The organism is Nonomuraea sp. NPDC049158 (assembly GCF_040648335.1).
In the GTDB taxonomy this organism is placed as follows: Bacteria; Actinomycetota; Actinomycetes; order Streptosporangiales; family Streptosporangiaceae; genus Nonomuraea.
In genome coordinates, this window is the sequence record NZ_JBEZDM010000037.1 from 54,690 (window position 1) to 104,729 (window position 50,040).

Annotated in this window: 49 protein-coding genes and 4 pseudogenes (1 of these 53 cut by a window edge); 32 read left to right on the forward strand and 21 right to left on the reverse strand. The window is 68.5% G+C overall.

Translation table 11 applies throughout. The annotated features are described in order from the left end of the window. From AB0B61_RS46845 to AB0B61_RS46860, 4 genes are all read left to right on the forward strand, one after another. On the forward strand, positions 1-187 hold the final stretch of the coding sequence (locus tag AB0B61_RS46845) for an NmrA family NAD(P)-binding protein (RefSeq protein ID WP_358447154.1). Its footprint begins 686 nt before the window's first position; only the last 187 of its 873 coding nucleotides appear in the window; the start codon falls outside the window, past its left edge; it ends in the stop codon at positions 185-187. Next, on the forward strand, positions 184-792 hold the full coding sequence (locus AB0B61_RS46850; protein ID WP_358447157.1) for a dihydrofolate reductase family protein: 609 nt from the start codon (positions 184-186) through the stop codon (positions 790-792). Before AB0B61_RS46845 ends, AB0B61_RS46850 begins: the two co-directional genes overlap by 4 nt. A gap of 151 nt (positions 793-943) precedes the next feature. After that, positions 944-1,501 (forward strand): DUF6192 family protein, encoded by a 558-nt coding sequence (locus tag AB0B61_RS46855; RefSeq protein WP_358447159.1) that lies wholly within the window; start codon positions 944-946, stop codon positions 1,499-1,501. A 362-nt stretch (positions 1,502-1,863) separates the two neighbouring features. After that, positions 1,864-2,835: a zinc-binding dehydrogenase gene (locus AB0B61_RS46860; protein WP_358447162.1), complete on the forward strand. Its 972-nt coding sequence runs from the start codon at positions 1,864-1,866 to the stop codon at positions 2,833-2,835. Between the two features lie 935 nt (positions 2,836-3,770). Here AB0B61_RS46860 and AB0B61_RS46865 read toward each other — a convergent pair. Further along, positions 3,771-4,172: a helix-turn-helix domain-containing protein gene (locus AB0B61_RS46865; protein WP_358447165.1), complete on the reverse strand. Its 402-nt coding sequence runs from the start codon at positions 4,170-4,172 to the stop codon at positions 3,771-3,773. Positions 4,173-4,239: 67 nt separating this feature from the next. Here AB0B61_RS46865 and AB0B61_RS46870 point away from each other — a divergent pair, with 67 nt between their 5' ends. Both AB0B61_RS46870 and AB0B61_RS46875 read left to right on the forward strand, forming a co-directional pair. Beyond that, a complete protein-coding gene (locus AB0B61_RS46870; protein WP_358447168.1) occupies positions 4,240-4,728 on the forward strand; it encodes a luciferase family protein in 489 nt (162 codons plus the stop codon). Between the two features lie 14 nt (positions 4,729-4,742). After that, complete coding sequence (locus tag AB0B61_RS46875; RefSeq protein WP_358447171.1) at positions 4,743-5,657, forward strand: NADP-dependent oxidoreductase; 915 nt, start codon at positions 4,743-4,745, stop codon at positions 5,655-5,657. Here the strand turns inward: AB0B61_RS46875 and AB0B61_RS46880 are convergent. Both AB0B61_RS46880 and AB0B61_RS46885 read right to left on the reverse strand, forming a co-directional pair. Next, positions 5,647-5,937: an SAM-dependent methyltransferase gene (locus AB0B61_RS46880; RefSeq protein WP_358447251.1), complete on the reverse strand. Its 291-nt coding sequence runs from the start codon at positions 5,935-5,937 to the stop codon at positions 5,647-5,649. The two genes, AB0B61_RS46875 and AB0B61_RS46880, sit on opposite strands and share 11 nt — an antisense overlap. A 107-nt stretch (positions 5,938-6,044) precedes the next feature. Beyond that, a complete protein-coding gene (locus AB0B61_RS46885; RefSeq protein ID WP_358447174.1) occupies positions 6,045-6,911 on the reverse strand; it encodes a LysR family transcriptional regulator in 867 nt (288 codons plus the stop codon). Positions 6,912-7,016: 105 nt separating this feature from the next. On the opposite strand from AB0B61_RS46885, the gene AB0B61_RS46890 reads away from it, so the two are divergent. Both AB0B61_RS46890 and AB0B61_RS46895 read left to right on the forward strand, forming a co-directional pair. Continuing rightward, the gene (locus tag AB0B61_RS46890; RefSeq protein WP_358447177.1) at positions 7,017-7,664 is read left to right on the forward strand and encodes a dihydrofolate reductase family protein; all 648 of its coding nucleotides are present in this window, start codon (positions 7,017-7,019) and stop codon (positions 7,662-7,664) included. Continuing rightward, positions 7,661-8,221 carry a hypothetical protein gene (locus AB0B61_RS46895; RefSeq protein WP_358447180.1) on the forward strand — a complete coding sequence of 187 codons (561 nt, stop codon included), beginning with the start codon at positions 7,661-7,663 and terminating at the stop codon, positions 8,219-8,221. The genes AB0B61_RS46890 and AB0B61_RS46895 overlap by 4 nt, the downstream gene beginning before the upstream one ends. Here the strand turns inward: AB0B61_RS46895 and AB0B61_RS46900 are convergent. The 4 genes from AB0B61_RS46900 to AB0B61_RS46915 form a co-directional block, all read right to left on the reverse strand. Next, positions 8,212-8,391 (reverse strand): hypothetical protein, encoded by a 180-nt coding sequence (locus AB0B61_RS46900; RefSeq protein ID WP_358447182.1) that lies wholly within the window; start codon positions 8,389-8,391, stop codon positions 8,212-8,214. The genes AB0B61_RS46895 and AB0B61_RS46900 overlap by 10 nt on opposite strands. Positions 8,392-8,475: 84 nt before the next feature. Then, positions 8,476-8,799, reverse strand: a complete 324-nt coding sequence (locus tag AB0B61_RS46905) for an LLM class flavin-dependent oxidoreductase (RefSeq protein WP_358447185.1) — start codon at positions 8,797-8,799, stop codon at positions 8,476-8,478. Between the two features lie 90 nt (positions 8,800-8,889). After that, positions 8,890-9,807: a zinc-binding dehydrogenase gene (locus AB0B61_RS46910; RefSeq protein WP_358447188.1), complete on the reverse strand. Its 918-nt coding sequence runs from the start codon at positions 9,805-9,807 to the stop codon at positions 8,890-8,892. 54 nt (positions 9,808-9,861) lie between these two features. Next, positions 9,862-10,668: a TIGR03619 family F420-dependent LLM class oxidoreductase gene (locus tag AB0B61_RS46915; protein WP_358447189.1), complete on the reverse strand. Its 807-nt coding sequence runs from the start codon at positions 10,666-10,668 to the stop codon at positions 9,862-9,864. An 88-nt stretch (positions 10,669-10,756) separates the two neighbouring features. Between AB0B61_RS46915 and AB0B61_RS46920 the strand changes: the two genes are divergently transcribed. Both AB0B61_RS46920 and AB0B61_RS46925 read left to right on the forward strand, forming a co-directional pair. Then, positions 10,757-11,626 carry a LysR family transcriptional regulator gene (locus AB0B61_RS46920; RefSeq protein ID WP_358447191.1) on the forward strand — a complete coding sequence of 290 codons (870 nt, stop codon included), beginning with the start codon at positions 10,757-10,759 and terminating at the stop codon, positions 11,624-11,626. A 382-nt stretch (positions 11,627-12,008) separates the two neighbouring features. Continuing rightward, a pseudogene (locus AB0B61_RS46925) lies at positions 12,009-12,590 on the forward strand (Tn3 family transposase); the annotation flags it as partial. A 301-nt stretch (positions 12,591-12,891) separates the two neighbouring features. Here AB0B61_RS46925 and AB0B61_RS46930 read toward each other — a convergent pair. Further along, a complete protein-coding gene (locus tag AB0B61_RS46930) occupies positions 12,892-13,638 on the reverse strand; it encodes a TetR/AcrR family transcriptional regulator (RefSeq protein ID WP_358447193.1) in 747 nt (248 codons plus the stop codon). A 133-nt stretch (positions 13,639-13,771) separates the two neighbouring features. On the opposite strand from AB0B61_RS46930, the gene AB0B61_RS46935 reads away from it, so the two are divergent. Further along, positions 13,772-14,335, forward strand: coding sequence for a dihydrofolate reductase family protein (locus AB0B61_RS46935; RefSeq protein WP_358447195.1), 564 nt, complete (start codon positions 13,772-13,774; stop codon positions 14,333-14,335). A gap of 432 nt (positions 14,336-14,767) precedes the next feature. Here the strand turns inward: AB0B61_RS46935 and AB0B61_RS46940 are convergent, their stop codons facing one another. From AB0B61_RS46940 to AB0B61_RS46955, 4 genes and pseudogenes are all read right to left on the reverse strand, one after another. After that, on the reverse strand, positions 14,768-15,034 hold the full coding sequence (locus tag AB0B61_RS46940; RefSeq protein WP_358447252.1) for a recombinase family protein: 267 nt from the start codon (positions 15,032-15,034) through the stop codon (positions 14,768-14,770). Next, a pseudogene (locus AB0B61_RS46945) lies at positions 15,008-15,230 on the reverse strand (recombinase family protein); the annotation flags it as partial. The pseudogene AB0B61_RS46945 and the gene AB0B61_RS46940, both read right to left, overlap by 27 nt. A gap of 153 nt (positions 15,231-15,383) precedes the next feature. After that, positions 15,384-16,127, reverse strand: coding sequence for a DUF6461 domain-containing protein (locus AB0B61_RS46950; protein WP_358447197.1), 744 nt, complete (start codon positions 16,125-16,127; stop codon positions 15,384-15,386). Positions 16,128-16,291: 164 nt separating this feature from the next. Beyond that, the gene (locus AB0B61_RS46955; protein WP_358447198.1) at positions 16,292-16,648 is read right to left on the reverse strand and encodes a hypothetical protein; all 357 of its coding nucleotides are present in this window, start codon (positions 16,646-16,648) and stop codon (positions 16,292-16,294) included. 608 nt (positions 16,649-17,256) lie between these two features. Here AB0B61_RS46955 and AB0B61_RS46960 point away from each other — a divergent pair. Continuing rightward, on the forward strand, positions 17,257-17,784 hold the full coding sequence (locus tag AB0B61_RS46960; RefSeq protein ID WP_358447199.1) for a J domain-containing protein: 528 nt from the start codon (positions 17,257-17,259) through the stop codon (positions 17,782-17,784). A 58-nt stretch (positions 17,785-17,842) separates the two neighbouring features. Continuing rightward, a pseudogene (locus tag AB0B61_RS46965) lies at positions 17,843-17,983 on the forward strand (Hsp70 family protein); the annotation flags it as partial. Between the two features lie 53 nt (positions 17,984-18,036). Here AB0B61_RS46965 and speB read toward each other — a convergent pair. Then, a complete protein-coding gene (speB, locus tag AB0B61_RS46970; protein WP_225301984.1) occupies positions 18,037-19,020 on the reverse strand; it encodes an agmatinase in 984 nt (327 codons plus the stop codon). A gap of 265 nt (positions 19,021-19,285) precedes the next feature. Here speB and AB0B61_RS46975 point away from each other — a divergent pair, with 265 nt between their 5' ends. Beyond that, positions 19,286-20,251 (forward strand): serine hydrolase domain-containing protein, encoded by a 966-nt coding sequence (locus AB0B61_RS46975; protein ID WP_358447200.1) that lies wholly within the window; start codon positions 19,286-19,288, stop codon positions 20,249-20,251. Positions 20,252-20,413: 162 nt separating this feature from the next. Next, a complete protein-coding gene (locus tag AB0B61_RS46980) occupies positions 20,414-21,331 on the forward strand; it encodes a M20/M25/M40 family metallo-hydrolase (protein WP_358447201.1) in 918 nt (305 codons plus the stop codon). On the opposite strand, the gene AB0B61_RS46985 is transcribed toward AB0B61_RS46980, so the two are convergent. Beyond that, on the reverse strand, positions 21,264-22,109 hold the full coding sequence (locus AB0B61_RS46985; RefSeq protein ID WP_225301987.1) for a M55 family metallopeptidase: 846 nt from the start codon (positions 22,107-22,109) through the stop codon (positions 21,264-21,266). The genes AB0B61_RS46980 and AB0B61_RS46985 overlap by 68 nt on opposite strands. 114 nt (positions 22,110-22,223) lie before the next feature. On the opposite strand from AB0B61_RS46985, the gene AB0B61_RS46990 reads away from it, so the two are divergent. The 12 genes from AB0B61_RS46990 to AB0B61_RS47045 all read left to right on the forward strand — a co-directional run bounded on the left by AB0B61_RS46990 (position 22,224) and on the right by AB0B61_RS47045 (position 38,584). Next, positions 22,224-23,852 carry a helix-turn-helix domain-containing protein gene (locus tag AB0B61_RS46990; RefSeq protein WP_358447203.1) on the forward strand — a complete coding sequence of 543 codons (1,629 nt, stop codon included), beginning with the start codon at positions 22,224-22,226 and terminating at the stop codon, positions 23,850-23,852. 153 nt (positions 23,853-24,005) lie between these two features. Further along, positions 24,006-25,553, forward strand: a complete 1,548-nt coding sequence (locus AB0B61_RS46995; protein ID WP_358447205.1) for an ABC transporter substrate-binding protein — start codon at positions 24,006-24,008, stop codon at positions 25,551-25,553. Continuing rightward, positions 25,550-26,578 (forward strand): ABC transporter permease, encoded by a 1,029-nt coding sequence (locus AB0B61_RS47000; RefSeq protein WP_358447206.1) that lies wholly within the window; start codon positions 25,550-25,552, stop codon positions 26,576-26,578. Before AB0B61_RS46995 ends, AB0B61_RS47000 begins: the two co-directional genes overlap by 4 nt. Positions 26,579-26,592: 14 nt before the next feature. After that, entirely contained in the window at positions 26,593-28,452 is a 1,860-nt protein-coding gene (locus AB0B61_RS47005) for a dipeptide/oligopeptide/nickel ABC transporter permease/ATP-binding protein (protein ID WP_358447208.1), read from the forward strand. Further along, on the forward strand, positions 28,449-29,249 hold the full coding sequence (locus AB0B61_RS47010) for an ABC transporter ATP-binding protein (protein WP_358447210.1): 801 nt from the start codon (positions 28,449-28,451) through the stop codon (positions 29,247-29,249). Before AB0B61_RS47005 ends, AB0B61_RS47010 begins: the two co-directional genes overlap by 4 nt. Next, positions 29,246-32,560 (forward strand): serine hydrolase, encoded by a 3,315-nt coding sequence (locus AB0B61_RS47015; RefSeq protein ID WP_358447212.1) that lies wholly within the window; start codon positions 29,246-29,248, stop codon positions 32,558-32,560. The genes AB0B61_RS47010 and AB0B61_RS47015 overlap by 4 nt, the downstream gene beginning before the upstream one ends. Continuing rightward, positions 32,557-33,351 carry a GNAT family N-acetyltransferase gene (locus tag AB0B61_RS47020; protein ID WP_358447214.1) on the forward strand — a complete coding sequence of 265 codons (795 nt, stop codon included), beginning with the start codon at positions 32,557-32,559 and terminating at the stop codon, positions 33,349-33,351. The genes AB0B61_RS47015 and AB0B61_RS47020 overlap by 4 nt, the downstream gene beginning before the upstream one ends. 2 nt (positions 33,352-33,353) lie before the next feature. After that, a complete protein-coding gene (gene menC, locus AB0B61_RS47025) occupies positions 33,354-34,343 on the forward strand; it encodes an o-succinylbenzoate synthase (RefSeq protein ID WP_358447215.1) in 990 nt (329 codons plus the stop codon). Between the two features lie 24 nt (positions 34,344-34,367). Then, a complete protein-coding gene (locus AB0B61_RS47030) occupies positions 34,368-35,918 on the forward strand; it encodes a GMC oxidoreductase (RefSeq protein WP_358447216.1) in 1,551 nt (516 codons plus the stop codon). Between the two features lie 30 nt (positions 35,919-35,948). Then, complete coding sequence (locus AB0B61_RS47035; protein ID WP_358447218.1) at positions 35,949-37,376, forward strand: aldehyde dehydrogenase family protein; 1,428 nt, start codon at positions 35,949-35,951, stop codon at positions 37,374-37,376. Between the two features lie 316 nt (positions 37,377-37,692). Next, positions 37,693-38,262, forward strand: coding sequence for a hypothetical protein (locus tag AB0B61_RS47040; protein ID WP_358447220.1), 570 nt, complete (start codon positions 37,693-37,695; stop codon positions 38,260-38,262). A gap of 46 nt (positions 38,263-38,308) precedes the next feature. Continuing rightward, positions 38,309-38,584, forward strand: a complete 276-nt coding sequence (locus tag AB0B61_RS47045; protein WP_358447222.1) for a hypothetical protein — start codon at positions 38,309-38,311, stop codon at positions 38,582-38,584. A gap of 402 nt (positions 38,585-38,986) precedes the next feature. Here AB0B61_RS47045 and AB0B61_RS47050 read toward each other — a convergent pair whose 3' ends face one another. Beyond that, complete coding sequence (locus AB0B61_RS47050) at positions 38,987-39,583, reverse strand: TetR/AcrR family transcriptional regulator (RefSeq protein WP_358447223.1); 597 nt, start codon at positions 39,581-39,583, stop codon at positions 38,987-38,989. A gap of 92 nt (positions 39,584-39,675) precedes the next feature. Between AB0B61_RS47050 and AB0B61_RS47055 the strand changes: the two genes are divergently transcribed. The 3 genes from AB0B61_RS47055 to AB0B61_RS47065 all read left to right on the forward strand — a co-directional run bounded on the left by AB0B61_RS47055 (position 39,676) and on the right by AB0B61_RS47065 (position 43,393). After that, positions 39,676-40,902 (forward strand): amidohydrolase family protein, encoded by a 1,227-nt coding sequence (locus AB0B61_RS47055; protein WP_358447225.1) that lies wholly within the window; start codon positions 39,676-39,678, stop codon positions 40,900-40,902. Continuing rightward, positions 40,899-41,753, forward strand: a complete 855-nt coding sequence (locus AB0B61_RS47060) for an alpha/beta hydrolase-fold protein (RefSeq protein ID WP_358447227.1) — start codon at positions 40,899-40,901, stop codon at positions 41,751-41,753. Before AB0B61_RS47055 ends, AB0B61_RS47060 begins: the two co-directional genes overlap by 4 nt. A gap of 356 nt (positions 41,754-42,109) precedes the next feature. After that, positions 42,110-43,393 carry an FAD-dependent oxidoreductase gene (locus tag AB0B61_RS47065; RefSeq protein WP_358447229.1) on the forward strand — a complete coding sequence of 428 codons (1,284 nt, stop codon included), beginning with the start codon at positions 42,110-42,112 and terminating at the stop codon, positions 43,391-43,393. A gap of 8 nt (positions 43,394-43,401) precedes the next feature. Here the strand turns inward: AB0B61_RS47065 and AB0B61_RS47070 are convergent, their stop codons facing one another. From AB0B61_RS47070 to AB0B61_RS47095, 6 genes and pseudogenes are all read right to left on the reverse strand, one after another. Continuing rightward, positions 43,402-43,533 carry a helix-turn-helix domain-containing protein gene (locus tag AB0B61_RS47070; RefSeq protein WP_358447231.1) on the reverse strand — a complete coding sequence of 44 codons (132 nt, stop codon included), beginning with the start codon at positions 43,531-43,533 and terminating at the stop codon, positions 43,402-43,404. A gap of 643 nt (positions 43,534-44,176) precedes the next feature. Continuing rightward, a complete protein-coding gene (locus AB0B61_RS47075; protein ID WP_358447233.1) occupies positions 44,177-45,223 on the reverse strand; it encodes an IS110 family transposase in 1,047 nt (348 codons plus the stop codon). 236 nt (positions 45,224-45,459) lie between these two features. Beyond that, positions 45,460-46,376, reverse strand: a pseudogene (locus AB0B61_RS47080) (IS5 family transposase). A gap of 40 nt (positions 46,377-46,416) precedes the next feature. Beyond that, the gene (locus tag AB0B61_RS47085) at positions 46,417-46,734 is read right to left on the reverse strand and encodes a hypothetical protein (RefSeq protein WP_358447235.1); all 318 of its coding nucleotides are present in this window, start codon (positions 46,732-46,734) and stop codon (positions 46,417-46,419) included. Between the two features lie 5 nt (positions 46,735-46,739). Then, on the reverse strand, positions 46,740-47,063 hold the full coding sequence (locus AB0B61_RS47090) for an STAS domain-containing protein (protein WP_358447236.1): 324 nt from the start codon (positions 47,061-47,063) through the stop codon (positions 46,740-46,742). A 115-nt stretch (positions 47,064-47,178) separates the two neighbouring features. Beyond that, entirely contained in the window at positions 47,179-47,766 is a 588-nt protein-coding gene (locus tag AB0B61_RS47095) for a DUF5994 family protein (RefSeq protein ID WP_358447238.1), read from the reverse strand. Between the two features lie 229 nt (positions 47,767-47,995). On the opposite strand from AB0B61_RS47095, the gene AB0B61_RS47100 reads away from it, so the two are divergent. Beyond that, positions 47,996-48,922, forward strand: coding sequence for a tyrosine-type recombinase/integrase (locus AB0B61_RS47100; protein WP_358447240.1), 927 nt, complete (start codon positions 47,996-47,998; stop codon positions 48,920-48,922). Between the two features lie 179 nt (positions 48,923-49,101). After that, complete coding sequence (locus tag AB0B61_RS47105) at positions 49,102-49,344, forward strand: hypothetical protein (protein ID WP_358447242.1); 243 nt, start codon at positions 49,102-49,104, stop codon at positions 49,342-49,344. The last annotated feature ends 696 nt before the right edge of the window (positions 49,345-50,040 follow it).

The window sequence follows — 50,040 nt, forward strand, 5'->3', positions numbered from 1 at the left end:
CGACGCGGCGAGAGCGAGCATGCTCGCATCAGGCATGCCGCCGTCCTTCGCTGACGCGGTCGTCGAGACCGCCCGCAGCTTCAATGACGCCCAGCCGTGGGCACTGGCACCTCGCGACGACGAGACCACGACGTCGACGTCCCTTCGGGACTGGGCGCACGCCGCACTGGCCGGCGTTACCACATGAGCAGGCTCGTTGTGCAGATGCAGACATCCGCCGACGGCTACGTCGAAGCGGCCGACCCGGCGGTGCAATGGCAGCTCTGGGACTGGGGGCCAGATTGGCCGTGGGACGAGGAGCTTAGGCGAGACTTCAACGAGACGTTCCGCGCGGTCGACCGGATACTCCTCAGTCGCAAGATGGTCGAGCAGGGCTACATCGATCACTGGGCGCGAATCGCTGAGAGTCATCCCGACGAGCCCGACTTCGCCTTCGCCGGTAGGGTCGGCGACGCGGAGAAGATCGTGTTCTCCACTGCCGAAGGCGGTCATTTCCGATGGCCGCGCACCCGATGGGCAGCAGGCGGGCTTGCTGAGACCATCGCGCGTCTCAAGGCGGGGCCGGGCGCCGACTTGATCGCCTTCGGCGGCACGGGATTCGCCGCCGCCCTCGCCGGCGCGGGCGTGGTCGACGAGTATCAGTTCTACGTCAATTCAACGGCGGTTGGTCGCGGGGAGTCGCTGTTCCGGTCCGTCGCTGGTGGTCTGCGGCTTACGCTTGTCCGATCCAAGTCGTACGCGTGCGGCATGGTCGTGAACACGTACACACCGCGCGGACAGACCAACCCGTGAACCCAGTCGTGAGCGCCAGCGCACCCCCGGACTGAATCCGCAAGGTAGGTCTGAGCGGTACGAACAGATCATCGCTCGCGGCCGGGAACTGGTTGAACTCCAGACCCGTTCCCAGTTCGAGCTCGGCGACCTGGCGCTGGAGATCGAGCCGATGCAGCCGCACGGCGGCGCGCACCCGGACCGGGGCGAGGCGCTGTTCGGCGTCTTGGAATCGCTGCAGCTGTTCGCCGACGATCTTGCGATCCCGGTGAAGACGCTGGAGACCTACCGCTGGGTGGCCTCTCGCTGGCCGGCCCAGCACTGCCAGCACGGGGTGCCGTACAGCATTCACAAGACGCTGGCCTCGGTGCAGCAGGAGGTGGAGCGCATCCACGACTTGGCCCGAGACGAGCAGGTCGCCGCCGCCGTGGCCACCGATCTGCTACGCCGCCCGGAGGTCGCCTTCAAGGCGATGGCCGACACCACCGCCCGGCACCTGGTCAACCGTGCGCAGGTCGACCAGGCCCGGCAGGCTGGCGAGGCGATCCGGGAGCGGACCCCGGCGCTGCCTCGGATCGAGCGCGGCCGCGACTTCATCGAGCTGGTCAGCGCGTGCTCGGTGTTCGTGGCCGCGGTGGGCCGGGTGCTGCCGGCGCTGCGCGGGCACGCCTTCACCGCCGAGGAGAAGGCCACCGTGGCACGCAATCTCGGCCGGGTACGCGCGACCTGACCGCGACGCTGCCCGGGAACCTGCTGGCCCGGCTGCGGATGCTGCATCCGCAGTTCACCCTCATCTGGGGCGACAGCGCCTACGCCGGCGCGCTGGTGGAGTGGGCCCGCCGTTTTCTGCGCCTCACCTTGAAGATCGTGACTAAACGGCCTGGTCAGACGGGACACAAGCCGGGGCAGGGCGTCGATCACCTATGGATGAGGGCGCCGGCGCCGCTAGGAAAACGACTTCACTGCGACGGCAGCGTGAACGACGGCTTCAGGATGCCTCCGATCAGGTGGAAAGGGGCCAGGCCAGATCGCCACGCCGTCGATCCCTTGCGTGGTTGACCTCAAGTCGAGTTGAGGTTGGATGCTGGACCCATGCGAGCGATCATGGCGACCCGATTCGGCGCCCCTCATGTTCTGGAGCTGGTTGACCTGCCCACACCATCGCCGGGAGCAGGACAACTCGGCATCGATGTCGCTGTCGTGGGCGCGACCTGGATGGACACCCTGATTCGCGCCGGCAACGGTCCCGAGGTGTTCGCGGTGGATCCGCCGTATGTTCCTGGCGGTGCGGTCGCGGGTACGGTCGCCGCAGTCGGGGCCGGGGTGGACGACAGCTGGCTGGGCGCCCGGGTGGTCGCCCGAGCGGTGAGCGACGGCTACGGCGGAGGTTACGCCGATACGGTGGTCGCCGCGCTGGAGACCGCCTTCCCGGTGCCGGTGGGTCTCGACCTGCGCAGCGCCATGGCCGTGATGGACGATGGCAGCACCGCTCTGGCCTTGCTGGAGAAGACCCCGGTGCGGAGGGGTGAGCGGGTCTTGGTGGCGCCGGGGGTAGGCGGTCTCGGCAATCTCCTTGTGCAGCTTGTTCTTGCGGCGGGGGCGACAGCCATCGCTGCCGTGCGTGGGGCGAAGAAACGCTCCGTAGCGCTGGAACTGGGCGCCGAGGCGGTCGACTACTCCATGCCGGCCTGGCCCGGCCAGGTGCTTATGCTCACCGGCGGGTACGGGGTGGATGTGGTGTTCGACGGGATCGGTGGCCAGATCGGCGCGGCGGCGGCATCCCTGCTCGGGGACGGTGGCCGGTTCTCCGAGTACGGCATGACCAGCGGTGCGCAGACCGTGATCAGTGACGTGGACCGGCGGCGGCTCACGGTGGTGGACATGTCACAGCTCCCGGCATTTTGGCCGGACAATCCACGGCGGGTGACGCACGTGCTGAGCGAAGCCGCCGCAGGGCGACTGGCCCCGATCATCGGTCAGAGCTATCCGCTGGCAGAGGCCGCCACCGCGCATGCCGACATCGAAGCACGCCGCTTCACGGGCAAGATCTTGCTTCTGACATGACATCGATGCCTGTGTGGTCTCAGTGAGAACCAGGTCTTCGGCCTGGTTTCTTCACTGAGCTGGTCCATCAACCTCTTGATAGCGCTCCTGCGCGGTGCGCATCGCCGCGGCGGGCTGATGGGTCCTTCGGGTCGACCCGATCCTGGCTCCATGCTCATGGACACGAGCATTTCAACGAGCGCCAGATACGCACGCGTTTCATCTCTACGGCTCGAAAAGGATCACCGGTTCAGACGACCGCGCGCGGAATCCAGGCGGCGATCGAAGCGGCTGGGCTCCCCACCGCCCGACGCCTGATCTACACCCACCACCACTGGGAGCACGTCTGGGGCGCGTGCGCCTGGCGGGAGGTCGAGATCATCGGTCACCACGCCGGCGCGCGCATCCTGGAAGCGGAGGCCCGGCGCCCCTGGAGCCACCCGTACCTGCGGGCCGAGGTCGAGGCCAGCCCCAGGCTCGGTCCCAGCTTCCGGGGACTACTGCTGGGCGACTGCTTCTAGTCACCTCCGCTCCACCTGCGCAAGGCGGGCGACGGCTACGCCGCCGACCTGGCCGACCGGCTGCTGTCGGAGTATCCGCAGGGGCGCCACGACTGGTTGGTCGACAGCCACAGCCCGCCGCGGTCCCGGCAGTCCCTGCGGGACCTGATCTGTTCCGGCTGAGCCAACCGGCCGAAGCCGCGCAGTACAAATCGTGCCGTTCGAAGACACCCTCCAAGAGACGTGCCGTGAGCCTCGAACGATGCGGAAAGTACCGCCACTGGGGTGCGGCTTGTTTGGCGGCTTCTCTCAGCGGTCATGCCCTCTGCGGTCGCCGGGGACGCCGAAACCCCGCCGTGAGCAATCACGGCAGAGCGCTCTGCTCAACTCGACCCGACACCCCAGAAGCCCTCGCGGAGACTGCGGGCTCGCGCGGGGCGACGCCAGTTTGGCGGGTCACGGCGCGTCGTAGCGCAGGCGGGAGGCGGCCACGTACTCACGGTGCTGCTCGGCCCATGCGATGAGTCCGGAGACCTGGGCTGAGAGCGTCTGCCCGACGGGGATGAGGGCGTAGTCCACCCGGGGCGGGGAGGTGGGGGTGACGGTGCGCTCGACCAGGCCGTCGCGCTCCAGGCTGCGCAGAGTGAGGGTGAGCATCCGCTGGGAGATGCCCTCGATAGCGCGCTGCAGTTCCGAGTAGCGCTTGGGTCCGCTGCCGAGCAGGTTCATCACCAGGACGCTCCATTTGTCTCCAACGCGGTCGAGGATGTCGCGCAGCTGGCAGGTCGGGTGGTCCTCGCCGATCGTTTCGCGCACATCGGTGTGCCTTGCGTGGGTCAAAGTGCCTTCTTCCGTCATGGCCGCATTGTGGACCAGACTCGGGAAGCGCACAAGAAGTAACCAACGCACAGAAAGTGCTGTTGCGATGAGCATCGACTTGACCGATCCCCCACTCCGATCCGGCCCTCGCCCACGGACCACGGGCCGGGAGATCCCGCATGACCAGCTCGACCAGTTCTCCCCGCCGCATATCAGGGCCGCCCTGGTGGCGGACGCCCAGGCGCTGGCGGGCGTGTTCACCGGCCCCAGTCAGGTGTCCGAGCCCGCCTCGCTGGCGCTGCGGCTGCATGAGCCCGCCGGGCCATGGGCGGCGTTCCTGCACCCCAGCCCCGACGAGTTCGGGCACATTCACCGCTCAGGATTCCTCCATCTCACCGTGCCCGTGCCGCTCATCGAGCCGCTGCAGCGGGCCGGGTGGATCGAGCCGCATCCGATCAGCCGTCGTCCTGAGTGGCCGGACACGATCGTGATGCTGTACGCCCCCCGCGACGAGGCCGAACTGGCTGTCGCCCGCGCCGTCCTGCGCTCTTCCTGGCGGCAGGCCACCGCATCATCTGCTACGGAACCGGAGTGATCATCATGCGTGCCATGGCTTTCACCGACTTCGGCGCCGACCTGGCGGCCACCGATCTTCCCGTACCCGAGCCCGGTCCCGGGGAAGTGCTGGTCCGGGTGCTGGCCTCCTCGGTCAACGGCTTCGACCTGGGCGTGCTGGGCGGCTCTCTCAAGGGCGTCTACGACTACGACTTCCCCGTCGTGCTCGGCAAGGACTTCGCCGGCACCGTGGCGGCCGTCGGCGACGGCGTGACCGGCTTGACGCCGGGTGAGGACGTGTTCGGCGTGGTCATGCGTCCGACCCTGGGACAGGGCGGCTACGCCGAATACGTGGTGGTGAGTCCGCAGTACGGCCTGGCCAAGATCCCCGACGGGCTGGACCACACCCGCGCGGGTGTGCTGGGACTGGCCGGCACCGCCGCACTCAACGCCATCGACGCCGTCGCCCCGGCAGCGGGGGAAACCGTCCTGATCTCAGGTGCGACCGGCGGCGTCGGCGCGTTCGCCGTCCAACTGGCCGCCGCCTGCGGCGCTCGGGTGATCGCCACCGCCCGGCCCGGAGCCGAAGCCGCCTTCGTCACCGGTCTGGGTGCCACCTGGGCCGTCGACCACACTGACCTGCCGGCACAGGTACGCGCGATCACACCAGACGGGGTGGATGCCGCGCTGCACCTGGCGGGCGACGGACCGGCCGTCGCCGCCCTGCTGGCCAACGGTGGGCGGCTGGCCTCCAGCCTTCACTATCTGCCCGACGAACCCGGCCGGGACATCAAGGCCACGGCGGTGATGGCCGACCCCAGCCCGGCCACCCTCGCCCGGCTCGCCGCCGACGCGGCCGAAGGACGCCTGCGGGTGCCGGTCGCCCGCACCTACCCGCTGGCCGAGACGCCGCGCGCGATCGCCGACTTCACCGCCGGAGCCGTCGGCAAGCTCGCCGTCACCATCTGACAGAGACGCCGAATCCATCTGACGCATCGAGGACGGGCTGTTCGCCCGCATATGCCCGGGTCGCCAAGCACTGCAGGCCGTCGAAGAACCGGCCGATGTCGGCGTGGGTGCGGGGGGTGATCGGGTCGGCCTTCTTGTTCCATTCCTGCTGGGCCTCGGCCTGCTCAGTCGCTTCACCGTCGAGATCGAGGGTGGCATGGGTGATCGCCAGATAGCTGCCTGGGCCTATGGCGTCCAGTAGACGCATCACGGCCTCACGCGCCTGGGCGAAGTCCGGGATGAGATTCGGTCTTGGCCCGCGCTCTGCGCGCCGGCGGCGCGGTTGACGACATCGCGGCGGCGCTCGGCGTCACCAACGTCAGCGCGATCACCGAATGGGTCGCCGAGTCAGGTGGAGTCCTGGATGGCCTGGATCAGGGCGACGGTGGCGGGTGGGTCCGGGGGGTCGCCGTAGGTGACGGCGTAGAGGCGGCGGGTGAAGCCGGTGAGCTCGGTGGCGTGGATGTCGGGCTGGCGGTGCGCCTGGAGGGCGAGTCCCGGCAGGGTGGTGACGCCTTTGCCGGCGGCGACGAGGGCCTGGACGACGACCATGTCGTCGCTGAGCGAGGCGATGCGCGGGGTGAAGCCCTCCCGGCGGCACACGTTGACCAGTTCGTGCTGGCATCGTTCACAGCCGCCGATCCAGGGGGAGTGGCGGTGGTTGGCGAGGCTGTCGTCGGGTCGGCGGCTGATGAGGTAGATCGGGTCGTCGCCGACGTGGACGAGGCGGAAGCCCTCGTCCTCCTCCTCGACGGGGGCGTTGGCGTACCGGAAGACGAGGGCGACGTCGATCTCGCCCTGGCGCAGCATCTGGAGGGCTTCGACGGGGTGGCGGTCGATGAGGATGAGTTCGAGTCCGGGGTGGGCCTGCTCCAGGAGGGTGGCCGCCTTCGGGACGATCGTGCTCAGGGGTGATGCGTTGGCGGCCAGGCGGACGCGGCCCGATTGCAGGCCGGCCTGGGCGGCCAGTTCGTTGGTCGCCGCGTCGACGCGGCCGAGGATCTCGGTGGCGCGGCCTGCCAGGAGCCGGCCTTCGGGGGTCAGGCGGATGCCGCGGCCGACGCGCTGGATGAGCCTGACGCCGGTGGCCGCCTCCAGGCGGGCCAGGTGGTGGCTCACCGACGATTGCGAGTAGTGCAGTTGCTTGGCCGCTTCGGTCACGGACCCGAGGTGCGCCACCGCGGCCAGAACCCTGAGGTGGACCAGGCTGAGCATGTATCGATGATATCGATGTAAATCCCGGAATATTGCCATTAGACGTCATCTGTTGGTGCGGCCATGCTCATGGGTGAAAGCGCCAAGCCAACTGAGGAGGACCGAATGAGCAAGCTCAGGTGTCACATCTCGATCTCGCTGGACGGCTACGTCGCCGGCCCGGATCAGAGCGTGGAGAACCCGCTCGGCGAGGGTGGCGAGCGGCTGCACGACTGGGTGGCGGGGCTGGCCGCCTTCCGCCAGGCCCACGGCGGGGAGGGCGGTGAGGTGAACGCGAGCACACCGGTGTTCGAGGAGGCGATCCGCAATATCGGTGCCGCGGTGATGGGCAGGGGCATGTTCGGGCCCATCGGCGGCGGTCCGTGGCGCGACGAGCAGTGGAAGGGGTGGTGGGGCGACAACCCGCCCTACCACTACGACGTGTTCGTCCTCACGCACCACGAGCGTGGTCCGGTGGAGATGGAGGGCGGGACCACCTACCACTTCGTCACCGACGGCGTCGAGTCGGCGCTGGAACAGGCGAAGAAGGCCGCCGCCGGCAAGGACGTCATGCTGTGGGGCGGCGGCCAGGTCGTCGGGCAGTACCTGGCGGCGGGGCTGCTGGACGAGCTCGAACTGCACGTCGTCCCGGTGCTGCTCGGTGGGGGTTCCCGCCTCCTGGACGGCCTCGGGGGCGCGGACGTACGGCTTGAGCAGGTACGGGCCGTCGAGGCGCCCGGTGTCACCCACCTGAAGTACCGGAGAGTGTCATGAACCGCCTCCAGGCGTTCATCGACGATGTCGCAATCGTGGTGAAGAGCACCGATGACGAGCACGAGATCACGGCGCGGGTCGGCGAGCTGCTGGCGGCGCTCCTGGCCGAGGGGTACCGGCTGCCGCCGGAGGTGACGCGGGCCTCGTCCGCGCGTCACCTGACGTACCCGATGTACATCGCTCCCGACGACAGCTGGTCGATGGCGTCCGTGGTCTGGGACGTGGGCCAGCGGACCAACGTGCACTCGCACGAGACGTGGGGCGTCGTCGGCATCTACGCCGGGGTCGAACACGAGATCCGCTACCTCAAGCCGGCCGAGTCCGCCCCGAGCGGGCCGCTGACGCCGGCGGGCGACGCGCGGTGGACGCCGGGGCAGGTGACCGTCTGCTGCACCACCGACGACGACGTCCACGCCGTCGCGGCCGTCGGCAGCGAGCCCACCATCGGCATTCACGTGTACGGCGGCGACATCGGCACGGCCAAACGGCGGGAGTACGACCCCGCGACCGGCGAGGTCCGCTGGTTCGTCTCCGGCTGGGACAAGCCTCAGGGGTAGGGCAGCTCCGCGGTGATCTTCTGGAGCAAGGTGCGCGGTGTCGCCCGCTCGACCAGGCCGCGGCGCTCCAGCCCCTGCAGCAGTCGGACCGAGATCGAGAGCGGCACCCGGTGGTGGATTGCCGAGCTGAGAGAGTCGTACGCGGACGTGGCCGCCGCCTTCAAACTCAAGCAGACCGTCCGCCAGACGCTGCCCAAGGCGCTGTCCGTGACCTTGTCGTGCTCGACGGCGGCCCTCCACCGAGCCCCGCCCCACTACCGGCGGCGAGGCGGTGCAGGTAGTTTCGATGTCGGCCCGGCCGAGCTGCGCGGGGATCTCGCCGCGGTCCTCGCGGACGGCGAGAGAGTGATCACCTCGCCGTTCACGTTCGTGGGCTTGCCCTCGACCAGGCTCGGCAGGATCTCCAGGGTGGCGTCGGTGCGCTGCGCGCGTTCGGCGTAGGAGATACCGACGGCCCGCCAGGCTGCGTCGCCGTGCACGCTGCCGCCCGAGCCGACGCCGAGCAGCACCCGACCGCCGGACAGGTGCTGCAGGCTAGCGATCTGCTTGGCGGCCCAGGCGGCCGGGCGTAGCGCCAAGACCATGCTCCTCGGCGTGCCGGGCATGCTCACGCACCCCGGCGGTCTCATCCACGCCGAACGACGGTAGAGTCACGCCGACCTTGAGCATCAGCGCACCTCGAGCAGGGTCTTGCCGACGCTGGCGCGCGACTCGATGGCGGCGTGCGCGTCAGCGGCCCGGTCGAGGGGGAAGCGCTGCCCGATCAGCGGCCGCAGCCGTCCGCCCACGGCCTCGGCGAGGGCGCTCTCGGTGTACTCGCGCATCGTCTCCGGGGTGGGCTTCGCCTGGACGAGCGTGATGCCGCGCGCAACAGCGGCCTCCGCCTCGATGGCGGCCCACTCTCCGCTCGCCAGCCCGAAGCTGACCATCCGCCCGCCCTGGCCGAGCAGTTCGAAGGCGGCCCGAGCGACGTCGACGGGGTCGACCTCGTCGGTCCAGCTCGGAGCCATATAGTCGACCACCTCGTCGGCGCCCAGGTCGCGGGCCACACCGGTCTTGCGCGAGCCCCCGGCCGCTCCGACGACGGTGGCGCCCGCCGACTTGGCGAGCTGCACGAGGAGCGAGCCCACGCCGCCGGCCGCCGCCTCGACCAGAACCCGTTCCCCGGGCTGTGGTGCGGTCGCCCGGATCATCATGGTCGCGGTACGCCCGTCGGCCAAGACCGCGACCGCGTCGTCCAATTCCAGGCCGTCGGGGACGGTAAAGAGCCCGGAGGCATCCACCGCGGCCCGTTCGGCATAACCGCCGGAGCCTCCCGTGGAGGTCACCACCCGACGGCTGATCAGGCCGGAGCCGACGCCCTCGCCGACCGCCGTGACGATGCCCCCGACGCCGTTGCCCGGGATCATCGGCAGTTCCGGCTTGAACGGCGACGGGGCGCCCGACCGGAACTGGGTCTCCACAAAGGTGATGTTGGCGTAGGCGACGTCGATCAACACCTGCCCCGGCCCCGGGACCGGATCGGGGGCGTCTCCAGGTACGAGCACCTCGGGCCCTCCGAACTCCTTCAACCACACCGCACGCACAACACTCTCCCCTGTTCGGCTATGTCGGTCTCAGCATGCAACCTCAACCGATTGTCACGGCGTTCCCAAGAGACCTGCACCGGCTGTGACCGTAGCCTCCATGTCGGCGTCCAGCGGCTGGATCGTCAGCCGGTGGACACCCAGGGCGGCGTACCGCCGCGCGGTCTCCCGATCGACGGGGCCAGGGGGCGGGGTGATCGTGATCTCCAGCTCGCTCAGGTGCGCGGGCCTGTCGTAGACCTTCGCCGCGTCACGGAGGTCGGACAGCGCGCCCGCGGCCTGCTCGGGGGTCAAGTAGACGCCGTACCAGCCGTCGGCGTGCTGGACCGCCCGGCGCATCGCCGCCCGGGAGTGGCCACCCACCACGATCGGCGAACGCTGCGGCGGCCTCGGGCGCTGCACCGCACCCTGATAAGTCACGAAATCTCCGGCGAAAGGCTGGTCGTCCCACACGGCCCGCATCGCCGCCAAGTACTCGTCTGTACGGGCGCCACGCTCGTTCAACCGCACCCCCATGACGGCCAGCTCAGGCTCCACGTACCCTGCGCCGACCCCCACGATCAGCCGCCCCCGCGACAGCAGGGCCAGCGAGGTCAGCTGCTTGGCCAGCAGGACCGGCTGCCGCTGGGGCAGCACGAGGACCCCGAAGCCCAGCTTGATCGTGGTCGTCAGCGCCGCCAGATGGGCGAGCGCGACCACGGCCTCCAGCCGGCCCGGCTCATCGGGGGAGTCGGGCATCGCGATGTGGTCGCCGACCCACAGCGACTCGAACCCCGCCTCCTCGGCCGTCCGCGCCCGCCTGGCCAGCAGGTCCGGATCAACGTTTTCGCCCCGATGCAGCCCGTACAGTCCCACGTCCATGCGGCCACCGTAGGGCCCCCTCGCCGATGTGACCAACGAATGTCCGGCATGGTTACCATGCGAGATCCGCATATCGGAGGAAGACGACATGGATGTGGCGTGGCTCGAGGTGTTCACCGAGGTGGCCGCCAGGAAGACCTTCACGGCGGCCGGGGAGGCGCTTGGCTACACCCAGTCCGCGGTGTCGCGCCAGATCGCGTCCCTGGAGAGTGAACTGGGCGTCGCACTGTTCGAGCGGCATCCGCGTGGCGTCGAGCTCACCGAGGAGGGCCGCCGCCTGCTGGAGCACGCGGTCGCCATACTGGACCGGCTGGCGACGGCCCGGCACGACCTGCACGACGTCGGGCGGCTGCGTGTCGGCGCCTTCGACACCGCCGACGCCGACCTCGTGCCCCGCGCCATGGCGGCGTTCAGGAAGTTCCGGCCGGCGGTGGCGCTGTCGCTGGTGGAGAGCACGACCGACGCGCTGCTGGCCCGCCTCGGCGCGGGCGACATCGACCTGGCCGTGGTGAGCGCGTACCCGGGCAGGCCGCTGGAACAGGGCCGGTTCGTCCTGCACTACCTTCTGGACGACCCGCTCCTGGTCGCCATGCCCGCGGGACACCGCCTGGCCGACAGGACGCGCCTGCGCCTGGCCGAGCTGGAGGGCGAGTCGTGGATCGAGGGCTTTCCCGGCGGCTCGCAGACCCTGATCGACGTCCACCGACGCGCGGGCTTCCGGCCGCGCATCGACTTCGCGGCCAGAGAATGGACCGCCAAGCAGGGCTTCGTGGCCGCCGGGCTGGGGCTCGCGCTCGTTCCCTCGCTGGCGGCGGGCGCGATCCGCGCCGACATCGTCCTGGCCACGCTGGAGGACGAGCCCATCAGAACCGTCTACGCCGCCACCAGGAAGAGCGGCTCGCCGCTCCAGCGGGAGTTCATCCGCTGCCTGCGGGAGATCTCCGTGGCAGGAACATAGAACAGCCTATGGCCCCGAAACCACCCGGCCTCCCGCACGCGAGGAGCAGACCAAGATCAATCCAAGCGAGAGCTACTGTTCCTGAATTCCTCGGCCTCGGGACCGAGCAGCGGCCGTTACGGAGGGCTGATGGCAGTGAGCATGCGGGCGAGCTTCCACGGCCGACGACCCCAGGCGGTGACCTTTCCTTCGAGAAGCAGTTTCGCTATCCCTTGTCGGCCGATGAACAACCAGCATGAGGGCCGCGGGGTCGGCGGACAGGTGGGTGTCGATGTCGCGCGCGCCGTCCGCATGCTCTCCTTGCGGCGTTCGGCGTCGGCCGGACCGACGGGGCGGCCCAGTGCTTCTTGGTCTGGCACCAGGACAGCCAGGAGGTGACGGCAACCTCACAAGGATCACCACCTGGTGGCCGGGGCTGCGGGTGGCCGGATCGCTCATCACCAACCAGGTCCGCGCCTACGACCTCCTGCGGATGTTCGGCCGCGAGGGCCGCCCAACCCCGCTCGGCCAAGCCTTCGCCGAGTACGGCCGGATCGCCAAGACCCTGCACCTGCTGGCCGTGATCGACCCAATCGACGACACCTATCGGCGTCGGGTCAACCGGCAACTCACCATCCAGGAGGCACGCCACACCCTGGCCCGCGAGCTCTGCCACGGCCGCCGCGGCCGCATCCACCAGGCCTATCGCGACGGTCAGGAAGACCAACCCGGCTCACTCGGGCTTGTCTTGAACGCCATAGTCCTGTGGAACACCCGCTACCAGGACGCCGCCGTTTCCCACCTGCGCTCCCGCCCGCTCAAGGATCGCCAGGTCCTGGATGAGGACGTCGCCCGGCTCTCTCCGCTGGGGCACAAGCACATCAACACCCTGGGCCGATATAGCTTCACCGCGTCCCAGCCCACAGACGGGCTGCGGCCCCTGCGCGATCCAGCCCGAGCTGAGAGCGACGACACCGACCAATAAGACCCCCAGGGCCCCGAGCAGGCCGCCCAGCAGGCCCATGGCGTGGCTTCGAGTCCGTCCCCCCGTCGTTCCACCGGCAGCTACTGGGCCCACCACTCGGGTCGGCGCGACCAGTCCCAAAGTAGCTCTGTGTAATCATCGCTACTCTTCGTGTTCTCGGAAATGAGGAGTTCTGATAGCGATCATCATCGGTTCCCGCGCGTCCCCGAGCGGAACGCAGTAGTTCAGGCCCCCGTCGTTGTCCGACAACAAGCTTCACGATCGCACCACTCCATCCATCCCGGTCGGGCGCCGCTGCTCCTTACGGAGGAGCTGGACTCGAAGCTGCTGATTCGTCGCCGCTGTTTCGAGTGCGTTGGGTGATGGTGTGTTCGAGGCCGTCGAGGAGGGTGTGCAGGCCGAACTCCTGGGTCGTGGTGGCCGAGGGGATGGCCATGGTGGTGGCCAGCAGCGGGAAACGGTCGGCGTTGCGGAGTAGCAGGTCGCGCATGATGGGGGCGGCGCTGCCGTCCGTCCAGGTCTGAGTGCCTTGGGTGGCGGCTGGGTGGGTGGCGCGGATGTGGTGGGAGACCAGCATGACCGCGTCCAGCCGTTCGCGTTCGGTCAGGGGCGTGTCGGCCAGGGCGCTGAGGGCTCTTTCGGGCCATCCGGTTTCGCGTGGACCCATGACGCGGTCGCCCACGGTGATCGACGGCAGCCAGGGGTGGCGTCGCCAGGCGGCGGACAGTTGGCGGGCGTACTCTTCCAGCTTGGTCCGCCAGCTGGTCACGCCGCTCAAGTCGGGGGGTGTGCCGACCGCCGCCTCGATCATGATTGCACTCAGCTCAGATTTGCCGTTGACATAGCGGTACAGGGCCATTTTGGTGAGGCCGAGCTCGGCGGCTACCCGATGCATCGAGACCGCCTCCAGTCCCTCGGTATCGGCGACCTTGACAGCGGCGTCGGCCACCTGGGCGAGGTCGAAGGCGGGCCTGGGGCCCCTGGTGCGCGGCTTCCGCAGGCCCCACAACAGTTCGGCCAGTGCCATCGGATCCTCGTTAGCCGACATTGCAGCCTCCCACTTGCCCACCCTAAAAAACTGTATCTATGATACACAGTGTTATGGAGACACAGTTAGTCGCCGAACTCGGGAGCAGGCGGCGTTGCTGAGGAGTTGCACCGTCGCAGACAAGGAGCGGACTATGTCCAAATCAGTGCTCGACATGTCAATGTCGCTCGACGGGTACGTCGCCGATCCCAACGACTATCTCGGTGGCGACGATGGCGAGCGGCTGCACAAGTGGGCTGACGCCGGTCCGTCGTCCGGGCCGATCCAGCAGTTCCAAGGCGAATGGAAGGCGGCCGGTGCGGTCCTCGCCGGGCGGCGGACCGCCGAACTCATGGATCACTGGGGAGGCGATCACGACGGTCTCCCGATCTTCGTCCCCAGTCACCGGCCGCCCAGCCCGGCCGCCCGTTGGGGTCATCCGCTGGTGACATATGTGAACGACGGGATCGAAAGCGCGATGGCGCAGGCGAAGGCCGCCGCCGGGGGCCGGGACGTCCAGGTGCGTGGCGGCGCCTACACGGTGCAACAGGCACTTGAGGCCGGGGTGCTGGATGAGGTGCAGATCCATCACATCCCGGTGCTGCTGGGCGCCGGCCGCCGGCTGTTCGACGTCTTGCCGTCGGAGATCGAACTGGAGATCGTTCAGGTGATCGACACACCGGAGGCCACCCACATCCGCTACCGCATCCGCCGCTGAGCCGATCGGTCACCGACCCAGGCCAGCGCTGAGGCCAGTGGCGCTCCGCCTCTCCTTCCCGGAGATGGGCACCGAGTACGAACTGGTGCGGTTACCTGTCAATCTCTTTGAGGTGACTCCGGCTAATCCTGTGTGGTGTTCGGTGGCTCTTCTCGGCCGACGGGCGTGTTGACCTGTAGGCGGCCCGGGCGACATAGCGGCTCCCTTGCCGCCAAGCCTCAACAGCCCCTCAACTCAAGATTAACCTCTGAGCTGGGACTCTTCTCTCGCGGCGCGGTTCTGGTTCGTCTTGTTTTCGGGGGACGGGTGACGTGGGTTGGGCCGGAGCGTGATTCGACGTGGTGGGTGTGCTCGCGCAGCATGACGGCGACTTGCTCGGCGAGCTTGGCCTTGCCGCCGTAGTAGGTGATGGGGGGCGGCACCGTGCTCCTCCTACGCCGAGACCGGCTTGTCGGGGTCAAGGTGGCGGTAGATCGTGGCACGACTGACGCCGAGCCGGTCGGCGATCTGCTGGACGGTGTAGCGCCGCTTACCGTCCTCGCCTTTCACCTCGTACAGCGCGCGGGCCATCTCCACGCCGTGCTCATCCAGGGCGGGAGGACGTCCGCCGACGCGGCCGCGTGCCCGGGCCGAAGCCAGCCCTTCAAGGGTGCCCTCCACGATGAGCTCGCGGAGGAACTCGTCGAACGCGCCGAACATGTGGAACTGCAGCCGCCCCGCCGGTGTCACCGGGCCGGAGGTAGTCCAGCGCCTTGTCGAGCTCGGGACGGCGGTCGATCTTCCCTGAGGCCTTGTCGACGAAGATCCGGTCACAGCCTGCTGTCGTGAGGCCATCGCGTTGGCTGTTGGGGTTCTGGTCGCGGGTGGACACCCGCCCGTAGCCGATCCTGCTCACCGCCTAGGTGTCTCAGAAAGCGGTGGCGCCTGGTACCGGTACGCCGCTGGAGAGCACGGACAGTCATGGTGAGGCTCGTCTTCACCGAGAACTCGCAACAGTTCAATAGACCAGTTGACCAGTAAACCAGTCAGTACCGGAGGCCCATGGGAGTTAAGCGGCGCCGTGATCAGACTCAGGGCCGCTTACCGCTTTCAGCTGCTCGAGTAAAACACCGAGGCTCTTCCTGGGCTGAGGCTCTTGTGACGGTGGCAGGTCGGCGATCGCGCCCACCAGGAGTGGTCCGTCCAGCAGGTCGGCGGTGAACGTCACGCCGGTGAGGCGGGCCGCCATCGCGAACATCCGCGCGAGGCCGTGCCGGGACAGGTCGTCGTAGCGCTGGTCCCAGTCCTCGTCCGAGCCCTCCTCCAAAGGCAGGCCGAACTCGCGCATGAGGCCGGCAAGCCGGTCGGTGTCGGCACCGGAGCGACGCTCGGGAACGGTCGGGTCGAAAGCCGTGATGAGGATACCGTCAGCGGCGTAGTGGAAGTAGTCGCAGGCGTAGTCATGTCGTAGAGCGGACACCACGTCGGTGCCGGCCGACAGCCGCGCCAGCATTGCGCCGTCCGTCCCCGACCAGCCGTACGGCTCCACCGCCGCGCACCCGTCGCCGGTGGCGACCACTCCGACATAGCCACCGCCGTCACCGCCGTCGGTCGCCACCGTGAAGTCGGAGACCGCCAACCCCAGCTCGGCGAAGCTCATCTCCGTGCTCGTGCGGGCGCCGAACCGGCGCAGCACCTCGGCCGGGTCGAGCCCGCGCAGCAAGGTCACGCAATAGATCTCGCCGAGTCGGTTGCCCCGATCGCCGTACGGCGGTTGCAGCCAGCGGAAGGGCGTCAGCGCATCGATTGTCATGTCGCGATCTTGGCAGGCTCTACCGACATAGTCAGGCCCACTTCACCCTTCCGCGCGAACCTGCTGTCCGAGAGCGACCTATTGCCGCCCGAATCACGGAAAGTCACTACCACGGCCCTCGGCATCGAGAACTCGCGATAGTCGAATAGGCGACTCCACCAGTATCAACCCCGGATCAGCGACGGCGGCTCCTCGATCGCCTTAACGCTGGCCACGTGGATCTTGCCGTCGTCGTCGATGGTGACGGAGGTGTTGGCGGCCAGCCCGGCCCGCACCACCCGGTAGGCCCGATCCAGCCGCTCGGCGTTCTCGGCCAGCAGCTCCGCGGGATCTTCCAGCAGGCCCAGGTCGGTCAGCACGCTGTCCTTGACCGCCGCCCACGCCGCGCCCTTGAGCAGCTGCGCGTCCGGATCGCGCCACCGGCTGGAGGCGGGCGCGTGGATCTCGCGGCACTTGAGGTGACGGTGGAACTGCCCCCGAACCTGGAAGAACCATGATCGTGGCCGCCGCTCCGCTTTCACTGACCACCTCCGCTGCTGCTGTGATGTGATCCGACAGGATCAGGAGGAGCCAACCGGCGGTCGGCGACGCGAGGCGTGCCGCCCCTTTTCAGGGTCCGATGTGGGTGAGCAGGGCGAGCAGTTGGAGCAGGCCGTAGGCGGCCGCCATCGTTATCGAGACAGTCCCGACCGCTGCAGTGGACCCATGGACTGGTGGGCGTATGAAGGCCGTTGCCTGGCCCGAGTCTCCGGGGCCGGGCAACGGCCTTCGCGACGGGTGTGACGATCAAGTGGCGAAGCCAACGGCGCGAATCGGTGCGATGGAGTCATGGCTGTTGACACATCGGCCGAACTCGGTGACCTGTGCTCTGAGTAATCCCGCGGCTGCGCGGTTACGGGACGGCCCACCAGCGGCTGTCACATGACCCAAGCCCCCGGATCTGAGGAACAGGTCCGGAGGAGTGCCTGGACTCCCGGAGGAGGCGCCGACGCTCCCGATTCTGCTACGAATGGTGAATTTGATGCGCATGGTGATCAGGAGGTTTTCCCTGCACAGCTGTGCGCTGCTATAGCGTTCATATCGAGGTTCCGTTCATACCTGCAGGTCGCAGCGCATCCAGCTGATGTCTGTGGCGCAGGAGAAGAGCACGGTGGCTGTACGGTACGGCGGCAAGCAGCCCCGGCGGAACCCTTACGGGGTCCTCGGTGTGGAATCGTCGGCCTCTGCGGAGCAGATCACCTCCGCGTACCGCCGACTGGTGCGCGTCCTGCATCCTGATGTTCGCCCCGCCGGGCCGGCGGAACGGGAACGGTTCGCTGAGGTGATCGATGCCTATGCCGTGCTGCGCGACCCCGCCCGGCGCGCAGCCTACGACGCCACGCGCGGAGGCGGCGCCCGACTCGAAGGGCGGCCTGTTTCTGTCCGGGTCACCCACACGCCGGACCTTGGCCTCGACGTGTCCGCGCGCGCTGTCCGCCGGCGTGTTCCTGCTCACGCGGCTGATGTGGCGGTCGTGATCGTGGAGCGTTCTTCTGCTGTTGCGCCGTTGGAACATGTGCTGCTGCGGATGGGCGCCACCCGGTGGGGCCTGACTCGCAGGGATACGCGTGAGGTGCCGCGGCTCGGCTGGCCCACGGCGCGCCTGTGGTGGCGGTGAACCGCGCAAGGCGGAGCTGGTGCCATGAGGAGGGGGGCCGCAAGGAAGGAGGCCGGTGATGACCCGACCCGTCGGTATCGACCTGGGCACGACGAACTCGGTCGTGTGCGTGCTGGAAGGCGGTGAGCCGACCGTTGTCACCAACACCGAGGGCTCGCGGACGACCCCTTCGGTGGTCGCGTTCGCCAAGAGCGCTGACAAACGGCGTGCCCGCCATCGAGATCGCGGCCCGGACCGGGGCCGTTCCGATGACTACCTTCCCCGGGCAACCATGGCCAGGAGGTCGAACGTGAGGCCGGCGGCGGCCAGCGCGGTGATCTGAGCGTGGTCGTAGGCGGGTGAGACCTCGACGACATCCGCACCGACGATGTCGAGGTCAGCGAGGGAGTACAGCAGCAGCTGAAGCTCCCGGGTGCTCAGTCCGCCGGGCTCAGGGGTGCCGGTCGCGGGCGCATGGGCGGGATCGAGCACGTCGATGTCGATGCTGATGTAGACCGGCCGATCAGCCACTCTCTCCCGGAGCCGGTCGGCGGCGTGCTCGATGCCGCGCCGCGCCACGTCGAGTGTGGAGATCGTCGCGAATCCCAGCTCCCTGTCGTCCTCCAGATCCTTGGCGGCCGGGGTTGTGTGGCGGATGCCCACATGGGCGCAGTGGTTCACCGCCAGCAGTCGCTCCTCGGTGGCCCGGCGGAACGGAGTGCCGTGAGTGAGCCGCGCACCGAACATGTTGTCCCAGGTGTCGAGATGGGCGTCGAAGTGGATGAGTGCCACGGGGCCGTGGTGCCGATGGGCGGCTCGCAGCATCGGGAGGGCGACGGTGTGGTCGCCGCCCAGAGTGATGATCCGGTCAGCACTTCGATAGAGCCGCTGAGCGGCCGACTCGATCTGACTCACCGCCTCGGCGATGTCGAAGGGAGTCACGCCGACGTCACCGGCGTCGGCGATCTGCAACCTCGACCACGGCTCGATCTCGAGCCCGAGGTGGTAGGGCCTCAGGAGTTTGGAGCCGGCGCGAATGGCCTCCGGGCCGAATCGTGCGCCTGGCCGGTAGGTGGTACCGGCATCGAACGGCACGCCGAAGATCGCGACGTCGGCCCGGGAGACCTCGTCGAGCCGCGGCAGGCGGGCGAACGTGGAGGGCCCCGCGAAACGCGGGAGCTGCCTGATGGAATCGGGCGGTCCGACGATCCCTGTGTCGCCGGACTCCGCGAGCTCGTCCTTCTCAACGCTCGACAACGCGATTCTCCTCCCAAGGTGACCGGCCCCCGTCTTCTGGGCCTCACAGTAGTCAGAGCTCTCTCCCGGGCATTCGGTCGATCGCACGAGGGATTCGCGCCGCTTCCGGCCTTCGGCACAATGCGCCGATACCTGGTGAGGACAATGATGCGAAGGTCGGCATAACACCCACGAGTGAGGATTCCGCTTGCCTGAGAATGCATCGGATGCGTATGCGTCCTCGACTCCAGACCTGCTCGGCGCCTTGGACGGAGAGCGCCGGCGATTGGGCATCCCGGGTGCCGTCGTCCACGTGAGCGGTCCGTCGTACGGCAGTTGGACCCGTGCGCTCGGCGTCTGCGATCTGGCCACCGGGGTGCGGCTCACCACCGGCAGCCGCATGAGGATCGGGAGCCTCACGAAGACCATCGTGGCGCTGATCGTCCTGCGCCTGGTGGAAGCCGGAGACCTCTCCTTGGACGATGAGATACAGGCCCATCTGGCAGAGCCGCAGATCCCGCGAGGAGTCACCGTTCGCCGTCTCCTCGACATGACCTCGGGCCTGCCCGACTACACCTCGGAGGAGTTCGTCGCCGGTCTGCTCCTCGAGCCCGACCGGCTCTGGACTCCCTCCGAGCTGCTCAAAGTCGCCCTGCGGAACCCGCAGCAGTTCGAGCCCGGCACCTCCTGGGCGTACTGCAACGCCGGCTACATCATGCTGGGAATGCTCATCGAGCACGTAACCGGCGCACGAGTCGAGGACGTCGCGCGCCGGCTGGTCTTCGACCCCCTCGGCATGCGGGAGACCGAGCTCCCGCCGCTGACACACGACGCCGCCGCCCTGCCGGATCCTCGGCTGCGTGGGTACCACCGCCGGGACGGCGAACTCGTCGACGCGACGCGCGTCAACCCGTCCTGGGCGTGGACCGCCGGTAACGCGGTGTCCACCGTGGGCGACTTGAGACTGCTCATCGAGGCATCGGTGCGCGGCGACCTCCTCCAGGAGCAGACCCGGCGTGAACGCATGCGCACCCACCCGGTGCCCGACAGCACCATCACCTACGGCCTCGGCATCGCGAACTTCGACGGCATGTGGGGCCACAACGGCGAACTGCCCGGATTCCAATCGTTCGCCGGCCACGATCCGGCGACCGCGATGACCGTCGTCGTCCTCACCAACCTCGACGACCACTCCGCGGACCTGCTCGCCGCGTTCCTGCGCACCCGGCTCGCGAACGCTGCCGGCTCATGAGGAAAAACCGACACCCGAGGATTCCACCGGGCCGGAGGTTCCGGGAACCTGTCGCTCCTCCTCGAGGATCTGAGCAGACTCGTTCGTACCGAGTCGCCGTCGACGGACCTGGACGCGGTCGGCCGCTCCGCGCGGGTGGTCGCGGACTTGGTTCATGAGCGCTTGGGGCGTCGGCCAGAGATCCTTTGCGTCGACGGAGTCGACCATGTCCTGCTGCGCGGGGCCGATCCGAAGGTCATGCTCCTCGGGCACCACGACACCGTCTGGCCGCTCGGCACGTTGGACGAGCTGCCCTACACCGAAACTGCCGGCGTCGTCAGTGGCCCGGGCTGCTTCGACATGAAACTCGGCCTCGTCCAGGCGATCCACGCTCTCGCGTGGCTGCGGCGATGCCGCGGCACCGGCGTCCTCGACCAGGTGACCCTTCTCATCACGGGCGATGAGGAGCTGGGGTCCACGACATCACGGGCACTGATCGAGCAGGAAGCAGGCCGCTGCCGGGCAGCCCTCGTGCTGGAGGCGGCCGGCCCGGGCGGCGCACTGAAGACGGGGCGCAAAGGCGTGTCCCTCTACCGGATCGAAGTGCTCGGTCGTGCCGCGCACAGCGGTCTCGATCCGGAGAAGGGCGTGAACGCGACCATCGCGATCGCCGAGGTGGTGCTGGCGATCGCCCAGCTCGCTGACCCGGCGGCCGGTACGACCGTCACCCCGACGGTGATGAGCGCGGGCACGACGCCCAACACCGTGCCCGCGACGGCCACTGTGGCTGTCGACGTCCGGGCCGGCACCGCCGAGGAGCAGCACCGCGTGGACCGGGCGATCCGCGAGGTCGCGCCGGTTCTCGTCCCGGCGGAGATCCGGGTGCGGGGCGGAATCAACCGGCCGCCCATGGAACGGAGCGCGGCGGCGGCGCCCACGCCCGCGACGAGCACGCGGAGATCGCGTGGATCCTCCCGCGTACGCGACTGCTCACCACCCTCATCGAGGAACTCACAGGTAGGAGCGCCGGGCCTCAACGGCGGGCGGAGATCACCTGACGCGCGCGCTCGCTGCTCGCCGCGAGTTCGTACAGGACTGTGATGAATCCGAGGAGATCCGCCGACGCCGTGAGGACTGTCGACACCGTCCGGTCGGCCGTCCGGGCGCAGCCGGGGATGCAGGCGGCGAGCTCGGCGGCCACCGGCGAGGGCAAGTCGACCTCGACCTCGAACGACGGGGGCGGCGGCGGACAGCTCAGTGCCGACGCGCGGGCCACGGCATCGGCGGCCCCTTCCCGCACCAGGTTCCTCGCCACGCTCGGCGCGACGGAGTCCGTGGCCGAGAATCCGTGTGTCTTCTTCACGGTCACGATCGTGGCCTCGGGGAAGATCTCGGTCGCGATCGCGCCGATGACGTCATCCCCGGTGACCAGGCCCACCGGGACACCGAGCGATGCCGCGTACAGGGCATTGACCTCGGCCTCCGACACCGGTGATCCGTTTACTCTGACCTCACCGAAGTAGGCGGAGAAGGTGTGCGCCAAGAGCCCGGGCGTGCCGGCCGGCGCGTGGTAGCCCACGAAGAGCGCCACGGCGCAGTCCTCGGTCAGGCCCTCGGCCATGCACTGGGCCTTGGGCTGCCCGAAGACCAGCCGTGCCCTCGGGTCGAGGCGCTCGTGGATCAGGTTGTCCATCGTCCCGTGGGAGTCGTTCACGAGCACGCTCGTCGCTCCGCCGTCGAAGGCGCCCGCGATCGCGGCATTGGCCTCCTCGGTCATGAGCTCCTGGGCTCGTGGGTAGCCGTACCCGCCGCGCACGATCTGGTCGAGGGTCGCGATGCCGGCGACGCCCTCCATGTCGACGGAGATGTACGCCTTCATCGCTGAGCTGCTCCTTCGTCGGTGCCACGCGTCACTCCCATTGTTGTCGAGGCTTTCGCGCCAACACTGGGTCGATCGACCGAATCAAATCGGACACAGATGTACGATCACACAATGCAAGGCGGTACGAGCAGTCCAGCGGACCTGGGGCGGGTGGTCGAGCGGCTCGGCTCGACGCTGCTGACCATCAAGGCGGGGCCACGTCAGCCGGCTCGTGCCGTGACGACCGTCATCCTTCACGATCCTCTGGACCAACCCGACGTCCCGCCGGACGCAGTGGTGCTGGGCGTCGGCGTGGCGGCTGACGACAGCTTGGTCACCCTGGTCAGAGCGCTGGGCGAAGCCGGGGCCACGGCCCTCGTGGTCCGGGAGCCGCTGGCCGTCGACGAGGAGGTCGCCCGCGAGGCGGAGCGCGGCAAGGTGTCCGTCTTCGGTCTGGTGCAGGGCGCATCGTGGATCCAGGTGGCGACGTTGCTGAGCGGCGCTCTGCATCTCGGTGCCGATGGGGCGCCCGCTGTCGGCGGCGATGCGGACCGAGACCTGTTCGCCCTGGCGAACTCGCTGTCGGCTCTCCTCGACGCCCCGGTCACCATCGAGGATCTGTCGTCGCGGGTGGTCGCCTTCTCGGCCGACCAGGCCGGCGCCGACGAGCCGCGCCGCCTGACGATCCTCGGCCTCCAGGTGCCGCAGATCTACAGCGAATACCAGAGAGAACAGGGCATGTTCCGCCGCGTGTACGCCTCGGAGCGACCGGTGTTCATGCAGAACCCCGCCCCCGGCACCCGTCCTCGGGCGGCGATGAGGGTCCAGGCGGGCAATGAGCTTCTCGGCTCCATCTGGGCCGCCGTGGCAGGGCCGCTCACCCCCGAGCGGGAAGCCGCCATGATCGAGGCAGCACGGGTGATCGCGCTCGAGATGCTGCGTGCCCGCGTCAGCGCCGATGCCTCCCAACGACTCGGAGTCGCCCTGCTGTCCATGCTCCTTGAGGGAGGGACCGGCGCGCGCGAAGCCGCGCAGCAGCTGGCCTTCGGTTCGTCGCCGGCCTGCGTCCTGGTCCTGGGGCCGCTGCGGCCCGACGACGAGGTCCGCACGGCGGCCGACATCCAGCGAACGGCCTCCGCATTTCGGACGCACCTCAGGCCCACGTATCCGCGGGCCATCGTCGCCCAACTCGGCGGCGCGGTCTACGCCGTCGTCCCCGTGCGTGCCGCGGCGTCCCCGGCGCTGGCCGCCATGAAGGACCTGGCCGCCGAGTTCATCGCCCGTCTGGACACCACCACCGAGTTCTGCGCCGGACTCGGCGGCATCGTCGAGGACGTCAGCGAACTCGGCTCATCCCGGCGCGATGCCGATGCCGCGATGCGGGTGCTGAGCTCCAATCCGCGCGCGGGCAGACGCGTCGCGTCACTGGCGGACGTGGCGATCGAGTTCCTCCTGCTCCGCCTCGGCGACCTGATGGCAGCCGACCGCATCGAACTGACCGGCCCGCTCGCCGACCTGGAGGACTACGACACCGAACACGACACCCAGCTGGTGCCGACACTCCAGAGCTGGCTCGAGCACTTCGGGGACGTCGCCGCCGCGGCACGAGCCGTCCACGTGCACAAGAACACGTTCCGATACCGGCTCGGCCGGATCGAGACGATCGGCGGCGTGGATCTGGCCGACCCCGACGAACGATTCGCTCTGATGCTGCAACTCCGCCTCGGCCCCGGTCGGCGATCGCCGCGGCCACCCGCGTAGCGACCGGGACCGCATCAGCCGGTCCCGGGTTGGTCGATCGTCCAAGGTCCGCGCACGCAGATCAGGCGGACGTACGATGCGCCTCTCCGACCAGGCGGGTGAGTCTTGGTGTTCGACGTCACACCCCGACTCGGACCTTAAGGCGGGCCTGCCATGAATCGACGCGCCGCTGCTTTCGCAGCCCTCCTCATCGCTCTGCCAGCTCTTGCGGCTTGCGGCGGCTCGGGCTCGGCCTCGGACGGGGGCCAGGCGGGCTTCGCGACGGACGGCACGTTCGCGTTCGCGATCGACTCCGACCCAGGCGACCTGAATCCGCTCGTCACCAACCTCATCAACGCGCAGATCGTCGGAATGTACTCCTACGACACGCTGATCTTCCTCGACCCCGAGACGGCCAAGCCCGCGCCCTTCCTGGCGAAGAGCTGGACCGAAAGCCCGACCAAGGTCACCTACACCCTGAACGACGCCATCACCTGCGCCGACGGCACGCCGTTCACCGCGCAGACCGCCGCTGACAACCTCAACTGGATCGTCGACCCCGCCAACAAGTCGCCGCGCCTGGAATCCGTCGTGCCGGCAGATGCCAAGGCGAGCGCGAAGGGGAACGTTCTCACCGTCACCACCTCCAAGCCGCGGCCCTTCATGCTGTACGACATCGGCGCGCAGCAGCTGGTGTGCGAGCGCGGCCTGAAGGACCCCAAGAGCCTCTCCGCGGGGAGCGACGGCACCGGCCCGTTCGCCATCGATCGCGTCGTGGCCGGAGACTCGATCACGATGACCCGCCGAGAGGGCTACACGTGGGGCCCCAAGAACAGCACCTCGAACACGCCAGGGATGCCGAAGACCGTGACGACCAAGATCGTGCCGAGCCCGTCGACCAGAGCGAACCTGCTGCTGTCCGGTCAACTCAACGCGGCCATAGTGAGCGGCAAGGACGAGGAACGCCTCGCCGCTCTCAAGTCGCAGCCGACGCCGGCCATGTCCGGAATGATCGTCTACAACCACCATCAAGGTCTCCCGACCGCTGATGCCGCCGTACGGCGCGCACTGACCCAGGCGATCGACCTCGACACCCTCACGAAGATTCTGACCGGCGGCAAGGGCGAACGGGCGAAATCGCTGCTCTCCGAACACCCGAGCCGGTGCGCCTACGACACCGTCCAGGGCAACCTGCCTTCCTACGACCCGGACGCCGCCGGCCAGGCCCTGCGCGCGGTGGGCAAGCCGGTCGACATCACACTTGTCTACGACAACTCCACGGACACGGGCAGCGCCGCCGCGGAATACGTCGCGAAGCAGTGGGAGACCGCCGGCGCCGCGGTGAAACTCGACGGTGGTGACGAGAACTACATCATCAGCCGGACCTTCGCGGCCAAAGACCCGTCGGGCTGGACGGCATCGCTGGGGCTCAACCTCCAGACGGGCACACCGGCCATCTTCCCGCAGTACCTCTCCGGACCTGCCGCCCCTGCGGGGACAAACTTCGCCTCCATCGACAACAAGGACTACAACCGCAGCGTCGCCGCGGCCGCCGACCGGACCGGTGACGATGCCTGCAAGGCCTGGGCCGAGGCGGAGAAGACCCTGATGACAAGCGCTGACCTCATACCGGTGTCCGTCACGCCGTACAAGATGTACTTCAATGGCGCGACGGCGCTCTACCTGCCCGTCGGCGGCTCCGCGATCCGCGTGCTGAAGTGACCACGGAACCGACCGTCACCCTGCTGACGGGAACCGGGGCAGGACCGGATTCCGCGACCGGAACGTTCCGGGGCAGAGGTGGGCGACTGGGGGCCTTCATCGTGCGGCGGCTGGTGCGGCTCGCGTATTCGGTGGTCACCCTGGTGACCGTCGTCTTCCTGATGGTCCGGCTGATCCCAGGAGACCCGGTCCGCAATGCCCTCGGAATCAACGCGACGGCCGCGGTCGTGGAGGCACAACGCGAAAGCCTGGGACTGAACGACCCGCTGTGGACGCAGTACCTGAACTTCTGGAAGGGGCTGCTCACGTGGGATCTCGGAGACTCTTTCTCCCTTCACCTGCCGGTGACCACGATCATCGAGCAGCGCCTGCCGGCGACCCTGGAACTCGCGTTCCTGTCGCTGGCGCTGGTGCTCCTGGTGTCGATCCCGCTCGGCATCGTCGTCGCCGCGCTCACCCGAGGCGGCCGCAGACCCACCGTCGACCTGGCCTACACCTCGGCGAGCGGCCTGTTCGCCGTCATCCCCGAGTTCCTCATGGGAGTCGCTCTGGTGTACTTCTTCGCCGTTCAGAGCCACCTGCTGCCCGTGGCGGGCCGAACCGATCCGAGCTCGTACGTGCTGCCCGTCCTGGCACTGTCGATCGCGGTCGCCGCGGGCGTCTCGAGGATCGTCCGGGCCGAGGCGCTCACCGTGTTCGAGCAGGACTACATCCGGACGGCGCGGGCGAAGCGCATGTCGAGGTGGCGCCTGTACTTCCGCCACGCTCTGCCGAACCTGGTGACCTCCTCGCTCACCGTCGCCGGAATCGTGCTCGGCTCCCTCGTCGCGGGCACGGTGCTGATCGAGACCATCTTTTCGTGGCCCGGACTCGGGCTCACGATCGTGGACGCGGTGCGGAGCAAGGACTTTCCGCTCGCGCAGGGGATCGTCATCGTCTACGGCTTGATCGTCCTCGTTTCCAACCTCTTGATCGACATCGTCCTGGTCTGCCTTGACCCGCGTTCAGCGCTGAAAGACACGTGATGGCGGTGACAAGCATGTCCACTCCCGACTCCGCGCTGGCGGGGCCGGCCGCCGCGACGGCGGTGGGCGAGCCGATGCCCATGGCGGTCTCGTCTCGCCGCAGGTTCCTGACCGTCCTGCGTTCTCCCCTCGGCATCGGCGCGCTGGCCGCCCTGATGGTGGTCGCGTTCTTCGCGGTGTTCGGACCGGTGCTGTGGGGCGAGGCCGCGCGGCAGGCCGATCTGACCCAACTGTCCGCGAAGCCCAGCGCGGACCACCTCCTCGGCACCGACGCGGGTGGCCGGGACGTTCTCGCGCGGGTGCTGACCGCGACCCGGCTCTCGATCGTCACCGCCGTCCTGTCGGCCGCCCTCGGCGTGTTCGTCGGTGTGGTCATCGGCCTGCTGCCGACGATCGCGCCCCGGCGGCTGGGGCGGTTGGTCAACAGCGCCATCGGCGTGGCACTCGCCTTTCCGGCTCTCCTGCTCGCCATCGTCGTGTCGATCACCCTCGGTGTGGGCGCCACCAGTGTCACACTGGCGATCGGCCTGGCCATGGCGCCGTCCTACGCCCGGCTCACTCAGACCCTCGGTGCGTCGGTGACCGGGCGCGACTTCGTGGCCGCCGCTCGCATCCTCGGCGTCAGCCGAGCGCGGATCCTGGTACGGCACGTCCTGCCCAACGTGCGAGACCCGCTCATCGTCAACGCCAGCATCAGCGCCGGCACCGCGCTGGTCGCGGCGACGGGGCTGTCCTTCCTGGGCCTCGGCGTACAGGCGCCGGACTACGACTGGGGCCGCATGCTCAACGAGAGCATGGGAGCCATCTACGTGAACCCCGCTCCATCTCTGGGGCTAGGCGCCGCCATCGTGTTCGCCGGCGTGACGTTCGCGCTCGCCGGCGAGGTGCTCGCCCGGGCATTCGGGCTGCACCGGCCCTCCGGCCGCCGCCGGCGGCGGAAGACCACCGGCTCGACGGCGGCATCACCGGTCCCGCAGGTCGCGGCCGACCCCGTGCTCCGCGTACGCGGCCTGCGCGTGGAGGCGCCCCGGGGGGATGGATGGGCGACGCCGGTTCGTGGCATCAGCTTCGACATCGATCGAGGGGAGATCGTCGGCATCGTCGGTGAGTCGGGCTCGGGGAAGTCACTGACCTGCATGGCGGTCGCGTCACTCCTGGAAGAGCCACTTCACGTGACGGCGTCATCGGTCCAGTTCGACGGCACGGAACTGGTCGTCAGGGGCAAGGTGCCCGGCAGAGCGCGTTCCAAGTCGCTGGCCCAACAGCTAGGTACGCGACTGGCGTTCGTCTTCCAAGATCCCTCGACCTCGCTCAACCCCGCCCTTCACGTCGGTACGCAGGTCGCGGAGGTCGGTCTGCTGCACGGCGGCCTCAGCCGGCGCGAGGCACGCCGGCGTGCGGTCGACCGGCTTGCCGCGGTACGGCTCTCCGACCCGGCTCGCCGTGCTCGCCAGTATCCCCACGAGTTCTCGGGTGGCATGCGGCAACGAGCCACGATCGCGATGGGGCTCATGGGCGAACCGGCGCTGGTCATAGCCGACGAGCCGACAACGGCCCTCGACGTCACGGTGCAGCGGGAGGTCCTGGCGCTCTTGCGGAGGGTGAACCGTGAGCATGGGACGGCCGTCATGTTCGTCTCGCACGACATTTCGCTGGTCGCGTCATTCTGCACGCGGGTCCTGGTCATGTACCGGGGAGCCATCGTGGAGAGCCTGAGCACCGAGGATCTCGCGAACGGACGCGCGGCGCATCCCTACACCCGGGCGCTGGTGGCGGCGGTGCCGCACATGGACGCCGACCCGGGCACCGAGTTCGCCACGATCACCGAGGGTGCCGAGTTTCCCCTCGACGCCGTAAGGGAGGGGTCGGTGTGAGCGACCTCGCCTTCGAGAACGTGGGAGTCAGGTACGGGCACGGACCCGCCGCCCATCAGGCGGTTCGTGGGGTGAGTCTCCACGTGCCGAGCGGCCGGACGGTGGGGCTGGTGGGCGAGTCAGGTTCGGGCAAGTCGACGCTGGCTCGCGCCGTCGTCGGCCTGCACGAGGCGCATACGGGCCGTATCCTGGTCGACGGCACCGATGTCGTCGGTGCCCGGGGGAGCGCCGCGTCTGTTCGCCGCACCGTGCAGCTGATCTTCCAGGACGCCAACTCCTGCCTGAACCCAAGGATGTCCATCGGCGCCTCGATCGAGGAGGCGCTTGCCGTACGCGGAAGATCCACGCGACGCGATCGCGCTCACCGGCGCGGCGAGGTGGCCGCACTTCTCGAGATGGTCGAGCTCGACCCGGCCCGTGCCGGCGATCTGCCCATGCAGTTGTCGGGGGGTCAACGTCAACGCGTCGCGATCGCGCGGGCGCTGGCCGCCGAGCCCCGGGTGCTGCTCGCTGACGAGATCACTTCGGCGCTGGACGTCTCGGTGCAGGGGACCGTGCTGAATCTGCTGATGCGCGTCCAGCGGGACCTCGATCTGACGGTTCTCTTCATCAGCCACAACCTCGCTGTGGTCAGGCAGCTGTGCGACGACGTCGCAGTCATGAAGGACGGGGAGGTCGTCGAGGTCGGATCGGCGACCGAGGTGATCGACCACCCCGAACATCCCTACACACGTGAGCTGGTCCGTGCCGTCCCCCGGATCGGCACCCCTCTCTTCGGCAAAGGAACCACTCTATGAGCTCTCGCCTGTTCAGTCTCGATGACGTCCGTCAGGTCGTCACCGTTCCCGAGACTGCGATCACGGCGGATGGAAGAACGGTCGTCTTCACGCGGCGCCAGGCGGCAGACCACCGCACGGAGACCTCGCTGTGGGCGGTTTCCCGCGACTCTCAGCCACAGCCGCTGACCCACGGGCCGACGGATCGAGCACCTCGCATCGTCCCAACGGGGATCATGTTCCTGCGCGATGTCGACGGATTCCCGCAGTTGCATCTCCTGCCGCACATGGGTGAGCCGACGCGGTTGACCGAGCTGCCGCTGGGGGCCGGGGCCGCGGCCGTCAGCCGGGACGGTCGCCGGGTCGCGTTCTCCGCACCCGTGAACCGCGCGCCCGGCGACGCCGCTGCGCCCATCGTCATCGACACGCTCGACCAGAAGGCGGACGAGATCGGCTGGATCGGCAGTGTCCGCCGCCAGATCTTCGTGATGGACCTGGGATCCAGGCAGATCAGACAGGTCACCGACGGCGACTACGACGCGGACGGCCCGGCATGGTCGCCTGACGGCGACCGCCTCGCATTCACGGCCTCCATGGCCCACCGCGCGGACGTCGAGCTCGAACGCCGCGCCTACGCGGTCGAGGTCGACGACCCGCTCGCTCCGGTGCAGGTGCTCGGACAGGCCACAGGAGTGACCGGTCCGGTCATGTGGGCTCGCGACGGCGCGTCGCTGCTCGCCGTGGGATCACCCGCGATGGTGGCAGGTCATGCCCGGCTTCTCCGGCTGTACGGCGACGGCAGGCCCGACACCGACATCACGGCTGGGCTGGACCGCAATGTGCTGCCGGGCGCGACGGGCTACCCAGGTGGCCACCCGGCGCAAAGCCACGACGGCAGCGAGATCGTCTTCTGCCTGCGTGACCGTGGCTGGACCCATCTGTACGGGGTCGGTCCGGATGGCGGAGAGGGCAGGCCGATCGTCGCGGAGCCGCATCAGGTCGTCTCCGCGCTCTCGGTGGCCGCCGAGGCACCCCGTGCCGCGATCGTCCTGACCACTCCTGAGTCGTTCGCCGAGGTCGCGATCGTCGACCTCGGCACCGGCGAAGTCGAGGTCCTCACCTCGCTGATGGAAGAGAGCCTCCCCGGGGTCCAGCTCTGTCGACCGGAGCCACGAGAGTTCACGATCAGCGATGGCGTCGTCGTCCACGGGTGGCTGATGGCGGCACCGGACACGACCGGAACCGCTCCGCTCCTGCTCGACATCCACGGTGGGCCGCACAACGCCTGGGCCGGTGTGGCCGACGAGATCCATCTGTACCAACAGCTCCTCGCCGCACGCGGGTGGCGTGTCCTCACGCTCAACCCCCGTGGATCCGACGGGTACGGCGAGGAGTTCTACCGAGCCGTCGACGGCGGCTGGGGACGAGCTGATCTGGCGGACTTCATCGAGCCGATCGACCAGTTGATCGCCGAGGGGATCGCCGACCCCGAGCGACTCGCTGTCGCCGGCTATAGCTACGGCGGCGTCGCGACCTGTGCCCTCACCGCCCACACCGACCGGTTCGCGGCCGCGGTGGCCGGCGGCCTGATCTGCGACTTCGCCTCCATCGCCGGTCAGCGACTGCTGCCGGAAGGCTTCTTCGCCTCGGCGACCGCAGGGGCCGCGCCGACAGACGTGGTCCGGCTCATCGAGAGCTCTCCGATCGCACGCGTCGAGCAGGTGAAGACACCCACGCTGGTGCTGCACGGCGAGAACGACAACACCTGCCCGATCGGACAGGCGCAGCAGTGGTTCTCGGCACTGCGGATCCAGGGTGTGCCGACTCGCCTGGTGGTCTATCCAGGAGGCAGCCACCTCTTCATCGCCGACGGCGAGGTCGATCACCGCGTCGACTACCACGCCCGGGTCGTGGAATGGGTCGAGCTGCACACCCGCGCCGCCGCACGGCCGGCCGCGCTGTCGCCGGCCCCACGTGGGGAGCACTACTGGCGCCGCCGTCTGGACCTCCTCCGAGAACGGCACGGAGTCGTCGGGGCGCAACTCGGCATCGTGCAGCTCGATCGGAGCGGAACGGTCTTCGACCGCATCACGGTCAGCTCCGGGGTCCTGAACGTCTCGACCCGGGAACCCGTCATCGACGACGCCGTCTTTCAGATCGGGTCGATCACGAAGGTCTGGACGACGATGCTCGTCATGCAGCTCGTCGACGAGGGGCTGCTCGATCTCGACGCTCCCGTGCGCGAAATCCTGCCGGACTTCAGGCTGGCCGATGACGAGTCGCCCTCGGTGACGGTACGGGCGTTGCTCAACCACACCAGCGGCATCGACGGGGACGTCTTCACCGACACCGGGAGGGGAGACGACTGCGTCGCGCGGTACGTGGAGCACCTCGCCGCCGTCTCCCACATCCACCCGCTTGGAGAGAGGTTCTCCTACTGCAATGCCGGCTTCGTCGTCGCGGGCCGCATCGTCGAGGTGCTCCGCGACATGACGTGGGACGAGGCGCTGCTCCACTATTTGATCAAGCCGATGGGCCTGCGGCACACCATCACCCTGAGCGAGGACGCACCCAAGTTCGCCACGGCGACCGGCCACGCCGGCTTCGGCGACGAGTCGGCCCCGGTGCCCCAGTGGTCGATCACCCGATCCATGGGACCCGCGGGCCTGATCGTGGCGAGCGTCGGCGACCTGCTGACGTTCGCGGAGATGTCACTGCGCGGAGGGGTGACCCGGGAAGGCGTTCGTCTGCTGTCAGCCGGCAGCGCTCGCCTGATGACCATCGAGCATGTCGATCTGAGACAGAGCGTCGCCACCGTCCAAGGCTGGGGACTGGGCTGGTTCCTCGAGGACTGGCGGGGAACCTTCGTATACGGCCATGACGGCGGCACGATCGGCCAACGTTCATACCTGCGCTTGATCCCCGGTACGAACTACGCGGTGGCGTTGCTGACCAGCGGTGGTCAACCGGATGGTCTCTTCTACGAGCTGTTCGCGGACGTCACGTCGTCGATCGACGGCAGTCTGCCCCCGGTCCGGGTCCGGGCCGACATGACACGTCCGCCCGAACCGCTGGAGGGCGCCTGGGAGTGCGCTGGCTATCGCGCGGAGGTGGCCCCCGACGCGGACGGTCTCAGACTGACACTGTGGGAGCGGAATGGGCATCTGCGCGACGGCACGGCAGCAGAGCCGGAGTTCGTCGCGCTGCATGCCTCGAACGTCCCGGGCGGCTACGCCTACACCACCGCTGAGCTCGCGGGGGAGAAGCAGTTCCGGCCCGTCGCCGGCGGCGTCTACAACGGATCCCGCTTCCTGCGGCGGGAGTGCTCATGACGACCCAGGCGCCGAGCTCGACCTCCATGGAGTTGCGGCTGCTTCACCGCCCGGAGGAGATGTCTGCCGCCTCCGAGCTCGTGGCGCAGATCTGGAAAATCCAAAACACCCAGTCGCATGTCAGCCCGGAGCTCCTCACGGCGTTCGCGCACGCGGGCAACTACGTCGCCGGTGGTTTCCGCGGCCATGAGCTCATGGCGGTCTGCGTCGGGTTCTTCTACCCGCCCCGGGAGAATGCCCTGCACTCCCACATCGCCGGCGTGCGACCAGACGCGGCGGGCACAGGATGGGGCAGAGCCCTCAAGCACCACCAGCGCGACTGGTGCCTGGCCCGCGGTGTCACTCGCGTGACGTGGACCTATGACCCCCTGGTGGCCCGGAACGCGTACTTCAACCTCCACAAGCTCGGCTGTGAGGTCGAGGTCTACCTGCCCGACTTCTACGGACCGATGGGTGACGGGCTCAACCAGGGCCAGCACAGCGACCGGATCATGGTGGCCTGGCACATCGGGCAGGCCACGGCGCCCTCACGAGCCGAGAAGAAGCACGGCCCCGCCGTACTGAGGTCCGTGGACCGGCGACCCCAGCTCGACCTCGGCCGGGCGGAGTCGCTGCCCCGATGCGTCGTGGAGATCCCCTCGGACATCGAGGCTCTACGGCGCCACGAACCCGAGCTCGCGATCTCATGGCGGCTCGCGCTACGACGGGCGCTGGGTGGGCTGCTGGAAGAAGGCTGGGTCGTCGTCGATTTCGACCGCCGGGGTCACTACTGCCTCACGAGGAGCACCTGAGAATGCACATCGAGCGTGTCGAGCTCATCACGGTCCGGATGCCGCTGATCCACCCGTTCACCACCTCGTTCTCCACCCAGACGGAGCGCCTTCCGCTCCTGATCCGGTGGCAGGCCGCGGGTCACGCCGTGTCGGCATCGACGGTCGGCGCGGCACTTGAGCACGTGGTCGGCCACCGCATGGCCAAGGGCGCTCTGGAGATGGCGATCCTGGATGCCCAGCTGCGGCTTCGGAACATGTCGTTCGCAGCGCAGCTCGGTGTGACCCGCGTCTCGGTGCCCTCGGGGGTCAGCGTCGGCATCGAGAAATCGATTCCCGACCTGCTCGGCCGGGTGGCCGACTTCGTCGACCAGGGCTACGCGCGCATCAAACTCAAGATCCAGCCCGGGTGGGACCTCGAGCCGGTCAAGGCGGTACGCGAGCGGTTCGGCGACATCGCGCTGCAGGTCGACGCGAACACCGCCTACCGTCTCTCCGATGCCCAGCGGCTGCGCAGACTCGACCCCTTCGATCTGCTGCTGATCGAACAGCCGCTGGGCGAGGAGGACCTGCGGCAACACGCTCTGCTCGCGGGCCTGCTCACCACGCCGATCTGCCTGGACGAGTCGATCGTTGACGCGCGGTCGGCCGCCGACGCGATCGCGCTGGGGGCGGCGAGTGTCATCAACATCAAGCCTGGAAGAGTGGGGGGATACCTCGAGGCGGCACGCATCCACGACCTCGCGCTGGCGCACGGCGTCGCGGTCTGGTGCGGCGGCATGCTCGAAACCGGCATCGGCCGAGCCGCCAACGCGGCGTTGGCCGGGCTCCCGGGCTTCACGCTGCCCGGCGACATCTCGGGCTCGGATCGGTTCTACGCCCAGGACGTCACCGAGCCGATCGTCATGAAGGACGGCGCGGTGTCGATCCCCGGCGGACCCGGGTTCGGCGTCGAACCCCTTCCCGCGGCACTCGGCGAGATGACCGTTCACACGCTCGACCTCACCGCCTAGCGACGAGACCAAGGATCAGGCCAGATGGGATCAGCAGGCAGCTACGACACCATCGTCGTCGGAGCGGGCTCGTCCGGCTCGGCACTCGCGGCACGGCTCGCCGACGCGGGACAGCGGGTGCTGCTGCTCGAGGCCGGCCGGGACTACGCGGCCTCGCAGCTTCCGGAGGCATGGAGGTCGCCGAATCCGTTGAACGCGATCCTGAACTCCGACTACAACGCGTTCTTGTGGGACGGGCATCTGGCCACCAGGACCGAGGCCCAGGAGCCCTACCTGTACTGGCGAGGCAAGGGCCTCGGCGGAAGCTCGACGGTGAACGGGCAGATCGCGATCCGGCCGCCCATCGAGGACTTCGACGAGTGGGCGGCCTCCGGTTGCACCGGATGGTCGTCCGCGGAGGTCATGGCGGACTTCGTCGCCCTGGAGTCCGACGCCGGCTTCGGCGACGAGGACTACCACGGCACCGCCGGCCCGATCCCCGTCTACCGGGCCCCGGTCGACACGTGGGGCTCGGTCGACCAGGCGCTCCGCGCGGCAGCGCTCGCCTCGGGTTTCGGGTGGGCCCCGGACGTCAACGCACCCGGCGCGACCGGCGTCTCTCCCTACCCCATCAACTCGATCGACCGTCGACGGGTCTCGTGCCACGACGCCTACCTGGAGCCACGTCGCGACAATCCGGGCCTCACCATCCGCGGCGACAGCCTGGTCGACGTGGTTCTCTTCGAACGTGCTCGGGCAGTCGGCGTCCGGCTGGCCAACGGATCGGCCTTCCACGCGAACCAGGTCGCGCTCAGCGCGGGCGCCACGGCCTCGCCCTCGATCCTCATGCGCTCGGGCATCGGCCCCGCCGATGACCTCCGACGGCTGGGCATCGAGGTCCGTGCCGATCTGCCGGTGGGCCGTGGGCTCCAGGACCATCCGATGGCCCTGATCGGCATCCCGCTCACCGAAGCGGCCTCGGCCGGCCCCGCCGACCGGCACACGAACTGCTGCGTGCGCTACAGCAGCGGCACCGTGCCCGGCGGGAACGACATGATGCTGGCCGCCCTCAACCAGAACGCGCTGGCCATGGCGGCGGCCGAAGTGCGCGCCGGCGCCGGTGCCGTCGGGGTGTTCGTCAACCGGACCTACTCGCGCGGAACGCTGAAGCTTCGAAGCGCCGACCCGAGCACGCAGCCCCGGGTGGCGCTGAACATGTTGTCGGACGAGCGCGACATCGACCGCCTGGAAGCGGGCATCAGGCTCCTCGGCGACCTGGTGGCCCACTCCAGCTTCGCGGAGATCGCCGACGGCGATCTCTGGCGGGTCAATTCGTCGCTGCGCGATGCCCTGGACACACCAGGGCGACTGCGCGACTACCTGCGCGCCAGCGTGGTCGACACGCAGCACGCGACGAGCACGTGCCGGATGGGAGATCCGAACGCGCCGGAGACGGTCGTCGACCCCGGGTGCGAGGTCCTCGGTTTCGAGGGTCTCCGAGTCGTCGATGCCTCCGTCTTCCCCTTCGTCCCACGCGCCAACACCCATCTCGCCTGCGTGATGTTCGGCGAGCACATGGCCCGCAGGCTCCACTGAAGCCGGCTTCGATCCAGAAGGAACGAGCAGATGAAGCGCCTGAGCAACATCATCGACGGCACCCCGGTCGAAGCCGCGGACCCGGAACTCCGCAGCGTCGTCAACCCGGCCACCGAACAGGTCGTCGCACTGATTCCAGCCGGATCGGCCGCCGACGCCGCGGCGGCGGTGGAGTCGGCGCAGGCCGCGCACGCGGGCTGGGCGAGGCTCGACCTCGAGGACCGCCTCGGCCGGCTGAGCCGCACCGCCGACCTCCTCGAACGGCATGTGCGCGAGCTGGCGGAACTCGAGAACCGGGAGATGGGCAAGCCTGTCCCGCTCGCCGAGCAGTTCATCGCGGGCGGAATCGCCTCGTTCCGGCTCGGCATCGAGCGGGCGCGGTCCTATCCGTTCGTCGCCGACGTCACAGCTCCGGGCGAGTCCGGACGGACAGTGGTCATCCGTGAGCCGCTGGGCGTGCTGGCACTCATCGTGCCCTGGAACTTCACGGTGACCTCGATCCTGGGAGCCCTCGGCCCCCTGCTCGCCGCCGGCAACACAGTGGTGATCAAGCCCTCGGAGAAGGCGCCGCTGTCCGCGGCCCGGCTCGTCGAGCTGTGCGACCTTCCGGCAGGCGTGGTGAACCTTCTCCTGGGCGACGCGCGCGCCGGCAAGCCCTTGGCCGAGCACGAGGCGGTCAAGCTGGTGCACTTCACCGGGTCTGTCGAGGCGGGCCGCAGCGTCGCCGTCGCCGCGGCCAAGCGCTTTCAGCGAACGATCCTGGAACTGGGAGGGAACGACCCCGTCCTCGTCGACGCCGACGTCGACGTGGCCGCCACCGCCAAGGCGGTCGCGACGTCGACGTTCCTCAACAGCGGACAGATCTGCACATCGTCGGAGCGGATCTACGTGCACCGCGCGGTCGCGGACGAGTTCATCGCCGCCCTCGTGGCCGAAGCCGAAGGCTGGACGATGAGCGACGACCCCTACTCCCCGGGCCTGGGACCACTGGTCGACGACACCCAGAGGAGGATCGTGCACGACCACGTCCACGAAGCCGTCGACCGCGGGGCGACGCTGCTCTGCGGTGGCGGGCAACCAGACCGGCCCGGATACTTCTACCCCGCGACGGTGCTGACCGAGGTCACCTCGGACATGCGCATCATGAAAGAGGAGACCTTCGGGCCGGTCGCCCCCGTCACCGTGGTCGACTCCTTCGCCGAAGCCATCGACCTGGCCAACACCACAAGCTTCGGACTCGCGGCGACGGTCTATTCCTCGACCCCCGAGAACCTGCGGCGCTGCAGGGAGATCAACGCCGCTCTCGTGTGGATCAACGAGTGGCAACACGGTGGCGTCAACATGGTCTACGAGCCGTGGGGGGTCAGCGGGATGGGTGCGACCGGGGCAGCGGCGTCGTTCGACGCCGCCACCCGCCCGGTGTCGATGCTCTACTCGCCGTCCACGAACCACGGGTAGTACGGGGCCGTGCTCCAGGCAGGGGTCGCGCCGGTCGTGGCGGCCTGAGCAAGGGCCCACTCCGGAGAGCCGAATATGAGTAGGGGCTACTCATGTCCGGCGGTGGGCCGCGGGACAGGATGCGATCACGGGGCTGGGAGTGCCCGCCCGCGATCCGTTCCTTGATCTCTCCCAGAGGAAGAACATGCTCACACGTTCCGGCAAGCTCGCGGCGATGACCGCGTCGGGATGCCTGGCGATGTCGGTGCTCGGGGTTACGGGGGGCCGGCGCCGAGACCGCGTTCGCCCCTGACACCTGCGCCAGCGGGTACGTCTGGTGCGGCGCGCGGTCCAGCGACCACGTCTGCGTGGACCCGGCCGTAGGCGACCGGACGCGGTCGGGAACGCCTCCGGGGTCTGGCACGCGTGCACGACCGGGTTCGTCTGGCGGGAGGCGTACACCGGTGACTACCGGTGCGTGGTCCCCAGCTCCCGCTCCCAGGCGCGGCAGGACAACGGCAGCGCGGCCCGCAGGCTCGCCTGGGTCGTCATGATGAAGCGCAACCACGCCGGTAACGGGCCCTCGTGCGACGGTGAAACCTGCTCCACCACCAACGAGGGGCCGTACCAGACCGTGGGCGTCCGCGGCTACTACCTGACGCCGGGCACCCAGGTCGCCGTCCAGGTCAGGCGCGCCTCGGATGACCGGGTGCTGTGGCAGGGCCGGGCCACGGCGCAGCCGGGCGGTAACGGACCGGCGGGCAACTACTCGGTCGACACGGGGCGGGTCCTGTTGCGGTGGCAGCTCGTTCGCGGCGCCGCTCACCGCGTACGTGGTGGTGCGCGGCGACGGCGGCAGTGGTCGCCGCGCGTGCCGATCGCCTGGCGGTCCTGCGGACTGGTGTGATCAGCGTGCCGGGGGTTCCGGCCGGGGCCCGGTGAGGATCCTCGCGTTGAGCACCGTGGTGACCTTGAGGGCCCGGTTGATCCGCATCGAGCTGGGGCGAAAGAACGTGCGCGTCAGCGCGATCGAACCCGGCATGGTCGACACCGAACTGCCTGACCACGTCACCGACACCGACGCCAGCACCATGATGGCCGCGCTCCTACGCAACATCGACTGTCTCCAAAGCGCCGACATCGCAGAGACCGTCGCGTTCATTACCTCGCTCCCACGTCATGTCAACATCAGCGAACTGACCATCCTGCCTACAGCACAGCCTGTGTGAGCAGCCGCGGCCCGGCACCGGCAGGCGGGCCCCAGGCTAGGGCGTGCACCGGGTGGTCGCCTCGGCGGCGCACCGGTTCGAGGAATCTGGGGTCCCGGTGTAGTCCTGTAGGAATTTCCGCCGGATTTAGCGATCTTGATGAGCTGATACCCGGGCGTCTCGCGAAGGGGTGGCGGCGTTCCATAGCCGTACACGGGTTCCGTTACATCGCTGAGCTGGGAGAACACCGGTAGGTCTTTGCTGTTGCGCGAACGACCGTTGACGAGACGGCTTCACGACGGCCACCGCGTTGAAGCATGGGCCTAGCGACGGTATCTCCGCAGCTCAAGGGCATATCCGACGATTCTTCCTACCGGACTACCGGGACCTCGGCTCACGTGGTGGTGAAAGGCGGCTACCTGCTCAAGGCCCCGGACTTGTGCGCGGCACGGATCGCCCCTTACTCATGCGCAGGATCAAGGCAACCGCGTCCTCCGAGTGGACTGCTGAAGTCAGAACCTCCTGCAAGAGCAGGCCACGAATCGCGGCAATGGTGACGGTGGCCATGGTCAGCGCTTCCGTCGTGTCGAGCCCTTCGCGTTCCGCGAGAGAGGCCAGCATGTTGGTCAGGTCGTCGAGCGAGTCGATGAACTCACGAAAGTCCTCGGGGCTGTACGCGGCCAGTCCGACGACGTAGAAGAAGCCGCGGGCACGCGACAGCTGCTCTGGCCGGGTGTAAGTACGCCAGATCGCCACAACGAAATCGTCGAAGGTGCCCTGCTGGGCGGCCTCCAAAAGTGCCTCGTTGTCACGGGATCGCTGCGCCTTGAGCATGGCGGCCAAGACGCCCGAGAGTGACCCGAAGTGGTATCGCAACAGGGCGTGGCTGGTCTCGATCCGGGCGGCGATCTCACGGAGCGACATCTCCGGCGGGGGAAGGGCCTCGCCGAAGGCGTCGAGAAGCCGTGCCAGGAGTCGCTCGCGCGCGCTGCCCTTGCGTTCCGAGGTTGACAGGATCACTCCCACAGTTTATCCATTGGAAAAGAAGGATTGGCGGTTCCGTGTTGCTTCGCACATGGTCGCAGTCAGCTCGCAACGGCGGAGGATCGACTATGGGACCTGCTCATGTAGTCGGCGCGGCGGTCATCGACGGATCGGGGCGCGATCCCAGCAACCTCGACATCACCATCGAGAACGGCCGCATCACCCAACTCGGTGCCTCCAGCGCGCACGGCGAGCGTCTCGATGCCGAGGGATTGACGATGACGCCCGGCCTGATCGACGCTCACGTCCACCTGGGCCTGTCGAGCCCGATCCAGCCGCACTTCTCGTTTCAGATAAGCGCCGCCGAGATCGCGGCGGACATCTTCGCCACGGCCAGCGCGACGCTCGACGCGGGCTTCACCACCGTTCGCGACACCGGCGGGATCGACGGCGGTGTCGTCACCGCGATCGCGAAGGGCAAGGTCAGAGGGCCGCGCGTCCTGTCGTGCGGCCCTGTTCAGTGCCAGATCGGCGGGCACGGCTACTACGGAGCCGAATGGGAACCCACCGAGCTGTGGAGCAGCCACCACATCCCGGGCCTGTGCGCCCTCTCCATGATGGCGGGCAACGCGGACGAGCTGCGACACAACGTCCGCGAAGCCTTCCGCCGCGGAGCCTCCTTCCTGAAGCTCTGCGTGACCGGCGGAGTGGTGGGCGCACATGATCGACTGACCGACACCCAGTTCACCGTGGAAGAGATCGCTGTTGCTGTTCAAGAAGCTGCGGCACGGGGCACCTATGTGACGGTTCATGCCCACAACAACGAGGGCATACGAAATGCGGTCGAGGCCGGGGTGCGCTGTGTCGAGCACGGCACTAGCCTCGACGAATCCACAGCGACCATGATGGCCGCTCGCGGGGTTGCCCTCGTGCCCACGTTCGCTGTCGTCGAGCAACTGCTGCACGACACCGCCGGAGCAGGTCTCGCCGAGTCGACCCGCGACCGAGCCAAGGGCGCACGCGAGCAGATGACGAAGGCGCTCGCTGTCGCCAAGCACGCAGGAGTACGGATCGGGCTGGGTTCCGATCTCATCGGTCCGGCCCAGGACCGTCGCGGCAAAGAACTCAGCCTGCGCGCAGCCCTCGAGACGCCGATGGAAGCGCTCGTGGCGGCGACCCAGACCAACGCCGAGATCCTCCGCCTGTCCGGCCAGGTGGGTGTCATCACTCCCGGCGCGCAGGCAGACCTCGTTCTTTGGAACGGCAACCCGCTCGAAGACCCAGAACTGTTCTCCGACCCCACCAACGCCGTCCTCGTAATCCAGGCCGGCCAAATCGTAAAGGACCTCAGATGAGCACCATGTGGCAGGGCTGCCTCGCCCACACCGACTACTTTGAGGTGCGCTCCAGCGGTGGGCACGACTACGGCGTCTGGGTCACCACGCCACCGCGCTACGACCCTGCCGCGGCGCAAGCGCCTGTCGTGTACGTGCTCGACGGCAACTGGGCCGTGGGCATGACCGCCCCACTCATCGTCACGCAACTGGACCCCATGCAGTCGATTCAGCCCTACGTCCAAGTCAGCGTGGGTTACGCAGGCGAGGAAGCAGAGCACTGGGAGCGGTTGCGCAACCGCGACCTCGTGCCCCCCAGCGAACCCATCGCGAAGGAGTACATCGATGCGATGGAGATGGGGGTCGAAGCGGGCACGATGACTCGCGAGCAAGCCGACGCCTACCTCGCTGAATTGAGCGACAGCCGCGGGGATATGTTCCTGCACTTCCTTACCGACGATCTACACCCGCGGATCGAACGCGACTACGGCACTGCCCCGAGCGGTCACGGCCTCTTCGGCTATTCCTACGGCGGACTCTTCAGTCTCTACGCCTGGCTCACCAATAGCACCTTCTTCGAGAGCATCGGCGCGGGCAGCCCCGGCATTGTCAATGCAGACAGTCAGGTCTTCGCTCGTCTTCAAGCAATGGGTGACGCCCTGCCTGCTACCAAGCTTCACGTGACCTTCAACGACCGAGAGATCCTCGGAGACGTGGCGGTCTACCAGAATCTCGCGAAGAACGCGGCCACGTTCCTTCACCGTCTCACCTCACGCAGCGGATCCGTCACCAGCGCACTCATGCACGAAACGCACGTGACTGGGCTGCAGGCCTCGTTCCTCAGCTACCTCAGGACCTGCCGTGCCCTGTAAGCGCGAACGCCGCGGTTTGTGCAACCGCCGCGCTGGGTGGCCGTACTCCTCGTCAGTGCCATCTTGAGTCCCTGTGCCACCAGGTTTCCCTCACCCAACAGTCAGCCGAATCCTGCGCTGACCTGGGCGGAACATCCCTTCAGGGTGATGACGGCGATGATGGCCGCGGGCCTCTGCGAACTGGCTGTTCGGCGGCGAGGACGGTATCGGTGGGAAGGGATGCAGCTCGCTGCGATGACGCCAAAGGAGTTGTTTCCGGCGGGCTGAATCCGCGACGGCAGTCGAGTGCACCGACCGCTGCTGGTCACAAGAGTGGAGCGCGCTCACCGGGTGTGCTTCAGGAGAGAGGGCGACGTATGAGTACCGATGTGGTCGTGATCGGGGCGGGGGTGATCGGTTCGTCGATCGCCCTTGAGCTTGCGCGGGCGGGGCACCGGGTGATCGTGCTCGACCGGGCCCCAGGGGCTGGACAGGGGTCGACCTCAGCATCGAGTGCGATTGTTCGGTTCAACTTCTCCACCACCGCCGGGGTTGCGACGGCGTGGGAGGCGCATTTCGGCTGGCTCGACTGGGCCGGCCACCTCGGGCACGATGTCGGCGACCTCGCGATGTTCCACAAGAGTGGGCTGGTCATGCTGGACGTCGAGGCGGCTCCGCGTACGTCGTGGCTTCCGTTGTTCGATGAGATCGGTGTGCCCTACGAGGAATGGGACAGCGCGACATTGGCCGAGCGCGTTCCAGGTATCGACGCTGGCCGCTATTGGCCGCCGAAGCGGCTCGACGACGAGAAATTCTGGGAGGACGCGAAACACTCGCTCGGTGGCGTGTACACCCCGGATGCCGGTTACATCTCGGACCCGAGCCTCGCCGCCGTGAACCTCGCCTCCGCAGCCTCGGCGTGCGGGGCGGAGTTCCGCTTCCGCGGCACGGTGACAGCGGTGGAGAAGGCCGGCGGGCGCGTGACGTCGGTGCGACTGGCGGACGGCACCCTGATCCCCTGTGCCGTCGTGGTCAACGCGGCCGGTCCATGGTCGGGCGCGTTGAATCGGTTGGCCGGCGTGGGTTCCGACTTTACGGTCGGTGTGCGCCCGATGAGGCAGGAAGTCGCGCACGTGCCGGTCCCGGAAGGCTACGAGGGACCTGCGGTGGCGGACATGGATCTAGGCACCTATTTCCGCGGTGACGTAGGAGGGGACCTGCTCGTGGGCGGAACGGAACCGGAGTGTGATCCGATGCAGTGGACCGACGACCCGGACGCCATCGACATCCACCCGACGGCTGCGGCCTTCGAGGCTCAGGTAACGCGGGCCGCGCGGCGGTTGCCCGACCTGGCGGTGCCCAACCGGGCGCGCGGCGTGGTGGGCGTTTACGACGTCGCCGACGATTGGACTCCGATCTACGACCGCACCGAGCTCGATGGCTTCTACGTCGCGATTGGAACGAGCGGCAACCAGTTCAAGAACGCGCCGGTTGTGGGGCAGTTGATGACGGAACTGATCAACCAGGTGGAGAACGGCGTCGACCACGACGCGTCGCCCGTCCGGTTCTGGGCCCCGCGCACCGGGCTGGAGATCGACCTGGGCGCGTTCTCTCGTAAGCGCAGCCGAAACACCGCAAACTCGGGCACGGTGATGGGCTGAGCCGGAGTTCAGGCGAGGCGCTGCATCCGGGCGACCTTGATGCCCGGATGCAACGCCAGCCGTTGTTCTCCGTCGGCGAGGTCCACGCTGGTGACCTGTTCGATCCGCCGGAGCCGTGGGTAGATACTCGCCCGGTGCACGGAGAGAGGGCGTCCGCGACGGCGCGGACATCGCCGGCGCGGTCGAGGAACAGCTCCGCGGTGGCGAAGACGATGGGATCGGTGTTCAGGAGCCGGCCCACCATCAAGTCGAGCTGGCCCGGAAGCCAAGACGGACGGGGAGGCCGGCGAGTAGCCGGTAGACCTGAGTTCCCGAACTCGACAACCGGCCGGAACATCGGCATGGTGTCAGCGACCCGGGCCGCCTGTACCGCGCCCCGGTAGGACAACGTCACCTCGGCGAGTGTGGGTACCGCAGGTCCCACTCTCACGACGACGTGGTGTCCGTTACCTGTGTTGTCGAGCAGCCGTGCGCCACGCCATGCAGCGCGGTCGGCAACTCGGGGCAGCGGCGCCGGGCCGGTTCGGTGGTGACCAGAACTCCGCGGGTCGGCCCCACCGCGACCACCGCCTGAAGGTTCCTACAAAGCAGGCTGAGCCCGGCGCGTGCGGGCCTGGCGCACATGTGACCGCATTGCCGGCGGCCTGGACCACCGCGGTGCCGCCCGCCGCGGCCAGAGCCACTAAGAGCTGTTTCTTAGATCAGGTGCGGAGCCAGATGATCAGGGCGGCCAGGGTGACGGTGCCGAGGAAGTTGTAGGCGCGTTTGATGCCCCTATGGATGTCAAGCGGCTGAAGCGGCGGCTTTGGTGCGTTGTGGGTTGCGGATCATCCGGTAGATGTCGCGGGCGATGTAGCGTTTGAGGCAGCGGATCGCTTCGCGGCGGGTTTTGCCGTCGGTGATGCGTCGTTCGACGTAGTCGCGGGTTCGGGGGTCCCAGCGCAGACGCGCCAGGACGATGGTGTGCAGGGCAGAGTTGGCTTGCCGGTCGCCGCCTCGGTTGAGGCGGTGGCGCTGGGTCTTTCCGGAGGAGGCCTCGACTGGGCTGACACCGCAGAGTGCGGCGAAGGACGCCTCTGTGCCGAGCCGCTCGGGGTTGTCTCCGGCGGTGATGAGCAGGGCTGAGGCGGTGTCTGGGCCGACGCCGTAGGTGTCGAGCAGGCCGGGCGCGTGGGCGGCGATCGCGGTGGTGATCTGTGTCGCGAGGTCGGTGATCTCCGGGGTGAGCTGATTGATCCGTTGCGCCAGCAGGCGCAGGGTGTAGGCGGCGGCCGAGGCGATAGTGGTGGGTGTTTCGGCCTGAAGTGCTGCGCATCGGCGGATCAGTTTGGGGTTGCTCAGGCCGGCCAGGCAGTCGCGCAGCTCGGGTTCGCTAGCGACTAGAACAGCCTTGAGCTGGTTGATCGCCTGGGACCGTGACTTGATCGCCGATGTCTTGGCCACTCTGAACAACCGGAGCATCTCCACCGGTCCGTCGCCGGCCTTGGCCACCGCCGTGGCACTCCCGGACAGCACCGCCCGAGCTGCCGCCTGGGCATCCAGCGCATCGGTCTTGCCGCGGCGGCGACGCGCGGCTTTGTCGGGCTGATTGACCTCCACGACCTCGATTCCCGAAGCGCTCAGGTGGCGGGCCAGTGCCGCACCATAGGAGCCCGTGCATTCCACTCCGGCGCGATGCACGTGCCCGAACGAGCGCACCCATTCCAGCAGATCCCGATAGCCGGCCACGGTCGTGGGGAATGTCTTGCTCCCCAGCAGCCCGCCCAGGGCGGTGATCACGGCGGCGACGTGGAAGTCTTTATGGGTATCGACCCCGACGATCACCTCCATCTGCTCGTCGGTGGGACGCTCTGCGCGGGCGGGAGGAATGTGGGGCACTGCAGCTCCTGATTGACACGGCAACGGTGTGGCCGTCGCCGAGCCGAAGGAGCGGTCAGGACTGTGATGGTGCTGGCGGGCAAGGCCCCTATCGGGACACATTCCACCGGTCCGGCGACAGCACGCCCCGCCCCGGAACCGTGGTCGACAGATCAAACGAAGGACACTCTGGTCAGTCGTAGCGCGGGTCAGACCACGGCCCGAGGCGGCACCCTTAGATCCTCACAGTCGTAGCGCGTGGCCACGGCCCGGAAGTTCTTCAGCCGGTTGATTGCCCGTTCGACGACGTTCCTGCTCTTGTAGTGGTCGGCGTCGAAGCCGGTGGGTCGCCCGCCGGCCGAGCCGCGCCGACGGCGGTTGGCGCGTTGGTCGCGTGGTTCGGGGATGGTGTGGCGGATCTTGCGGCGGCGCAGGTAGACGCGGTTGGCGCGTGAGGAATAGGCCTTGTCCGCGGTCAGGCTGGCGGGCCGGGTGCGCGGGCGTCCCGGTCCGAGTCGGGGAATGCGGATGTGGCTCAGCACCCGCCGGAACTGCGGGCTGTCGCCGTACTGGCCCGGCGTCAGCACCAGCGACAGCACCCGGCAGCGGCCGTCCGCGGACAGGTGGATCTTGGTGGTGAAGCCGCCCCGGGAGCGGCCTAGGCACTCCCCGGTCTGACCACCTCCGCCAGCCGGGCGGCCAGCGCGGCCAGCACGGGATCGCCCCGGTTTGTCCCCGCGACGTCCCCCTTTTGCCGCCCCGGCGCGGCGGGTGCCGCAGGCGGGGTGCGGGGCGCGCCGGCGGCGTGCTGGTGTGCCCGCACCGTGGTGGAGTCCACGGCAATGTCCCAGTCCACCCGCCCCTCGGCGTCCTGCTCGGCCTGGATCGCGGTCAGCAGCATCTGCCAGGTGCCATCAGCCGACCAGCGGCGATGCCGCTTGTAGACCGTGATCCATGGACCGAACCGTTCGGGCAGGTCACGCCAGGGCAGCCCGGTCCGGGCCCGATACAACACGCCATCGATCGTTTTCCGGTGGTCGTTCCATCGCCCGCCTTGCCGGCCACCCTCGGGCAACAGCGGCTTGAGCCGCTCCCACTCGGCGTTCGTTAAGTCACCACGCCCCATGCACTCATCGTGGCACCATCACCACAATTAGTCAGCAGATCTAAGAAACAGCCCTTAGGGCGATGCGCAGCCAGGGGCGGGCGGTGAAGGAGCGGTGGGTCAGTAGCCGGTGGAAGCCGACCGTCACTCCCAGCCCGGTCACCACGTAGAAGGCGACGGCCAGCAGCAGGTCGGTGAGGGTGACCCCGCTTCCCCACGCCAGCCAGATGCCGGCGCCCAGCGCGATGAACGGCGCGATGACGATCGCGGCGGTCAGAGTCACCGGGACGATGCCGGCCCGCGCGGGCGCAGCGGACCGGGGGAACGGCGCATTGCCGTCATAGCCCGCCGCGGCGGTGATGCGGGTGACAGTCGGCATGCCGGTCACGCCATGATCGGGAAGCGGTGGTCCAGGCCGGTGATGCGTAGCAGCCGGGCCATGCGCGGTGGCACGCCGGTCAGGGCCAGCGTGACGCCTCGCGCCTTCGCACGGCCCTGCACGCCGATGATCACGCCCAGCCCGCCGGCGCCGCAGAAGGTGACCCTGGACAGGTCCAAGATGAGCAGGTCGGTGCTGTAATCGAGGGCGTTGATCAGCCGCTGGCGCAGCCGAGCTGTGGTGAAGATGTCGATGTCCCCCGACAGATGCACGAGGGTCGGCGCCGCGGCGCTCGTCCCGGCGAGCGGGGCGGTGTCGATGACGGTCATGGAAGTCCCCTCACTGGAGAAGCTGACATGAGATGCCTGCCGGCCGAAGATCGGCCCGCCGCCAGTACGGGCGGTGCCCGGACCGCTCGATCCGGCCGGCAGGCGGCACGCGGGGTCATTCCGGAGTTGCCGGCCGTCCAGCGAAGGACTGCGTCCCCTGCCCGGTGACCGACCCGCCCTCGTCCTCCCAGCGAGCCGAGCCGTCAGCCGACGCACACAGAGCGGGCTCGGCCGGCAAGTGCGCGAGGGTGAGGATGGCGTCGATACTCAAGCCGGCGGTGTCCTGGGCGGTGAGCTTCAGCGTGGCCTCGGCGGCGCCGGCGGCGGCGCCTGAAGGGATGATCAGCAGGACGACCGGCTCGCCGGTGGCGAAGCTGAGAGTGATCATGCGCGGGTCGGTGTGGCGGAACCAGCCGATGCGGACCTGACGCCCGCGTGCCGGGATGCGACGCGGGATGTTCTGCCACGCATCGCGATGGACGCCGATGCGGAGCGTGACTCGGTCAAGCAGCCGGTCGACGGCGCCGATGAGAGCGGGCAACTCGGCGGCCGCGTCACGGGAGTAGGGCCACCAGGCCCCGTCCACCACCACTCGCCAATTCGGCACCGGGCGGAGACTGAGCCGTTGCGCGGAATCGACCCGAGGGATCGCGGACGAGGCGGAGCTGAGCGGTGCGGGTTGAGAAAGAAGTGTCGGCATCATGGTCGCCGCGCCTGTCCGGGCCCCTTCGAAGGGCCGGTGGTGGTTCGCCGGGGCGACGCAGACCTGAATGCCGACGCTCGAAAAGTCCTCGGTATCTCCACTCTACCTCACCACTTCCGGAATTGCCTAATTCCGGAAGTAGACTATGCGGGTGACTTCCGGAAACACCACCTCAGAGATCACGCAACCGGTTGGAGCGGCTTCCGGAAACACAAGCCGGTCGCAGGCCGTGCCGCTCTCCGCCCCCCATGCCGCCGTCCTGGCCGACTACATCGACGCGCTCGCGCACGCCCCGCTGGCCGGCTCCACCAAGACCAAGTACGTCTCCCGGCTGCGCGGCTACCTGGCCTGGCTGGCCGATCAAGCCGACGCCGACGCTCTGGACGGCGACCCGCTCACCGACCCCATCGCCGCCACCGGCGCGGTACGCGGCTTCCGCCGGCATCTGAAGAACGGCCGCCGCGCCCCCAACACCATCGACAGCTACCTGTCGGCCATCGACGACTTCTACGCCCGCCGCGGCCTCGGCAAGCCCCCAGTTCAGCGGGAACGCGACTCGCGCCGCACCGCTCCGCGCGCCCTGGAGGCCCGGCGCACCCGCCGCTACATCCGCCACGTCCAGCTCACCGCATCCCCGCGCGACAAGGCCATCGCCCTGCTGCCCTACTACGCCGGCCTGCGCATCTCCGAAGTCGTCGGCCTCGAGTTGGCCGACGTCCGCCTATCAGCCCGCAAGGGCGAACTACGCATCCGCGGCAAAGGCCGCGACGGCGGCAAGATCCGCCTCCTGCCCGTCCACGCGGACCTGCGCCAGGCCCTGACCGACTGGCTGGAAGCCCGCGCCGATTGGAAGGCGGCCGGCACCCACACCGCGGTGTTCCTCAACCACCGCGGCGGCCGCCTGAGCGACCGCGCCGCCCGCGACATCATCACCCGCTTCGGCGACGCCGTCGGCCTCAATGACGACCCCACCGAGCCCTTCAGCCCGTACGTCCTGCGCCACACCTTCGCCACCCAGCTCATCCGCGACGGCAAGGACCCCATCCTGGTCGCCGAACTCCTCGGTCACGGCTCGTTGGACACCACCCGCCGTTACGCCCTGCCCACCGAAGCCGACAAGGCCGCCGCTCTGGACGCCCTCATCACCGACCATTGACCACAAATCCGTTCGGGACGGATGACACGATTGTTACTGCCTGTATCCAGCTTGGAGGGCATCGCGTGCGCCCGCGCGGAGGCGGACGTGCAAGGGCAGGTGCCTACAGCGTTCGAGGCTGGGCAGATACCCTTTGCGGATTCTCTCCGAAGGAGCCGGCCGTGCCTGAAAAAGTCGCAATGATCCTTCGATTCCACCTGATGGGCGGCGAAGACGTCTCCGTGATGAGCGGAGACTTCGACGGGGAGGAAGAGGCGGTGGCGGCGATCGCTCGTGCTCTGGACGAGCGGCGCAGCCTGGTGTTGATGCGGGCAAGATATGACCGTGAGACCGACGTGAACGGCGTGGTCATCAACCTCGCCAACGTGGTGTCGGTGCGGGTGTCGAAGACAGACAGAGCCGAAGCGGGCCAGTACCTGTAGCGGCGGGCTGCCCCGGCACACCCTGACATCGGCCAGCCGGACGGGTGTCCTCGGCCCTCGACGAAGGCGAACATACGGCCGATCAAAGGAACCATGATCTGAGCAGGACGATGGCGGCTCGTGAGCATCTTGGTCCGGGCGTGTCGGGGCCCGGCGTTGTGACGCAGGCGGGGATGGCTGTAACCCGGCCGGGCAGGCTCACTTTTCGACCCCCAACCTCCTGTGCGTTGGAACGGAATCCGGCGTTTATCACGTTCGGGTGGGCGAGCAAGACCGTACCCTGCTGACCAGCGGGAACCGCGTTGACGCCGGATTCCGTTCCAAATCTCTCTGAGTGCCGACACCTACGGCCACGCCGGTGAGCCATTCAGCACTTTGGGGCTGGGGTCAGCTTCGGGAGGAGGACGCCGGGACGCGTGAAACAGAGGCGAGACCCGGGGCTCATGAACGCCACGCTAACAGCCAGGATCGGCCGATCACGGCATTCGCCGGGCTCGCCGCCGCACGATGAACCCGGGGTGAGAAGCGAAGCCATGCCGGGGTGCCATGATCGAATGACGCCGAGAAGGCAGAACACGGCTTCCGATGGGTGCCCCTCGCACAAGGCCGTTGCGTTCTCGGCTGGTGAGACTGCTGCACCCCTGGGTCGAGTGGCCGAGTAAGGGCGCCCCGGTGCGGAGACGACAAACGCGACCC

What these genes read in the sequence shown, in the direction of transcription:
- AB0B61_RS46850 (WP_358447157.1), top strand. Translation starts at nt 184, where the DNA reads ATGAGCAGGCTCGTTGTGCAGATGCAGACATCCGCCGACGGCTACGTC.
- AB0B61_RS46855 (WP_358447159.1), top strand. Translation starts at nt 944, where the DNA reads ATGCAGCCGCACGGCGGCGCGCACCCGGACCGGGGCGAGGCGCTGTTC.
- AB0B61_RS46860 (WP_358447162.1), top strand. Translation starts at nt 1,864, where the DNA reads ATGCGAGCGATCATGGCGACCCGATTCGGCGCCCCTCATGTTCTGGAG.
- AB0B61_RS46865 (WP_358447165.1), bottom strand. Translation starts at nt 4,172, where the DNA reads ATGACGGAAGAAGGCACTTTGACCCACGCAAGGCACACCGATGTGCGC.
- AB0B61_RS46870 (WP_358447168.1), top strand. Translation starts at nt 4,240, where the DNA reads ATGAGCATCGACTTGACCGATCCCCCACTCCGATCCGGCCCTCGCCCA.
- AB0B61_RS46875 (WP_358447171.1), top strand. Translation starts at nt 4,743, where the DNA reads ATGGCTTTCACCGACTTCGGCGCCGACCTGGCGGCCACCGATCTTCCC.
- AB0B61_RS46885 (WP_358447174.1), bottom strand. Translation starts at nt 6,911, where the DNA reads ATGCTCAGCCTGGTCCACCTCAGGGTTCTGGCCGCGGTGGCGCACCTC.
- AB0B61_RS46890 (WP_358447177.1), top strand. Translation starts at nt 7,017, where the DNA reads ATGAGCAAGCTCAGGTGTCACATCTCGATCTCGCTGGACGGCTACGTC.
- AB0B61_RS46895 (WP_358447180.1), top strand. Translation starts at nt 7,661, where the DNA reads ATGAACCGCCTCCAGGCGTTCATCGACGATGTCGCAATCGTGGTGAAG.
- AB0B61_RS46915 (WP_358447189.1), bottom strand. Translation starts at nt 10,668, where the DNA reads ATGGACGTGGGACTGTACGGGCTGCATCGGGGCGAAAACGTTGATCCG.
- AB0B61_RS46920 (WP_358447191.1), top strand. Translation starts at nt 10,757, where the DNA reads ATGGATGTGGCGTGGCTCGAGGTGTTCACCGAGGTGGCCGCCAGGAAG.
- AB0B61_RS46930 (WP_358447193.1), bottom strand. Translation starts at nt 13,638, where the DNA reads ATGTCGGCTAACGAGGATCCGATGGCACTGGCCGAACTGTTGTGGGGC.
- AB0B61_RS46935 (WP_358447195.1), top strand. Translation starts at nt 13,772, where the DNA reads ATGTCCAAATCAGTGCTCGACATGTCAATGTCGCTCGACGGGTACGTC.
- AB0B61_RS46940 (WP_358447252.1), bottom strand. Translation starts at nt 15,034, where the DNA reads ATGTTCGGCGCGTTCGACGAGTTCCTCCGCGAGCTCATCGTGGAGGGC.
- AB0B61_RS46950 (WP_358447197.1), bottom strand. Translation starts at nt 16,127, where the DNA reads ATGACAATCGATGCGCTGACGCCCTTCCGCTGGCTGCAACCGCCGTAC.
- AB0B61_RS46985 (WP_225301987.1), bottom strand. Translation starts at nt 22,109, where the DNA reads ATGAAGGCGTACATCTCCGTCGACATGGAGGGCGTCGCCGGCATCGCG.
- AB0B61_RS46990 (WP_358447203.1), top strand. Translation starts at nt 22,224, where the DNA reads ATGCAAGGCGGTACGAGCAGTCCAGCGGACCTGGGGCGGGTGGTCGAG.
- AB0B61_RS46995 (WP_358447205.1), top strand. Translation starts at nt 24,006, where the DNA reads ATGAATCGACGCGCCGCTGCTTTCGCAGCCCTCCTCATCGCTCTGCCA.
- AB0B61_RS47005 (WP_358447208.1), top strand. Translation starts at nt 26,593, where the DNA reads ATGTCCACTCCCGACTCCGCGCTGGCGGGGCCGGCCGCCGCGACGGCG.
- AB0B61_RS47015 (WP_358447212.1), top strand. Translation starts at nt 29,246, where the DNA reads ATGAGCTCTCGCCTGTTCAGTCTCGATGACGTCCGTCAGGTCGTCACC.
- AB0B61_RS47020 (WP_358447214.1), top strand. Translation starts at nt 32,557, where the DNA reads ATGACGACCCAGGCGCCGAGCTCGACCTCCATGGAGTTGCGGCTGCTT.
- menC (WP_358447215.1), top strand. Translation starts at nt 33,354, where the DNA reads ATGCACATCGAGCGTGTCGAGCTCATCACGGTCCGGATGCCGCTGATC.
- AB0B61_RS47030 (WP_358447216.1), top strand. Translation starts at nt 34,368, where the DNA reads ATGGGATCAGCAGGCAGCTACGACACCATCGTCGTCGGAGCGGGCTCG.
- AB0B61_RS47035 (WP_358447218.1), top strand. Translation starts at nt 35,949, where the DNA reads ATGAAGCGCCTGAGCAACATCATCGACGGCACCCCGGTCGAAGCCGCG.
- AB0B61_RS47055 (WP_358447225.1), top strand. Translation starts at nt 39,676, where the DNA reads ATGGGACCTGCTCATGTAGTCGGCGCGGCGGTCATCGACGGATCGGGG.
- AB0B61_RS47060 (WP_358447227.1), top strand. Translation starts at nt 40,899, where the DNA reads ATGAGCACCATGTGGCAGGGCTGCCTCGCCCACACCGACTACTTTGAG.
- AB0B61_RS47065 (WP_358447229.1), top strand. Translation starts at nt 42,110, where the DNA reads ATGAGTACCGATGTGGTCGTGATCGGGGCGGGGGTGATCGGTTCGTCG.
- AB0B61_RS47075 (WP_358447233.1), bottom strand. Translation starts at nt 45,223, where the DNA reads ATGGAGGTGATCGTCGGGGTCGATACCCATAAAGACTTCCACGTCGCC.
- AB0B61_RS47085 (WP_358447235.1), bottom strand. Translation starts at nt 46,734, where the DNA reads ATGCCGACTGTCACCCGCATCACCGCCGCGGCGGGCTATGACGGCAAT.
- AB0B61_RS47090 (WP_358447236.1), bottom strand. Translation starts at nt 47,063, where the DNA reads ATGACCGTCATCGACACCGCCCCGCTCGCCGGGACGAGCGCCGCGGCG.
- AB0B61_RS47095 (WP_358447238.1), bottom strand. Translation starts at nt 47,766, where the DNA reads ATGATGCCGACACTTCTTTCTCAACCCGCACCGCTCAGCTCCGCCTCG.
- AB0B61_RS47105 (WP_358447242.1), top strand. Translation starts at nt 49,102, where the DNA reads ATGATCCTTCGATTCCACCTGATGGGCGGCGAAGACGTCTCCGTGATG.